The 49,657-nt window shown below is 37.3% G+C and carries 50 protein-coding genes, 3 tRNA genes, 1 rRNA gene and 1 pseudogene (2 of these 55 cut by a window edge); 18 read left to right on the plus strand and 37 right to left on the minus strand.

Annotated features, from left to right (window positions below; genetic code table 11):
* From ACHZES_RS13105 to ACHZES_RS13165, 13 genes are all read right to left on the minus strand, one after another.
* Window positions 1-451: the 5' portion of a GNAT family N-acetyltransferase gene (locus tag ACHZES_RS13105; protein ID WP_395549156.1), read on the minus strand. 389 nt of this gene lie to the left of the window's left edge; 451 of the gene's 840 nt are visible here — the first part of the coding sequence; the start codon lies at window positions 449-451; the stop codon falls past the left edge of the window.
* Between the two features lie 85 nt (window positions 452-536).
* Complete coding sequence (locus ACHZES_RS13110) at window positions 537-1,085, minus strand: AAA family ATPase (RefSeq protein WP_395549157.1); 549 nt, start codon at window positions 1,083-1,085, stop codon at window positions 537-539.
* 309 nt (window positions 1,086-1,394) lie between these two features.
* Window positions 1,395-2,360, minus strand: coding sequence for a phosphotransferase (locus tag ACHZES_RS13115; protein WP_395549158.1), 966 nt, complete (start codon window positions 2,358-2,360; stop codon window positions 1,395-1,397).
* 237 nt (window positions 2,361-2,597) lie between these two features.
* A complete protein-coding gene (locus ACHZES_RS13120) occupies window positions 2,598-3,116 on the minus strand; it encodes a GyrI-like domain-containing protein (protein WP_395549159.1) in 519 nt (172 codons plus the stop codon).
* Window positions 3,117-3,328: 212 nt separating this feature from the next.
* Window positions 3,329-3,595, minus strand: a complete 267-nt coding sequence (rpsR, locus tag ACHZES_RS13125) for a 30S ribosomal protein S18 (protein ID WP_038283310.1) — start codon at window positions 3,593-3,595, stop codon at window positions 3,329-3,331.
* Window positions 3,596-3,616: 21 nt separating this feature from the next.
* Window positions 3,617-4,072 carry a single-stranded DNA-binding protein gene (locus ACHZES_RS13130; protein ID WP_395549160.1) on the minus strand — a complete coding sequence of 152 codons (456 nt, stop codon included), beginning with the start codon at window positions 4,070-4,072 and terminating at the stop codon, window positions 3,617-3,619.
* 22 nt (window positions 4,073-4,094) lie between these two features.
* On the minus strand, window positions 4,095-4,382 hold the full coding sequence (gene rpsF, locus ACHZES_RS13135) for a 30S ribosomal protein S6 (RefSeq protein ID WP_038283306.1): 288 nt from the start codon (window positions 4,380-4,382) through the stop codon (window positions 4,095-4,097).
* Between the two features lie 150 nt (window positions 4,383-4,532).
* Entirely contained in the window at window positions 4,533-4,730 is a 198-nt protein-coding gene (locus tag ACHZES_RS13140; RefSeq protein ID WP_038283305.1) for a DUF951 domain-containing protein, read from the minus strand.
* A gap of 48 nt (window positions 4,731-4,778) precedes the next feature.
* The gene (mgrA, locus tag ACHZES_RS13145; protein WP_395549161.1) at window positions 4,779-5,768 is read right to left on the minus strand and encodes an L-glyceraldehyde 3-phosphate reductase; all 990 of its coding nucleotides are present in this window, start codon (window positions 5,766-5,768) and stop codon (window positions 4,779-4,781) included.
* 137 nt (window positions 5,769-5,905) lie between these two features.
* Complete coding sequence (locus tag ACHZES_RS13150) at window positions 5,906-6,955, minus strand: GNAT family N-acetyltransferase (RefSeq protein ID WP_038283301.1); 1,050 nt, start codon at window positions 6,953-6,955, stop codon at window positions 5,906-5,908.
* A 2-nt stretch (window positions 6,956-6,957) separates the two neighbouring features.
* Window positions 6,958-7,878 carry a DUF2156 domain-containing protein gene (locus ACHZES_RS13155; protein WP_395549162.1) on the minus strand — a complete coding sequence of 307 codons (921 nt, stop codon included), beginning with the start codon at window positions 7,876-7,878 and terminating at the stop codon, window positions 6,958-6,960.
* 24 nt (window positions 7,879-7,902) lie between these two features.
* Window positions 7,903-8,307 carry a hypothetical protein gene (locus ACHZES_RS13160; protein ID WP_395549163.1) on the minus strand — a complete coding sequence of 135 codons (405 nt, stop codon included), beginning with the start codon at window positions 8,305-8,307 and terminating at the stop codon, window positions 7,903-7,905.
* A 90-nt stretch (window positions 8,308-8,397) separates the two neighbouring features.
* A complete protein-coding gene (locus ACHZES_RS13165) occupies window positions 8,398-9,324 on the minus strand; it encodes an AraC family transcriptional regulator (protein WP_038283295.1) in 927 nt (308 codons plus the stop codon).
* 183 nt (window positions 9,325-9,507) lie between these two features.
* Between ACHZES_RS13165 and ACHZES_RS13170 the strand changes: the two genes are divergently transcribed.
* Window positions 9,508-9,750, plus strand: a complete 243-nt coding sequence (locus ACHZES_RS13170; RefSeq protein ID WP_038283294.1) for an HPr family phosphocarrier protein — start codon at window positions 9,508-9,510, stop codon at window positions 9,748-9,750.
* Window positions 9,751-9,849: 99 nt separating this feature from the next.
* On the opposite strand, the gene dapA is transcribed toward ACHZES_RS13170, so the two are convergent.
* Window positions 9,850-10,755 (minus strand): 4-hydroxy-tetrahydrodipicolinate synthase, encoded by a 906-nt coding sequence (gene dapA / locus ACHZES_RS13175; protein ID WP_038283292.1) that lies wholly within the window; start codon window positions 10,753-10,755, stop codon window positions 9,850-9,852.
* A 120-nt stretch (window positions 10,756-10,875) separates the two neighbouring features.
* Between dapA and dpsA the strand changes: the two genes are divergently transcribed.
* Both dpsA and ACHZES_RS13185 read left to right on the plus strand, forming a co-directional pair.
* Window positions 10,876-11,709: a dipicolinate synthase subunit DpsA gene (dpsA, locus tag ACHZES_RS13180; RefSeq protein ID WP_395549164.1), complete on the plus strand. Its 834-nt coding sequence runs from the start codon at window positions 10,876-10,878 to the stop codon at window positions 11,707-11,709.
* Window positions 11,710-11,720: 11 nt separating this feature from the next.
* Window positions 11,721-12,299: a dipicolinate synthase subunit B gene (locus tag ACHZES_RS13185; protein WP_038283289.1), complete on the plus strand. Its 579-nt coding sequence runs from the start codon at window positions 11,721-11,723 to the stop codon at window positions 12,297-12,299.
* A gap of 244 nt (window positions 12,300-12,543) precedes the next feature.
* Here the strand turns inward: ACHZES_RS13185 and ACHZES_RS13190 are convergent, their stop codons facing one another.
* On the minus strand, window positions 12,544-13,089 hold the full coding sequence (locus ACHZES_RS13190; RefSeq protein ID WP_395549165.1) for a hypothetical protein: 546 nt from the start codon (window positions 13,087-13,089) through the stop codon (window positions 12,544-12,546).
* Window positions 13,090-13,476: 387 nt separating this feature from the next.
* On the opposite strand from ACHZES_RS13190, the gene ACHZES_RS13195 reads away from it, so the two are divergent.
* A complete protein-coding gene (locus ACHZES_RS13195; protein WP_205621751.1) occupies window positions 13,477-13,929 on the plus strand; it encodes a LysM peptidoglycan-binding domain-containing protein in 453 nt (150 codons plus the stop codon).
* A 195-nt stretch (window positions 13,930-14,124) separates the two neighbouring features.
* Here the strand turns inward: ACHZES_RS13195 and hemL are convergent, their stop codons facing one another.
* The 6 genes from hemL to ACHZES_RS13225 all read right to left on the minus strand — a co-directional run bounded on the left by hemL (window position 14,125) and on the right by ACHZES_RS13225 (window position 20,688).
* Window positions 14,125-15,411 carry a glutamate-1-semialdehyde 2,1-aminomutase gene (gene hemL / locus ACHZES_RS13200; protein WP_395549166.1) on the minus strand — a complete coding sequence of 429 codons (1,287 nt, stop codon included), beginning with the start codon at window positions 15,409-15,411 and terminating at the stop codon, window positions 14,125-14,127.
* 55 nt (window positions 15,412-15,466) lie between these two features.
* Window positions 15,467-16,978, minus strand: coding sequence for a uroporphyrinogen-III C-methyltransferase (gene cobA, locus ACHZES_RS13205; RefSeq protein WP_395549167.1), 1,512 nt, complete (start codon window positions 16,976-16,978; stop codon window positions 15,467-15,469).
* Window positions 16,975-17,880, minus strand: coding sequence for a hydroxymethylbilane synthase (hemC, locus tag ACHZES_RS13210; protein WP_154526555.1), 906 nt, complete (start codon window positions 17,878-17,880; stop codon window positions 16,975-16,977). Before hemC ends, cobA begins: the two co-directional genes overlap by 4 nt.
* 8 nt (window positions 17,881-17,888) lie before the next feature.
* Window positions 17,889-18,374, minus strand: coding sequence for a bifunctional precorrin-2 dehydrogenase/sirohydrochlorin ferrochelatase (locus tag ACHZES_RS13215; protein WP_395549168.1), 486 nt, complete (start codon window positions 18,372-18,374; stop codon window positions 17,889-17,891).
* 48 nt (window positions 18,375-18,422) lie between these two features.
* Window positions 18,423-19,655: a glutamyl-tRNA reductase gene (hemA, locus tag ACHZES_RS13220; protein WP_395549169.1), complete on the minus strand. Its 1,233-nt coding sequence runs from the start codon at window positions 19,653-19,655 to the stop codon at window positions 18,423-18,425.
* Window positions 19,656-19,785: 130 nt separating this feature from the next.
* On the minus strand, window positions 19,786-20,688 hold the full coding sequence (locus tag ACHZES_RS13225) for a LysR family transcriptional regulator (RefSeq protein WP_395549170.1): 903 nt from the start codon (window positions 20,686-20,688) through the stop codon (window positions 19,786-19,788).
* 129 nt (window positions 20,689-20,817) lie between these two features.
* Here ACHZES_RS13225 and ACHZES_RS13230 point away from each other — a divergent pair, with 129 nt between their 5' ends.
* The 4 genes from ACHZES_RS13230 to ACHZES_RS13245 all read left to right on the plus strand — a co-directional run bounded on the left by ACHZES_RS13230 (window position 20,818) and on the right by ACHZES_RS13245 (window position 25,400).
* Window positions 20,818-22,443 (plus strand): FAD-dependent oxidoreductase, encoded by a 1,626-nt coding sequence (locus ACHZES_RS13230; RefSeq protein WP_395549171.1) that lies wholly within the window; start codon window positions 20,818-20,820, stop codon window positions 22,441-22,443.
* Window positions 22,444-22,476: 33 nt separating this feature from the next.
* Window positions 22,477-23,430: a (4Fe-4S)-binding protein gene (locus ACHZES_RS13235; RefSeq protein WP_100043407.1), complete on the plus strand. Its 954-nt coding sequence runs from the start codon at window positions 22,477-22,479 to the stop codon at window positions 23,428-23,430.
* Window positions 23,431-23,528: 98 nt separating this feature from the next.
* On the plus strand, window positions 23,529-24,566 hold the full coding sequence (locus ACHZES_RS13240) for a YeiH family protein (RefSeq protein ID WP_395549172.1): 1,038 nt from the start codon (window positions 23,529-23,531) through the stop codon (window positions 24,564-24,566).
* Between the two features lie 39 nt (window positions 24,567-24,605).
* Window positions 24,606-25,400 carry a sirohydrochlorin cobaltochelatase gene (locus ACHZES_RS13245; protein WP_395549174.1) on the plus strand — a complete coding sequence of 265 codons (795 nt, stop codon included), beginning with the start codon at window positions 24,606-24,608 and terminating at the stop codon, window positions 25,398-25,400.
* A gap of 294 nt (window positions 25,401-25,694) precedes the next feature.
* On the opposite strand, the gene ACHZES_RS13250 is transcribed toward ACHZES_RS13245, so the two are convergent.
* Together ACHZES_RS13250 and ACHZES_RS13255 are read right to left on the minus strand one after the other, a co-directional pair.
* On the minus strand, window positions 25,695-26,105 hold the full coding sequence (locus ACHZES_RS13250) for a YbaN family protein (RefSeq protein ID WP_395549175.1): 411 nt from the start codon (window positions 26,103-26,105) through the stop codon (window positions 25,695-25,697).
* 13 nt (window positions 26,106-26,118) lie between these two features.
* The gene (locus ACHZES_RS13255) at window positions 26,119-26,592 is read right to left on the minus strand and encodes a pyridoxamine 5'-phosphate oxidase family protein (protein WP_038283274.1); all 474 of its coding nucleotides are present in this window, start codon (window positions 26,590-26,592) and stop codon (window positions 26,119-26,121) included.
* Between the two features lie 114 nt (window positions 26,593-26,706).
* On the opposite strand from ACHZES_RS13255, the gene ACHZES_RS13260 reads away from it, so the two are divergent.
* On the plus strand, window positions 26,707-28,119 hold the full coding sequence (locus ACHZES_RS13260; RefSeq protein ID WP_395549176.1) for a PLP-dependent aminotransferase family protein: 1,413 nt from the start codon (window positions 26,707-26,709) through the stop codon (window positions 28,117-28,119).
* A gap of 313 nt (window positions 28,120-28,432) precedes the next feature.
* On the plus strand, window positions 28,433-29,536 hold the full coding sequence (locus tag ACHZES_RS13265) for a glycerol dehydrogenase (protein ID WP_395549177.1): 1,104 nt from the start codon (window positions 28,433-28,435) through the stop codon (window positions 29,534-29,536).
* A 425-nt stretch (window positions 29,537-29,961) separates the two neighbouring features.
* Here ACHZES_RS13265 and ACHZES_RS13270 read toward each other — a convergent pair.
* From ACHZES_RS13270 to ACHZES_RS13280, 3 genes and pseudogenes are all read right to left on the minus strand, one after another.
* Window positions 29,962-30,132: pseudogene (locus ACHZES_RS13270) on the minus strand (IS256 family transposase); the annotation flags it as partial.
* 16 nt (window positions 30,133-30,148) lie between these two features.
* The gene (locus ACHZES_RS13275) at window positions 30,149-31,018 is read right to left on the minus strand and encodes a GIY-YIG nuclease family protein (protein ID WP_395549178.1); all 870 of its coding nucleotides are present in this window, start codon (window positions 31,016-31,018) and stop codon (window positions 30,149-30,151) included.
* 157 nt (window positions 31,019-31,175) lie between these two features.
* Window positions 31,176-32,291 (minus strand): HNH endonuclease domain-containing protein, encoded by a 1,116-nt coding sequence (locus tag ACHZES_RS13280; RefSeq protein ID WP_404820232.1) that lies wholly within the window; start codon window positions 32,289-32,291, stop codon window positions 31,176-31,178.
* A 62-nt stretch (window positions 32,292-32,353) separates the two neighbouring features.
* On the opposite strand from ACHZES_RS13280, the gene istA reads away from it, so the two are divergent.
* Complete coding sequence (gene istA, locus ACHZES_RS13285; RefSeq protein WP_395549405.1) at window positions 32,354-33,904, plus strand: IS21 family transposase; 1,551 nt, start codon at window positions 32,354-32,356, stop codon at window positions 33,902-33,904.
* Between the two features lie 6 nt (window positions 33,905-33,910).
* On the plus strand, window positions 33,911-34,687 hold the full coding sequence (gene istB / locus ACHZES_RS13290; protein ID WP_395549404.1) for an IS21-like element helper ATPase IstB: 777 nt from the start codon (window positions 33,911-33,913) through the stop codon (window positions 34,685-34,687).
* 596 nt (window positions 34,688-35,283) lie between these two features.
* On the opposite strand, the gene ACHZES_RS13295 is transcribed toward istB, so the two are convergent.
* From ACHZES_RS13295 to ACHZES_RS13320, 6 genes are all read right to left on the minus strand, one after another.
* The gene (locus ACHZES_RS13295) at window positions 35,284-36,261 is read right to left on the minus strand and encodes a hypothetical protein (RefSeq protein ID WP_395549403.1); all 978 of its coding nucleotides are present in this window, start codon (window positions 36,259-36,261) and stop codon (window positions 35,284-35,286) included.
* A gap of 477 nt (window positions 36,262-36,738) precedes the next feature.
* The gene (locus ACHZES_RS13300) at window positions 36,739-37,464 is read right to left on the minus strand and encodes a TatD family hydrolase (RefSeq protein ID WP_395549401.1); all 726 of its coding nucleotides are present in this window, start codon (window positions 37,462-37,464) and stop codon (window positions 36,739-36,741) included.
* Window positions 37,457-38,920, minus strand: coding sequence for a Qat anti-phage system QueC-like protein QatC (gene qatC / locus ACHZES_RS13305; RefSeq protein ID WP_395549400.1), 1,464 nt, complete (start codon window positions 38,918-38,920; stop codon window positions 37,457-37,459). Before qatC ends, ACHZES_RS13300 begins: the two co-directional genes overlap by 8 nt.
* The gene (locus tag ACHZES_RS13310; RefSeq protein WP_395549399.1) at window positions 38,901-39,608 is read right to left on the minus strand and encodes a hypothetical protein; all 708 of its coding nucleotides are present in this window, start codon (window positions 39,606-39,608) and stop codon (window positions 38,901-38,903) included. The genes qatC and ACHZES_RS13310 overlap by 20 nt, the downstream gene beginning before the upstream one ends.
* A 1-nt stretch (window position 39,609) precedes the next feature.
* A complete protein-coding gene (locus tag ACHZES_RS13315; RefSeq protein WP_395549398.1) occupies window positions 39,610-41,484 on the minus strand; it encodes a P-loop NTPase fold protein in 1,875 nt (624 codons plus the stop codon).
* A gap of 504 nt (window positions 41,485-41,988) precedes the next feature.
* Window positions 41,989-42,825, minus strand: coding sequence for a hypothetical protein (locus tag ACHZES_RS13320; protein ID WP_395549397.1), 837 nt, complete (start codon window positions 42,823-42,825; stop codon window positions 41,989-41,991).
* 315 nt (window positions 42,826-43,140) lie between these two features.
* On the opposite strand from ACHZES_RS13320, the gene ACHZES_RS13325 reads away from it, so the two are divergent.
* Window positions 43,141-43,368, plus strand: coding sequence for a helix-turn-helix domain-containing protein (locus tag ACHZES_RS13325; RefSeq protein ID WP_395549396.1), 228 nt, complete (start codon window positions 43,141-43,143; stop codon window positions 43,366-43,368).
* Between the two features lie 119 nt (window positions 43,369-43,487).
* On the opposite strand, the gene ACHZES_RS13330 is transcribed toward ACHZES_RS13325, so the two are convergent.
* Entirely contained in the window at window positions 43,488-44,147 is a 660-nt protein-coding gene (locus ACHZES_RS13330) for a hypothetical protein (protein WP_395549395.1), read from the minus strand.
* A 221-nt stretch (window positions 44,148-44,368) separates the two neighbouring features.
* On the opposite strand from ACHZES_RS13330, the gene ACHZES_RS13335 reads away from it, so the two are divergent.
* The 5 genes from ACHZES_RS13335 to ACHZES_RS13355 all read left to right on the plus strand — a co-directional run bounded on the left by ACHZES_RS13335 (window position 44,369) and on the right by ACHZES_RS13355 (window position 48,598).
* Window positions 44,369-44,710: a hypothetical protein gene (locus ACHZES_RS13335; protein ID WP_395549394.1), complete on the plus strand. Its 342-nt coding sequence runs from the start codon at window positions 44,369-44,371 to the stop codon at window positions 44,708-44,710.
* A gap of 60 nt (window positions 44,711-44,770) precedes the next feature.
* Window positions 44,771-45,319, plus strand: coding sequence for a hypothetical protein (locus tag ACHZES_RS13340; RefSeq protein ID WP_395549393.1), 549 nt, complete (start codon window positions 44,771-44,773; stop codon window positions 45,317-45,319).
* Window positions 45,320-45,322: 3 nt separating this feature from the next.
* Window positions 45,323-46,042: an FtsK/SpoIIIE domain-containing protein gene (locus ACHZES_RS13345; protein WP_395549391.1), complete on the plus strand. Its 720-nt coding sequence runs from the start codon at window positions 45,323-45,325 to the stop codon at window positions 46,040-46,042.
* A 194-nt stretch (window positions 46,043-46,236) separates the two neighbouring features.
* Window positions 46,237-47,247: a hypothetical protein gene (locus tag ACHZES_RS13350; RefSeq protein ID WP_395549390.1), complete on the plus strand. Its 1,011-nt coding sequence runs from the start codon at window positions 46,237-46,239 to the stop codon at window positions 47,245-47,247.
* A gap of 169 nt (window positions 47,248-47,416) precedes the next feature.
* The gene (locus ACHZES_RS13355; RefSeq protein WP_395549389.1) at window positions 47,417-48,598 is read left to right on the plus strand and encodes a tyrosine-type recombinase/integrase; all 1,182 of its coding nucleotides are present in this window, start codon (window positions 47,417-47,419) and stop codon (window positions 48,596-48,598) included.
* Window positions 48,599-48,689: 91 nt separating this feature from the next.
* Here the strand turns inward: ACHZES_RS13355 and ACHZES_RS13360 are convergent.
* From ACHZES_RS13360 to ACHZES_RS13375, 4 genes are all read right to left on the minus strand, one after another.
* Window positions 48,690-48,760, minus strand: a tRNA-Cys gene (locus ACHZES_RS13360).
* A gap of 13 nt (window positions 48,761-48,773) precedes the next feature.
* Window positions 48,774-48,845, minus strand: a tRNA-Glu gene (locus ACHZES_RS13365).
* 46 nt (window positions 48,846-48,891) lie between these two features.
* Window positions 48,892-48,964 (minus strand) — tRNA-Asn (locus ACHZES_RS13370).
* A 79-nt stretch (window positions 48,965-49,043) separates the two neighbouring features.
* Window positions 49,044-49,657 (minus strand): 23S ribosomal RNA (locus ACHZES_RS13375) (it continues 2,278 nt past the right edge of the window).

The raw sequence follows: 49,657 nt of genomic DNA on the forward strand, positions 1-49,657 counted from the left end.
TGTCCAGTCGATTACAGAGCATTGCAAAATCCTGGTCTTCTCCATCCGTATCTCTAAACTCCAATTCAGATAAATTAAGCAGCTCCACTCTCGCTTTTTTGCTAAACTTATTTATTACAGCTTCATATGCTTCATCAATCATCTGAAATAACATTTCCAAATCGAAGAAGGCATCCAGATTAATGGTATTCCAATGGGGCTGCTGAACCGGCGGGCAGTGATATCCACGTACTACAATCCCCGGATAAAGTTGCCGGTATAGGTCTGCTTTATCCGGCGTACATTTTAACGTTATCTTATAAAACCTTTCCTCAGGGTTAAATTGAGCAAAAATTTTTCCCATAACCTTATAGCAGATCGGGTATTCACCAAATGGTCTTGCCTCATATGCACTTGGGTGCTTTAAACAGTATTCTTCTATAGCCTGAATTACTTTTGCATTGTTCTCCATATTTTGTCTCCTAGATTGAAGCAGAATCCATAAGGTTCATGATTCTTGTACCATTGTTATGTAAATACCGTTAGTGACTATCCTTTTATAACCTTTTATAAGAATATTCCTGAACGATTCTACCAGCATTCTTGTCTATGGCATCTTCTCCGCTAAGCTGCAGTACTTTACAAGGTAAAGAATCCGCCCATTGCATATGCGTCTTCATACATGGAGATCCATCTAAATCATATCTGGCTGAGTTATCAAGAAAACGGCAATGTACCTCATACATATCTCCGCCTTTCATGATTCTTTCTCCTAATCTCTCATATTCTCTCTTATGAATCCGGTCGATTCTTGTTTCAACAGATGCTGTAATATGTACTGCCAAATCAAACAATGGATCAAACGGTTCATGAAAGCTATCCATCGAACCTGCCATCACGAAATAATTCTCTTTCGATATATCTGACATTAATCGATTAATCTTCTCGTCGCGAGTATACATAATCGTGAAAGGTTTATCAGTATCCTTTCTCCATATGTAATCATCTATATCAAAATATGGATAACCGAGCTTATCGGCGACCATTTTTCCTAATGTTGTTTTTCCGGAACCTGCTGAGCCAAAAATAATAATTCCTCTTACCATATCTTTTACCACCATAGTAAAAATTACTGATTTATCTGTTACATTTATTTTTCCATAGCCGTTAAATTTATTTCCTACTTACACATGAGATTATATGCTTAAACTTCATTACCAAGCATAATGAGATGGAATCCTCTTCCATAGGCATTGGGTTGTTACCCAATTACAGAAATCCAGCTTCAAGATACCATTTATATATATTAAATTATACCTAACAGATAATACATCTTCAATAGAAACTCAAACTTAATTACTTTAATTCGATACACCACTCGAATTTTAAAATTGAGCAAAAATTTGTAAAATACATTAGGGGCATAATAATGAATCCAGCTCAAACCAATATTCTGTTAACCAAAGCATTTCGTTTTTGAAACGAACTATCTTTTCTCGATTTTCTCTAAATAATTCAGGTTTTATCCACCACGGTACTTCGATACACCACGAAAGACGTAAAGCGTCTGCTATATCAGGCATAGTCAGCGCTAAATGCTGTGAATAACCTTCAAGAAAAGCATATGTTTTGTTAGTATCTATTCTATTGTTTCTCAAAGCAAAAGATAATATTGCCCTTCCTATATCATGCCAAATGTAACTATAATGGTTGCGGTCGAAATCAATGATAGCCGATACACAATCTACATCGAATAAGATATTGTCAGAGGAAAAATCTTCATGGGCAATCCCTTTGGGCATTTTATCAAAGAACTCATTAGTAAGTTGTTTTAAAATAGGCTCTTGCATAAGCAAAGCTTTTCGGTATTCAATGGGAAGGCTTGATGAACTCTCTTGCTTACGAGCATAAAAATTAGCCCATAAAGAATCTATTACTCGTCCGCTATTAATAGGAAACCCTTTAACTGAAAGCGTCGGAAGTTGTAAAAATGCTTTGTGCATTAATCCGCATGCATTACCAAGACTGCGCATCTGCATTATAGTGACTGTATTAGGATCTTCCATCTTCCCCTGGCGGAATTCCATGACCATATACGCTGTCTCATTATTCAATAAGCGAATAGCATGACCTCCACTCAAACTGATAGATGGACATGGAACGCCATTCTTTTCAAGGATAATCTGCCTCTGCAAAGCAGACTCAACTAATTTCAATTTCTCCCTACTATATCGCTTATTGCTGAATTGTTTTACCAATAATTCGCATTTATTAGTGGTAACCTTCCATTTTTGATTCAACCAACCACCTTCTACAGGAGTAATTTGATTACAAATTAGCCCATAACTTTCTTCTAGATCAGCTATGATACTGTTCTCCATACAAGAACCTCCTTCTTTAAGACAGCCCACTATTACTTCAATAAAGAATATATAACGTATTAATTAGTCATTATATACTAAATTAATTATAATTTCCATATTCACCTTCACAGTTAACCTACCGCCACTAGCAAACGAAATAGCTAATCATTGCGACTATAAACAAAGACAACAAAAAAGGACCCCATACTCTCATACGAGGTCCCTTTCTACAACGAGCCATTAAATAAGACCCAATTACTTTTCTTTAACAGGCATAAGGTAGTCTATGATTACCCTTTCACTTCGGCGGAGAGGTTCAGAATAACGCTGACGTGTATAAACTTCGCACCAATAGAAATTATCGTAGTCAATTACTCCACCAGTTTTTTCAATAGCTTCCGTAATCAGCAAATAGGCTGAATCGAGTATATCTGTAATATTATCTCCTTCGATTTGAACATGCGCAATTAAACCTTTAGGAATATATTTAGCAAACAGTCCTTCTGGTATTTTTGTATTGGTTTCTACAAAGTCACCAATGATAATATTGAAATTCTCTTTATCGCTAAAATGATACATGAAGCCAATACCATCATTTTCATCAATATCATCACAGTATTTGACATCTGACAGCTTGTTAAGTTTCTCAATTGTATCTCCTTGATAGAAGTCCTGCCATACGCGACCAGCATTTGTAAAAGAGGTTTCACGGAACATACCAACCATTAAGCGTTCATCCACTTCCTTGTAGATGACTTTTTTCATTTCTGCCATAATTTGTCTTCCTCCTATGAATCTATTTTCTGGAAATACATTATAACGCCATCAAAATTTTACTGTTCATAATCACTTTAGCCATTTAATTATACTCAATAAACTTAACACCTTCAATAGAAACTCAAATTAATTGCCTTGACAATAAAAAAGACCCCACACTCTCGTGTGAAGTCTTTCCATATCACGACAAACCCTTATAAAATAAGGATTTACTCCATTGTGTAAGGCATAAGAGCGATATGTCTTGCTCTCTTGATTGCAACAGTAAGCGCTCTCTGATGCTTTGCGCAGTTGCCAGTGATACGTCTAGGAAGGATTTTTCCTCTCTCAGACACATATCTTTTTAATTTATTTACATCCTTGTAATCAATAACGCCGTTCTTCTCTCCACAGAATACGCATACTTTTTTTCTTCTGCGCATACCGCCTCTTTTGAACTTAGCGCCATCAGCTTTATCATTTCTATTATATGCCATTGGTACTACCTCCTATTAGATTTAGTTGAATGGAAGTCCTTCGTCTTCGACCCCATCCGGAATATTCATAAATCCATCGCCGATTGCACTGGAGGGTGCCGGTCTGGAGACTGGCTGATAACTGCCGCCGCCTTCTCCGGGAGCTCCGCCCTTGCTGTCTGCGAATTCCTGATCTTCTACAACGATATCTGTTGTATAAACCTTAATGCCGTCTTTATTCGTATAACTTCCAGTCTGGATCCTTCCGGAAATCAGTACTCTCATGCCCTGACGGAAATATTTCTCCGCAAACTCACCTGCTCTGTCAAATGCAACGCAATTGATAAAGTCGGCTGTCTGCTCATTGCCGTCCTGATTCCTGCGGCCTCTGCGGTCAACTGCAAGGGTATACCTTGCGACTGCCATAGCACGCTCTCCCTGGGAATATCTTACTTCTGGATCACGGGTCAATCTGCCCATAAGGATTACTTTGTTCATACGATCACGCTTTCTTTATCTATTATGCCTCTTGTCTTACGCATAAGTATCTGATGACAGGCTCCATAATACGAATGTGTGCTTCCAACTCGTTGGGAGTTGTGGAATCGCCATCAAATTTGATGAAGTAGTAGAATCCTTCTTTCATTTTCTGAATCTCGTAAGCTAATCTCTTCTTACCCCATTCATCAACGTTTGTTACAGTGCCTCCGAAACGAGTGATATAACCTGTCACTTTTTCGATGGCTGCTGCTCTCTCTTCATCCTCGAGCTTTACGTTAAGAACAACGGCTAACTCATACTTGTTCATGCTTCTTACCTCCTTGTGGTCTCTGGCCCCTGCTTTCAGTAACAGGAGCAAGGAATCTATATGTCACGGATTAATATTATACCGGAAACATCTGACAAAAGCAAGTCCTTTTCTCATTTTCCTGAACTTTTTCCTCTGATTTCCAACTTTTTAAGCCTTTGGCAGGCCATCCTGCCCTTTTAGGCCCCTGGTGTTCTTCTCCACCAGCTTCCTAGGCACCATAACCTGATGGCCACAGCCCATGCATTTTAATCGGAAATCCGCACCGACTCTCAAAATTTCCCACTCCTGGCTTCCGCAGGGATGGGGTTTTTTAAGTTTCACTATATCTCCAACCTCGTAATTCATATCCTTCGCCTGCCCCTTCCATCCATGACAAATTTCCCTGCTGCCTACCTATTTTAAGATAGAATCGATTTTTTCCAATTCTTCCTGTGTAAATTTTAGATTATCAAGACAAGCCGTACTGTCCTCCAGCTGTCTTACGCTGCTGGCTCCGATCAGAACGGAAGTCACTGCCTCTTCCCGAAGTACCCAGGAAAGAGCCATACGGGCCAATGTCTGTCCCCGCTCTAAGGCCAGCTCATTTAACTGTCTTATCTGACCCAGCTTTTCCTCTGACAGATAACGTCCGCCTACGGTCGTTCCCCGCCTTGCCGCTCTGGATTCTTGGGGAATGCCCTTTAAGTACTTGTCAGTCAGGGCTCCCTGAGCCAGGGGACTGTAGCAGATGCAGCCTACACCGTTTTCAAGAAGTGTGGAAAACAATCCATCTTCCGCCCCTCTTTCAAACATGTTATATCTTGGCTGATCGATCAGACATGGAACTCCCATTTCTTTTAACAGAAGTACCGCATCCCTTGCCTCCTGATCTCCGTAATTGGAGATTCCTACATAAAGAGCCTTTCCCTGTCTTACAATGTCAGCCAGTGCTCTCATGGTTTCTTCCAATGGTGTCTCCGGATCCGGCCTGTGGTGGTAGAAAATGTCCACGTATTCTAACCCCATCCGTTTTAAGCTTTGATCCAGGCTTGCCATTAAATATTTTCTGGAGCCCCAATTTCCGTAAGGACCGGGCCACATATCAAATCCGGCCTTGGTGGAAATGAGCAGCTCATCCCGGTATTTACCCAGATCGCTTTTTAAAATCTCTCCGAAATTCTCCTCCGCTTTCCCTAATGCCGGAGAACCGTAGTTGTTTGCTAAATCAAAATGGGTAATTCCCATATCAAATGCCCTTAAGAGAATCTCCCGCTGCTCCTGCAAAGGCTTTTCCAGGCCAAAATTCTGCCATAAACCCAGAGATACCCTAGGAAGTAAAACTCCGCTTTTTCCGCAACGCTTGTATTCCATTTTCTCATATCTGTTTTCCGCTGCCTGATACATACTTATTTCTCCTCTTAATCATTTTTCATGCTTCGTTCCTGCAGCCATTCCTGCTGCCGGGCCTAGATAAAATATAAGGCGGATTCAAGCGAACCCGCCAAAGCCGACCTGATCCATTTTCCTTTAAGTGAAAACTTCTAAGTGATTTCGTCAAAAAAGACACCCTTTAAAGGCCGAATCCGTTCTACCAAAGACCTTCTGTCCTCAGGTACCGTTGGCATCCTATATCCAAACAGCCAGGAAGTCATTTCACTGATTCCCATGGATAGATGAGGCTTGATCCCAGACGCATCTTTAATCGGAATAATGGAGGAACCTTCCGGTCCCAGCCTCCACCGGAACACTCCATCATTCTGACGGATAAATTCATCCTTTACCTCAATAAACAGTTCCATTTCGCTGATCGGACAATCCTCTTTTAAACGTATCACGGAGACAAACTGTTCCAGATGAATGATCCTGCCCATGACAGCCGGCTTTAAGGGACCTGTTTTCTGTATAAAATCAGGCAGACAAATAAGCTCACGCTGATTTTCTGCTGTCTCTCCGTAATAAGCCCACACACCGACCAATCGTTCTCTCTCATCCCGGGTAAAAAGAAGAATCAGATCGCCTCTGTCGCTTCTGACTTCCCTGCTTAAATTCAGATAATATTCCTCATCTCTGAGTGCATAGACCTCATACTTCTTTTCCAGCTGCCTTCCCACGAACCTTGCAGCTTCCCTGCACTCATCTGACCGCTCAACGAGAGCACGGCGGCTTAAGTGCAGCCGTCCTTTTTCGCTCAGCGCCACTTCCGGCAGATCGCAGATATAGGTAAAATCAAAAGGAAAGTATATCGCCGGATCAGCTGGCACCAAAAAACAAAACCCCATCCGCTCCATATACATATCGGAAAAACAGCGGCTCAAAAGCCGCCTCATATATCCCTGATGGCGGCTGCCCGGATCCGTAGCGACACCGGCTATATAATCAATCTTCCATAAACGGTCCTTAACCACCACCTCATAAGGATTACGGTGCAGCATAGCTACCACACGGTCCTCATTCCAGGCAGTGAGAATCTTATTCTTCCGTACCCTATCCGAATAATAATAATCCAAAAAGCTCTGGGAATCTTCAGAAAAAACCGTTTCCCACAACGCCCGGCTCTCGCCTTTTTCTTCCTGCTTCAAATACCGTATCATAGTTAAAAGCCCTTCTGTACGACTCCGTATTTTCTTGCAAAGTCAATGGGGTAATAAGACATTTTCGCCTTTCGCAGCCCTTCCATTCCAACATCATCCTCCCGGTTGATAAGCACCGGATTTTCCGGGAATGCATGTATCAAAAACTGCTGGTTAATAAACTGGTACAGTCCTTTCACATTCGGGTCAGCCTTCTCAATGTGTATGACTGCCATATTTTCAAAGGAATTGTAGGTGCCGATGGTAAAGGCTTTTAAAGTTCCGTCAATATAAACGCCTGCCATCCTCACGTTAAGCATAGAACAGTTCTTCAAAATATCATGGATGCCCATTACTTCATAATCCAGCTGCCGGACGAATTCTGCGGCCTCCACCTTATTCTCCCACCAGTCATCCAGAAATTCCAGTACATCATCCCGGTCCGAACAGCAAAGAGTCCGGTATTCATACCTGCCCTCATATTCCCTTAAAAAAGAGTTTAAGTGATTTTTCTTCTTATGAAGCTTTTTCCCTGCCAGGGTTCTCATGGCTTCCCCATCATAAAGATAATCCTTTAAGTCTTCTTGTTCTATGACCTCAAACTTTTCCGGATCCAGCTTTAAGAAATTAACTGCCTCTTCATCTGCAAGATAAATGCGAAGAGGCTTTTTTAAAACCTCATTAAAATAATCTACCATTTCTTGAAAATAATGAGGAAGATCCTCCTCTTTGCACATGGGCATTGCGGAAAAAGGCTCTCCGTCCTTTTCCATCAAAAACAGCAATGCTTTATCGTCGCTTATGGCATACTTCACATGGTAATAGTTTCTCCAGATAAAACTGTCTAAATATACACTGTCACAAGTTCTGTTGGGCCGCAAGGCATAAAAAGGCGATATTAACTTTATATCTTCTGCCTCAATCGGCTTAAATTGTAAATTCATAGTCGTTCCCTTCTATAATTACTGCTAACTTTTTTTTATAAAATCGGTGCCGCATTTTGGACAATGGATGCTGATCTTTCCTTTTCCCCTGGGAATCCTGATCTTCTGCTTGCAATTTGGGCATTTGTAAATATGATATTTCCTGCTTTGCTGAAGCTTAAAACGCCATCTTCGGAATACTTCTGAGACATGAAACCAGATGTGTTCAAATTTCTGATTTTCTTCAAAACGCTTTCCAATATTTTTTGAAAACACTCGAAAATAACATAAAACCAGAAAGACCAATGTACCAATATTCAGCCACCAGCTCCGGTTGAACAATCCGGCTGCTAGAAAAACACAAGCTATGGCGTTCAAAAACTGTCCCAGCCTGTCCATGCCATATCTTCCGATCATAAAACGCGCAAAACGTTCTCTAAATCCATTCATCCTGTATCTGCCGCCTCTTTTCACTTTGACTTAACTATAATAACGTATCGGTTGAAAGTCAATGTTCCTGGTAAATATTTCATAATCTTTTCAGAATTGGTTTTTAGTCGTATCCCTGTACTGCTTGGGAGTCAGGCCATACCGTTCCTTAAACAGCCGGTGAAAATAACTGTTGTTTTCATAACCCACTTCCGCAATGATCTCTTCCACTGGCTTTGACGTAGAGGTAAGAAAATTCGCCGCCCTCATCATCCGAATTAGCTGCAGGCATTCCGTAAACGTCACCTGATAATGCCGTTTAAATAAACGGCTGATATAATAAGACGGCTGCATGGCCTGAGTCGAAAACTCTTCTAACGTTGCGGTTGGATAGTTGTTTTCTAAATATTGATATGCAGTCATTGCTATTTTTTCCTCATACTGGGCCATATCATGCAATTCTGCCTTATCTGCATTATGAAACAGCTCCATGATCAGTATTCCCATGGTAGCTTGATTAATTTCCTCTCTGCCCTTTTTATCTCCAATTAGGGACCAGATCATATTCTCCAACAGATTCTTCGCTGGCATCATATCCTGCAAATGAAAGTGAAGATAATCCGACACAGAATGCTTTCCTGATGGAGACCCGGTAAAAAAGTGGCGCAGAACGCCGCCTTCCTCTACCATCAGCTCCAGATGAAAGAAAAATTCCGGCAGCAGAAAGAAATGAACTGCAATATCATCCCTGCCTGCAGGTTCGACGGCATGTCTCGTCCCCTGCCTTATGAGCAGAAGATCATTGGTCTCTAGAAGAATATTGGTCTCGTTGATCACATGAACCGTGGACCCACTATACATATAAACCAGCTCTATATAATTGTGACAATGATCTGGAATCGGAATCTTGTGAGGCTGGCAGCACATGTCCATCAGCTTCCTCTGGCCCATCGCAGCCTCCTCATCAACCAGGCTTTTCCATACATCATTATTCCCTTCTGATGCGCTCTTTAAATATTCCAGAAGTTCTTTTTTCATGCTTCCCTCCAAATAGCAGATTCTTATGCTTTACCCCGGACTATTATACCACCATCCCTCCATTATTTGCAAGAAAGGACGGTTTTTATACAAATTTAGACATGGCTTATTTATTATATATTACATATAATCAGCTTGGAATTTTATCTTTATACAACCATCTTTATTAACGAGGTGAGCCATATGAAAAGGTACCCAATCCGCTTAGGAAGCATTGACGAAGTAACCGCATTCGTCAAAGCAGTCAACCAGTATGACTGTGACATGGATTTATGCAAAGGAAGCGTTATCATTGATGCCAAGTCCTTTCTCGGCCTTATGACCATTTGTCCGGATGCCGATCTGGAGCTTATCATCCATAACAATGACCACAAGGAAATTCTGGATACTCTGTCCGATTTTCTGCTTGACCAAAAAACAGCATAACCAATACATAGGTACAAAAAGATGCCCGGTAATCCAATGATTTACCGGGCATCTTTTTTATGGTTCCTCTTAAACTTTAACAAGATCTTTATACTTCCCCTACAGACTTCTATCCTGTAAATGAGGGAAATAAGATTTCATGACCTGTTTTAATGTCTCTATATCCCTATCCTTCATTCGGGTAAGAGGAAGTCTGTAGCTTTCCTCACACAGCTCCAGAATGGATAGAGCCGCCTTAACCGGCACAGGATTTACATCCATAAACAAGGCATTCATCATAGCAAGCAACTCCAGCTGCATATTCCTGCTCTTTTCTATTTCACCTTCAAAAAAATACTGGCATATCATATGGGTCTCAAAAGGCATGATATTAGCTAAAACAGAGATCACTCCCTTGCCCCCCAGAGATAGGATGGGCACAATCTGGTCATCATTCCCTGAATAGAGGTCAAGCCTGTCGCCGCAAAGGGCGGCAGTTTTTGCAATACTGGATATATTTCCTCCTGCCTCCTTAACGGCCCTGATATTGGGGTGTTCTGACAGCTTTAAATAGGTTTCCGGACTGATATTAACCCCAGTGCGGGTCGGGACATTATAAAGGATGATGGGGATCTCCACGCTGTCTGCCACTGCCGTAAAATGCTCCACCAGCCCATGCTGGGAGGTTTTGTTATAGTACGGAGTTACCTGCAGAAGTGCGGATGCCCCTAGGGACTGGGCCTTTCGAGACAGGCGCACGGCGTGGGACGTACAGTTGCTTCCGGTTCCCATGATCACGGGAACCCGATGGTTTACATAATGTACCACAAACTCAATCAGTTCCAACTTTTCCTTTTCTTCCAACGTAGCGGATTCCCCTGTGGTCCCATTGACCACAATGGCATCCGTGCCGTTTTCCAGCTGAAATTTCAGTAATTTTTCCATTGCCTTAAAATCCAGGTTTCCATGGCTATCCATGGGCGTAACGATGGCTACCGCTGAGCCTTTAAAAATCGCATCTTTCATAGGCACTCATTCCCAAAATTAGAGGTTCATACTAACAAAAGTATGACAAACATCCCCTGTTGGTACCATACACAAATCAATTTTTTCATCATATAAACCATTATAAGGAGTGATGACCGTATGTATAATTTTCTTCTTTTAGGCGGCGATTCTAGGCAGCTTTATTTAAACCAAATATTAACCAAAAACGGCTTTCAAACAACCCTTCACCATAGCAGCGAGGATTCCTCATTTTCCATGGAAGAAGCCATAAAAAACAGCAATGTTATCATTTGTCCCATCCCATTTACCAGGGACAAAATCAACTTGTTTTCCGACAACGACATGACGGATCTGGGTATCGGTAATCTATTAAACCTTTTGACCTCAGATCATATCCTTTTCGGCGGAAGCATCCCTGCCTATGTAAAGGAATATTCCAAGGAAAATGGCATTGCATGCTTTGACTATATGGACATGGAGGATATTACCGTAAAAAATACCATTGCAACCGCAGAGGGCGCCATTGCCGAGGCCATTCGATTAAGTCCCGGCTGCCTTCACAAAAGTAAATGCCTTGTGACCGGCTTTGGCCGGTGTTCAAAAACCCTGGCACTGAAATTAAAGGGCCTGGATGCGGAAGTGACCATTGCCGGACGAAAAGAAATACAGCTTGTTCAGGCGGCTTCCATGGGATTTCATGCCAGAGCACTTTGCGACCTGCCCCCGGTTATAGGGGATTATGAGTTCATCTTTAACACCATCCCAGCCCTTATCATAGAAAAAGATCTGATCCGTTCCATGAATCCGGACGTAACGATCATTGATATCGCATCCGCCCCCGGCGGCGTTGATTTTGGTTTCTGCAGGCAGCAGAATATCCGCGCCAAGCTTTGCCCGGGACTGCCTGGAATCTACGCTCCCCAGTCATCTGCGGAAATTTTGTACGAAGCAATTGTTAAATCTCTGTCATAAAGGAGTGTCATATGAAGCTGGAAGGAATGAAAGTAGGCCTGGCGATTACCGGGTCCTTTTGTACTTTTGATAAAATAGAAAAAGAAATAAAGGTTCTGGTGGATAAAGGAGCCGATATATACCCAATCTTTTCCACCAATGTACAGACAACGGATTCCCGTTTCGGTGATACCGGTGAATACATGAAGCGGATCTCAGCCATGACAGGCAATAAACCCATCCTGAACCTGGAGGAAGCAGAGCCGATCGGACCCAGAGGCTATCTGGATATCCTGATCATCGCTCCCTGTACCGGAAATACCCTGGCTAAGCTGGCCAACGGCATCACGGATACCCCAGTGCTCATGGCAGCCAAAGCCCATTTAAGAAATTCCAAGCCCCTGGTGATCTCTCTTTCCACCAATGATGCACTTGGAATTAATTTTAAGAATGTGGGTGAATTGTTTAATGTGAAGAATATCTATTTTGTTCCCTTTGGTCAGGATGACCCAGTGAAAAAACCTAATTCCATGATCGCGCACACGGAACTCATTGCGGATACGCTGGAATATGCTTTAGACGGGAAACAGATTCAGCCAGTTATTTATTAATCTCTGTAATAGGACTGCTGCAGGATGAATTTGCGATGGCAAATTGAACAGACAGACACCTAAAATTGTGCAGATTTGTCTTGCAGCGGCCTCAGAGATATTATCATGTGGATTCACAGCAATATTAAGCCCTGTTGTGTATTATATCCACAGTGACTATGTTGACAAGCAATCTGCAAGATATCACTTCCACTTAACAGGACAACCTACAGGAACTGGCAGGCTTTTTTATACATGCTCCCCCCTATTCCTTTATTAAAATGCGGTTCATGTAATTTCTAATGCCGTTTGTATTGTTTATATCATTTGTATGGCCTTGATTAAAGCTCATTAAATAATGTGTTCTAGATTGATCATATATTATAAATCCGAATTGCATATATAGGTCCTGAACTGGATCAGATTTATAAACATATAAAAATATTGGTTTGCTTACCTGTCTGGAGAGGGATGTAATGTGCCTTAGGTAAAACGCTTCTATCCCTTTTTGCTGAACGGATTCAGTAAGCAGGAGGGATATTTCGCCAATCTTATCCGGCTGTTCATGAAATGCGAAAAAACCAACCGTAGTACCGTATAATAGTATCTTTTGAAAACAACTATATTTTAGCATTCTATGAAAACTGTTAGTGCTAATAATGATTTGAATATCCTCGATCCAACCGTCATTGTATTCGTCTACGTATTTCTTATGGCAGATTCTTTTTATATCGATGTATTTTTCCAAGTCCTTTATATCTACATTCTGTAAGGAAAAACCTTTACCATTTAAGTCCTCTGATAATACCATTTGTCCCCCTGACTGCCAGCAGCCATCTACCTAATGTCAAACACATGATTAATGTGACAGGTGATGGTATGGTTATTGTTGGCTATTTTAATTTAATATTGGTATTATCATAAGAGCTTGGTCAAATAAATATTACCATTATTTTATAATGTACCAAATATCTTTTGTCAAATATCATTTAGGCAATTAAGGAAATAGGCAAACCAGTCCTTTGGCTGTCAAATCCTGTCCGTCAAATAAATTAAAATTTGGCCAAGAATGACAGGTACTTTCTTATTTTCTAAGCATAACATAAGACAAATTGTTTTATTGAAAGGCAGTAATATTATGGCTACTTGTCCTCAAGGACTGTTTCCTTATACCATTCGACGCGGTGATACACTATGGATGATTGCACAACGTTATTATACTTCCGTTGCTGCTATTAGAGCGGCAAATCCAGGCTTAAATCCACAGAACTTAACAGTGGGTCAGACCATTTGCGTTCCGGCAAGAAGAGCTCCACGCCCACCAGTCACGACTCCTCCTTCCGGTAGATGTCCTGTAGGTCTTCGGACCCATGTCGTTCGGCGAAATGATACCTTATGGCTTCTTGCTCGTGAATATTGCACCACCGTAGATACCATTATGGCTCTGAATCGCGGTTTAAACCCCGGCAATCTGAGAACAGGTCAGGTAATCTTAATCCCGGCCGGATACAACTTGTCCAATCTACCTTTCTGGTTCCGTTCCATGGATATCCAGGATTTCACTCCGGAGAAAATGAATGACAATAGTGATATGACCTACTATCCGGAAGAAACATATTCCTATACAACTGATTCCGACAATACACAATAGCTGCTTTTTCGGTAATTTCAGAATGTGTAATGAAAATCATAGCCGTGAATCTTGCATATGTCCTGTCATTCCGTTTATCAGGCGGATGAACAGCATTATCAGGTAACGGAATCGCTTTACAAATAAAACTCCAACTTTCAATCAAGATTTGAAAGTTGGAGTATTTTTCTTTCATACGTTTACTCGTTAAATATTTTATTTTTTTATTGTCTTTAAATACTCCTCAATGGCAAAAATGGTGTCTTCAACATCCTGATGAGTATGAGCATAAGAAAAGAACATTGCCTCAAATTGAGCAGGTGCTATATATACTCCATGTTCTAACATAAATCTAAAATACCTTGCATATTCCTTCGTATCTGCCGTCTTTGCCGTCTCATAATCCGTAACCTTAGAATTAGCAAAGAAAATACATGCTAGGGAACCTATCCCAGTCACTTGATACTTTCTATTATAACTGCCAAATAACTTATCAACCTTATTCCTAAAATACTCTCCAAGTTCATTAACCTTAGTATAAACCTCCGGATGTTCCTTCAAATACTTAAGCTGAGCCATACCTGCTGCCATAGCTACCGGGTTTCCACTTAAAGTTCCTGCTTGATATACCGGACCAACCGGTGCCACCATTTCCATGATTTCACGCCGTCCACCATAGCAACCTACCGGCATACCACCACCAATAATTTTTCCAAATGTAGCTAAGTCTGGCAGGATGTTATAATAACCTTGTGCTCCGCTTAAAGAAAGGCGAAAACCTGTAATTACTTCATCAAAAATCAGAAGTGCTTTATGTTTCGTACATAACTCTCTTAGACCTTGCAAAAATCCCTCTTGTGGTAATACAACTCCCATATTAGCAGCCACTGGTTCTACAATAATCGCAGCAATTTCATCCTTATTCTGCTCAAATAATTCGATAACACTATCCAGATCATTATACTTTGCTTGTAATGTGTCTTTTACAACATTGCTTGGAACTCCCAAGCTGTCAGGAATTCCAGCAACCATTACTCCAGACCCTGCTTTTACTAACAAACCATCGCTATGACCATGATAGCAGCCTTCAAATTTGATAATTTTACTTCTTCTTGTATATCCTCTTGCAGCTCGAATGGCACTCATTACTGCTTCTGTTCCTGAGTTTACCATTCGAACCATTTCAAAGCATGGAACAATTTCACATAATAGTTCTGCCATTTCAACTTCAACTTCTGTAGCAGCACCATAACTTAAACCTTTTTGTGCTGCTTCTATCACTGCCTTGCGGATAACTTCATGATTATGACCTAGAATCATCGGCCCCCATGAATTTATATAATCAGTATATTTATTTCCATCTACATCATAGATATATGCCCCATCTGCCGACTCAATAAAACGCGGACTTCCGCCTACTGATAAAAATGCTCTAACCGGGCTATTTACTCCACCTGGAAGATGTTTTACTGCTCGTTCAAATAGTTGTTCTGATTTAGTCATTAATCAATTCTCCCATCCTTTATCAATTTGGCAAGTTCTTTTGCATAGTTTATTGTCATTGTTCGAATCGGTGATACGATCCCCTCATACTTATTTCTATAACACGTTCAATTAAACTATCAATGGTAGCCTCTTTTGCAACTGTAATTTTCATTCCATACAAAGCTGCTTCTTTTGCCGTTAGCTCACCAATGCAAACTGCCTGAACCTTATGAAAATCCATATCTTTCATTGTTTTGACAAAGCTGCGTACTGTTGAAGCACTTGTGAATGTTACAATATCTGCTTCCTCGATACATACTTGTTCATTTTCTTCATAAATAATATCATACACTGGAACAGCCTTCATCTGAACATTTGCAGTAGATAAATAATTAGCAAGTTCGCTGTCTGTTTCATTGGGTATTAATACAAGCACATGATCTTCCGGCAGGGCCATTGCTGCAATTCCTTTTCCCAGTTCCGTTCCATAGTATTTCTCTGGCATATAGGTTACACGAATACCTCTTTTCTCTATTGCCTTACGGGTAGCAGGTCCTACTGCTCCAAAATGACAATTCCATAGGCTTCGAATGTCTATCTGCTGCTGCCATAAGCTATCAAAAAATATATCTACAGCCACTTCACTTCCAAACAGAATCCATTTATAATCCTTTATTGTATGAAGTACCTCTATCAATTGGTTGTTATCCGCAATTGGTTTTGTTGAAGTTCCTGATAGCATGACTACCTCTGCTCCAAGATCATATAGCTTTGCTGCCAGAGTGGAGGCTTTATCTTTTGGTCTTGTTACAACCACTCTTGCTCCGCCAAGCAGTCTCTTCTCTGCCCAAGCAAAGGTTTGAGAAAGTGAACACACTTTGCCTACTACAATAATTCCAGGTGTTCCTATGTTCTGCTTTGTGGCTTCCTCCGGCAAAGTAGCAATCGTTGCAATCACATTTCTCTGCCTTGCCGATGTACCACGCTCTAATATTGCTGCAGGAGTCGTTTGATCCATTCCTGCTTCTATTAACCCTCTGCAAATATCAGATAATGCAGCAACCCCCATTAAAAACACGAGTGTTGCTTCTCCAAGCGCTGCTAAGCTTTTATAATCTATGGATTCCTGGCATCCTTTCTTTCTATGTCCGGTAATTATATGCAAGGAGGAGGTAAAATCACGATGAGTCACCGGTATCCCCGCATAGGCAGGTACAGAGATTGCAGATGTAATACCTGGTACTATCTCATAAGGAACACCATGTTCACAAAGCAGCTCAAGTTCCTCTCCCCCTCGGCCAAATAAGAAAGGATCACCGCCTTTTAACCTTACTACTCTTTTTCCCTCTAACGCTTCTTCTAACAGAATTTCATTAATCCGCTCTTGTACTACCGTATGATTTCCCGAATATTTTCCAACATTTATTTTCTTAGCAGACTTTGGTATCATCTGAAGAATTCCTTGTCCTACCAACTGATCATATACCACTACTTCCGCTTGCTCTAAAACATCTTTTCCTTTTATCGTAAGCAATCCAGGATCCGATGGTCCTGCACCAACTAACCACACTTTTCCTGCCATCATCCAATCTCACCTCTTAAGCGTAATGCTAATTGTTCTCCGACTATTTCTGCTCTTTCCTTGCGGTCTACAGCTTCGGCAACTCTGTGTTCTGTAGTTGACTCATTATAATACAAGCCGATTAATTTTATATATTCCCCTTCTACCGTTGCATGCGCTGCAATCGGAGAAGAACAGCCTCCATCTAAAGTGCGGACAAAGCTTCTTTCTGCCAAGGCTGCATATGTGGTATTATCATCCTTTATGTATTTTAAGAATTCGACATCTAAATCTCTTCTGGCTTGAATGGAAAGAATGCCTTGACCTGCTGCCGGAATCATCTCTTCCACAGAAAAAAAGTAGCTAATACGTTGAGGTAATCCGACTCTTTGTAACCCTGCTGCTGCTAAAATCAAAGAAGAATAATCTCCCCTATCTAATTTAGCCAGTCTTGTAATAACATTTCCTCGAACAATACTTGTACACGCATCTGGAATTAATTTTTTTATTTGTAACTTTCTTCTTGCACTAGAAGAACCGATATTTTGATAGTATAAAGCCTTATCTTCATTTTCTACGAATTCACATCCTTGTGGCAGCACTAATACATCTCTTGCATCCCCGCGCTTTGGTAACGCCACAATTGGAAGCTCTTCATTCTCTTCCATCGGCATATCCTTTAAGCTATGAATCGCAATATCAATTCTACCATCTAGCAATGCTTGGTCTAATTCCTTAACAAAGAGGCCTTTTCCACCAATCTTATCTAAGCTCTGATCTAATATTAAATCACCGGTAGTCTTTAACGTAATTAACTCCAGCTCTATTTCCGGATTGTAGCGCATAATCTCTTTCATTACTATTTCAGTCTGCATTACAGCTAATTTACTATCTCGACTACCCACTACAATTTTATTCTTTTTCATATTTATAATTAAGCCTTTCCATAATCTGAAAACTTTGTCTCCCAGGCATTTGTCTCTAATTCCTGTTGTATTTTCCTTGTCACACTTTTTACTAAATGATGATTCGTACCGCTGGCTGTTATTCCAACTACAATCTCTCCCTTACTTGCAATACCAGGAAAATAGAAATTGCTCTCTTCTTTACAGTCACAAATATTACGGTAACAATCCATTTCTTTTGTTTCCTTATAGACGGAATAATTAACGTTTCTATCATTGGTGCATGCTAAAACCATATATCCTTGCTTACAATCGCCCTTTGCATATTCTTTTTTTAACCAGCCAATCTGATGGTTATGAAATAAATCGAGTAAATCTTCATGCAAGCCTGGTGAGATAACCGTTATCTTCCCGCCAAACGGAAGCAACGTTTGTATTCTTCTTAAAGCTATATTTCCCCCACCAATCACTATAATCTTTCTATCCTGCAAATCTATAAATACCGGAAATTTCAAATCTTTCCTCCTACCTAATTCGCATACTTATGTAAGTACAAGACTTGTTTACTTAACGCAATACATTGCTGATTGTTCCAACGCTTTTAGTACTTCTTCACATTGGTCAATCTGTAAGACATCACGAAGTCCAAATATAATCTTAGATACTGCTTTTTTAGTAGCCATTTGAACATTGGATTGCAATTGTTCTTGTTGTTCCTTAGATATATCAATTGATTTATAGACTTTTGTCAACTTAGCATCTGTAATTTCACTAACAATATCACTGATCCCATCAACCGTTGATGCAAGATTACGGAATTGATACCACTGTTTAAATTCATCTACATATTCAGATAACAGTTCCCTTGTTTCTTCTAAAACATTTTCTCTACCTTTTGCTTCCTGACTAAAGTAATCCATATTGAATACACTTACATCATCAAGTTCTTCTACACTTGGCTCGATATCTCTTGGGATAGCCATATCAATCAGATAATAGTTCTTTCCTTTCCGTCTTTTATTCTCAAACGTATTCTTATTTATGGTAAAATGATGGCTTTTAGTCGCACTAAAAATATAGTCCATAGCCGCAATATGTTCATATCTCTCATCATATAATACCACTCCACTGCCTTCCGGAATGATTGCTTTACTTTTCTTATATTGGCGAAGGGTCATCCACACCTCGCACTTTTTCTCTAATAAATTTTGAGCCATTAAACGACCCATTTCTCCATTACCAATTACTAAACAAGATTTACCCGTTAAATCACCCTGTTCTTTTTCCAGTTGTTCTACAATTGCGTGAGGCAGGGAAGTGTTGCTCTTTGCTATTTGAATATTTGTTTTGACTTTTTTGGCAGCTGTAATAGCAATTCGAAATAAACACTCTAAGACAGAGTCTATATATTGATACTCTCTTGCCTGCTGCATAGCTTGTTTTAATTGAGTTAAAATCTGATCTTCACCAAATATCTGGGAGTGAATACCACAGCCTAATTCCATTAAGTAATTTACTGCCTCATCCCCTTGCCTGCAAACACAAAAGCTATCCATAGTCTCTTTGGCATTTTCACCTATCACTAGCTGACTAAAGCATTCTAATTCAGATGTACCTAATTCACTAAACCAGATTTCGGTTCGATTGCAGGTAGATACTATGATACAACCGCTCGAGTGATATCTCTCTTTTATTACTTTTGCAATTTCTAACTGTTTTTCAAATGTTAGAGAAAAATGCTCTCTATCTTCGATATTAGCGGTATTATAGTCAATCCCTACCATGCTGATGTTCATTTTTACAACCTCACTTTTTCATTCTACTTAAGAATCCAAACTCCAAGTATCGTTACTTTTAACATAACACAGCACCTATATGGATACAAATAAGAATCCTCTAAGACAATCATAAGATTTACCTATATCACTACAACAAACGATCGAAGATTTCTGCATACTTATATTTTTTAACCAGGTCAATAAATTCTTCCATTTGCTTTGATACAAATTTGTTTTTATGATATACAATACTAAAGGAGCGATTCCATGTGGTATCTCTATTCTTAATTACAACGATACTACCATTTTCAATCTGCTCTCGTGCAAGCCGAATTGATAATACAGCCAAACATTGATTATCAATCACAGATCGGATCATTGCTGTTGGACAATTTGCAACCATGCTAATATTTATAGATACATCTTGTTCTTTTAAATAGTTTTCAAATAGCTCTCGTGTTCCACTACCTTCTTCTCGCATTACAAATTTTTCTCCGGCTAGGTCTTTTGAAGTAAAGCTCTTTTTCTTTGCAAATGGGTGTTTAGCGCTGCAGACTAAAACCAAGTAATCATCTACAGCAGGTATCGTCACTAAATCCGGACTTTTCACTCTGCCCTCTACAAGACCAATATCTAATTCAGAATTCAATATCTTCTCTTCGATATCGTGTGTGTTGTTTATGTAGGAATAGATTTCAACTTCGTTATTCAACTCTTGATATGAGTTCAATATATCACTGATAAGGCAGCTTCCTATTGTAATCGTGGAACCAATTTTAAGCTTTTGATACCCTGTTATTTCAAACATTTTACTTTCTAAATAATCAAATTGTTCTACCACTTGCTTTGAATATAAAAGCAGCTGTCTTCCCTTTTCAGTTATATATAGTTTTTTCGATAACCGTTCAAACAATAGCGCCCCATAATGATCTTCTAACTCCTTAATTGCTTGACTTACCGTTGGCTGAGATACATAAAACTTAGCTGCAGCAATGCTCATCTTCCCACTTTGTGCTACTTCGTTAAATATTCTTAAATGGCGTATCGTCATGGAATCACCTCTGTTTTATTTTCTATCATAGGTTTTACCTATGACTTCGATAAGATATTATCACTTTTATTATATTATAACAAGTGCTATATTAAACATATGTTAAAAAATAAACAAAGGGGTGTAGCTGTGAAGATTTTAATTATTGGCGGCGTTGCCGCAGGTACTAAAGTTGCAGCAAAGTTAAAACGTGAAAACCGCGACTATGACGTAACGATTCTAACCAAAAGCAAGGATATTTCCTACGCTGGTTGCGGATTGCCTTACTATGTGGGTAACGTAATCGAACAACGCGAGCAATTAATAGTCAATACACCAGCTAGTTTTTCAACATTAACTGGTGTCACAGTATTGACTGAGACTGAAGTTATCAAAATGAACCGAGACCAAAAAACTGTAGAGGCAAAGAACCTGGCAACGAGCGAAATTTCTACATATTCCTATGACAAGTTAGTGATTGCTTCCGGAGCAAGCCCAATAAAGCCAGACATTGAGGGTGTTAATTTAGATGGCGTATATTACATGAGAACTCCTGAAGATGCCATTGGTCTTCGCGAAGCAGTTGAAGCAGGAAAGATCAAACGTGCAGTCGTTGTAGGTGGTGGTTTTATTGGCCTTGAAGTTGCTGAGAACTTAAGCCTTCAAGGGGTACGCGTAACTGTACTGGATATGGCTGAACACATCTTACCTGGATTTGACCCTGAATTTGCAGAGTATGTTGAAGATCATTTGGCTGACCATAGTATTATGGCAATGACTAATACCAGATTAGAAGCAATTCTTGGTGAAGAGAAAGTAGAGAAAGTTCAAACAGGAAAACGTGCGATCAAATGTGATGCGGTAATTCTTGCAATGGGTATTCGTGCTAACACATCCTTTGCGGTAAACACTGGTCTGGAATTAATGAAAAATCAGACAATCAAGATTAATGAATTTCTTATGACAAACGATCCTGATATCTATGCAGTCGGTGACTGTGCATGCGTATCCAATGCATTAACCAAAGAAAGCGCCTGGTCCCCTATGGGCTCATCCGCTAATATTGAAGGACGTATTGCTGCAAGAAATATAGCCGGAAGCCGCATATCCTATCGCGGAGTACTTGGCACCGGTGTTTGCAAATTACCTGAACTTAATGTAGGAAGAACTGGTTTAACAGAAGCAGGGGCTATTGCGGCTGGCTATGATGCGGTTAGTGTTGTTACTGTAGTGGATGATAAAGCACACTACTATCCACAGGCATCTAACTTTATAGTAAAAATGATTGCTGATAAAAATACAAAGAAATTATTAGGTCTTCAAGTATTAGGTAAAGGCAGCGTTGATAAAATGATTGATATCGCAGTTACAGCCCTTACGATGAAGGCAACTTTAGAAGATATTGAGAACATGGATTTGGCGTATGCACCTCCATTCTCTACAGCAATTCATCCATTATCCCATACAGTGAATGTTCTTTTAAATAAAATTAGTGGTGCATTTAATAGTATCACTCCAACAGATTACAAGGCTGGTAAGGCTGAAGGTTACAAATTAATTGATGCCTCTATTGCCCCATCCATTGCGGGTGCTCCTTATATGGATTTAACAAAGGTTACCGGCAAAGTCCCGGACTACTCATTGGATGATAAACTATTACTGGCCTGTTCCAAAGGCAAAAGAGCCTATTTATTACAAAATCGTCTGAAACACTTCGGATATACAAATACTTTGGTTCTTGAAGGCGGATCTATATTTAATTCAATTGAGTTATAGATAGAAGTTAACTAATTTTATGGAGGGAAAAACATGACACAATTAAAAGTAACTGCAGAAGATGAAAAAAGAGTAAAGGCCCTTGGGTTTCTTAGAAACAAGGGAACTGATAACTTTTCAGCAAGAATTATTACAGTCAATGGTAAAATTACTGCAGCTCAGAACAAATGCTTATCTGAAGCATCTGAAATTTATGGTAACGGTATCGTTACTATGACAACAAGATTAACACTTGAATGCCAAGGCGTTCATTACGATAACATTGAAAAGTTCCGTGAATATATTGCAAAGGAAGGACTTGTTACCGGTGGTACCGGTTCAAAAGTACGTCCGGTTGTATCTTGCAAAGGAACCACTTGCCAATATGGCCTTATTGACACATTTGAACTTTCAGAAGAAATTCACGAACGTTTTTATAATGGCTATGCAAGCGTAAAATTACCTCATAAATTTAAAATTGCTGTAGGCGGCTGCCCTAATAACTGTGTAAAGCCAGACTTAAACGACTTAGGCATTATCGGTCAATTAATTCCTAACTATGATGAAGATAATTGTAATGCTTGTAAAAAATGTTCTGTTGTAGAATCATGTCCTATGGCTGCTGCAACGTTAGTAGATGGTGTTCCTACGATTGATAAAGATGTCTGTAACAACTGCGGCCGTTGTGTTGGTAAATGTCATTTCGATTGCATCGAAGACGGCATAAGCGGATACAAGATTTACATAGGTGGCAGATGGGGTAAAAAAGTAGCACACGGAATTTCTCTTGATCGTGTATTCACCAGCAAAGAGGAAGCTTTAGCAATCATTGAAAAAACAATTCTTCTCTATAGAGAACAAGGACAAACCGGAGAACGTTTATCCGATACGATTTCTCGTATTGGTTTTGAAAATGTTCAAGCTCAGTTATACGCAAATGATTTACTAGACCGCAAACAGGAAATCTTAGATGCTAAGCTTCACTTAGTAGGCGGCGCAACCTGTTAATATAGGCTTTTTAATAACCGAATAGAGTAAAAGCTCTATCGGTTATTATTTCGGGCTGTATTGTTAAAAATTTAACTACATTTGAGGGGACATTACAAATGATGAACAAAAAATCTTACTTGGCTATTGGGACTTGCTTTGTTATTGCAATCATAGCAACTTATCTTGGAAAACTTCAAAATATTATTGGTGCACCAATGATTGGTCTATTTATCGGTATGCTTCTTGTAAACATCTTACCTAGCGTAGACAAAGACTTTAAAAAAGGTACAACTTTTGCAGGTAAAAAGTGCTTAAACTTAGGTATCATCCTTGCAGGCGGAACACTTGATTTTGCTCAAATCTTAGGATTTGGTGCGAAGGCGCTTCCTTTAATCATTATAAATATCTGCTTATCCTTTACAGTAGCATATTTCGTTGGCAAACAATTAAAACAATCCTGGAATACTTGCACTTTAGTTGGTGGAGGAACTTGTATCTGTGGTGGTACAGCCATTGCTACTCTCGCTTCTATTATTAAAGCAAAAGAAACTGAGATTGCTTACGCTATGACAGCGATCTTTCTTTTTGATATATTAGCAGCTCTGGTATACCCATATTTAGCAGGTGCACTTAATCTAACTTCCAATCAATTTGGATTCCTTGCAGGTACTGCAATCAATGATACATCAAGTGTTGCAGCATCGGAAGCTACATATAATGCAATAAATGGTTTAGACTTAAATCTGGCAATTACAGTGAAGCTTACACGTACTACTATGCTCATTGCATTAGCAGTAATCTTTACAGTAATCACAGTTCGTAAACAATCTAAGAACAATGCTGCAAATGCGGAGCAAACAAGTATTTCAAAAACCGTATTAAAAGTATTCCCATGGTTTATCCTTGGCTTTTTAATAATGGCAGTTTTAAATACAGTGGGGTTGTTCGATTTAGTTAACGGATTAGATAAATACCTAAAAACCGGTTATAAATTATTTATTACCATTGCATTAGCAGGCGTAGGATTCAAGATCAAATTCAAAGATTTATTAACGAAAGGTATTAAGCCTATTATTCTTGGTGGCTGCACTTGGTTGGCTGTTGCAGCTTCCTCTATGATATTCATTCATTTGTTTGCAGATTTTATTGGTTAATATAAAAAGATATTTTAAGAGGAAAGGAGCCCTATCACTATGGATCTGCATCAATCAAAAAAAGCAATTCTAATTGTAAGTTATGGTAAAAATTCTTTAAGTTCCGGTAATTGCTTTATCTTAGCACTAGAAAAACAATTAAAATCAGCCTTACATGACTATGCTGTATATCCAGCAATCATTAGCCATGGACAGGATAAGGATTCCACGGGCTTGCCTTTTCTCTTTAAGGTGCTGGAACAGCTATATTATAATAAAATAACTACACTTTTTATCCTACCAACATTCCTACTGCCTGGTCATAGTTTTCTTAAAATGCAACAAATTCTAGCTGATCATCAACATTTATTTAATGAGATCAACATTTGTACACCATTACTGGCTGCAAAAGAATGCTATGGCCCATTTTCCACTTCCCTTGCAACCCTATATCCAGTTCGCAACGATGATGAAGCAATTGTATTCTTAGGGCATGGCAGCTCCCACTCATCCAGTATTTATTACAATGAGCTTGAAACATATTTTCATAATAATCATCACATAAATTATTATGTGTTAACTCTAGATTCTCTTTCGGATATAGATAACTATATCGCCATGTTACATAAAAGAGGTATAAAATATATACGGTTAATTCCATTACTAATGCTTGCCGGTTATCACGTCTTTCACGACATGGCCGGCAAGAATCAGGAATCTTTATATTCTGTTTTAACTGCAGCAGGTTTCAAAGTAGACTGTGTTCTGTCAGGTCTTGGAAACGAGCCTTTCATTCAACAGCTATTGATAGATCAGCTGCAAACACAAATTAATAATGATAATTTACTTCTTTAATTCCCAAAACAATAAATGCAAATAAAACTATGTCTCGCTGATTTCACAGCATTGTCATAGTTTTATTTTTAATAACTCATTTCATACCTAAACCATCACTCCAGGAATTAGCGAAACTGGCAAAATGGTATAGAAAACACTGAACTTCAAAAACTCCTGGCCATATCAACCTTTATATGAACCATTACGATATCCCTAACATCACTCCATTAGAAGATATCACCAACCTTGTGACCTCTGTGGCCTCCCATTTTACCCTTGCGTTCAACTACTGAGATTTGATTTCAGGTTTTTTCATATGTGCTCCTGCACTGTTTTATGAGGTGGTATTTTGCTTGGTATTGTCTTGATTCTGAAAGTAAAATACCACCATTTGAATACCATAATACAAGCAATTCCTGTTCGGAGAGTCCATGACGGAATAAGCACCATGGTAATGATTAGGATACAACTCACCGGAATGCACAGGCCGAGCTTTGCCTTCAGCGTCATGGCTCGTGTTCTTACAAACTCCGCCAAGTATTTCTGATATAGCTTCGTGCCTGTAAACCACTTATGGAACTGCGGCGAACCTTTTGCGAAACAGAAACAAGCCAACAGATAAAACGGGGTGGTTGGCAAAATCGGAAGGATAATGCCAACCGTTCCGAGTCCAACCGCCAGAAACCCAATGAACAAAAAGACGAGATTAAGGATTTTCTTCATATGCGGCATATCCTTAATCGTAGTATTTTCCTGTCATTTCAAGAATCTCTACCTGAATGACTGCTGTTCCTCTTACCATATTTTCAGGCAGCGTAGTCCCTGATAGGTGAGGGGTATATTTTTTTACAACCTCCATCAGGGCTTCCCTTTTCAGGTCAATATCATCCACCAAGGTAGCCATACCAGAAAGTATCACACTTTCGTATTTTGTGTTGGTATCGCAAGCCTTGCCGTCCGGGTCAAGGAGTAAGTCTTGCATTTCATAAGCGGTGATACTCACATGAGGGTCTGCTTTGATGTTGTTGATTTTTTTACCCTTGGGTAAGCCGTGCATATAAATAAAGCCATTGTGATAGACATGGTGCATTGGTATGACATACGGTGTACCTTCCTCATTCAGCATAGCAAGACTACACGTTGCAGTCCGATTCAGCAAATCCTCCATCTTGTCCTTGGTCATCATATGTGTTTTCATTCTGTGTTGCATGATTTATTCCTCCATAATAAGATACTTTATTTCTTATCAAGTATAACGTATAATTGTATCTATCAAAAGCGACAATTATCAAATTTTTAATAGGTACAATTAAGGAGAGAGCATATGTTAATCATAGACAGGCATTCAGATGAACCGCTATATATGCAAATTTATCATCAACTAAGGGACAAGATTATATCCGGAGAGTTATGCGAGGGAAGCCTTCTCCCACCTATCAGAACATTGGCCAGTACAGTCATAGTTGCAAAAAATACAGTTGACAGTGCATATCAGCAGCTTTGTTCCGAAGGTTATATTCAAAGCAAGGTTGGCAGCGGTTATAAGGTACAGAAGATAGCGATAAACAACCTTGCTCCGTCCCATATAAAACAAACTGACTTTAAAAAGCCCATTACACAAGAATCAGAAGAAACATATACCATACAGTATGATTTCAAATACTGCAGACTTGATATTGAGAATTTCCCCCTTCGTATCTGGCGTAAACTGCTGAACCAGGTATTGCTATCCGATGAAATTGGGAATATCACTGATTATCATGAGAAAAAGGGAGATTCAGCACTTCGGGTACAGATTATGAAATATCTCACCAACTCCAGAGGGGTTGTTTGCCGTCCGGAACAAATTATTCTTTGCTCCGGAGCTATGTCAGCCCTGAGTTTAGTCTGCCAGTTGCTCATGCAGGAAACCAACATTGTCGCTGTGGAGGACCCCTGCTATGACAGTGCCAGAGAAACCTTCATCAATCATGGTTATGGTGTGATGCCTATTGGATTACAGGATGATGGCATTAATTTGATGAAACTCTCGGCTTCCGGTACAAAGCTAGTCTATAACACGCCCTCCCATCAGTTTCCAACAGGTATTGTCATGTCAATCAACAAACGGCTTAAGCTGTTAGAATGGGCGGAGCAGAATCACGCTTATATTATCGAGGACGATTATGACAGTGAGCTTCGTTATAACAGCAGACCAATCCCCTCTATACATTCCCTCGACAAGAATGAACGTGTGATTTATGTCAATACCTTTTCCAAAGTGCTTGCACCCGGACTAAGAATGGGTTTTCTCGTTTTGCCTGAGGAATTGTTGAAGCAATACCATGCTAACTTTTCAAGTTATCATTGTTCTATTCCTTGGCTGGATCAGAAAGTCATGTATCACTTTATCCAGCAGGGACATTGGAATCGGATGCTGAACAAATCCACTGTATCCAATAAAAGAAAGCATGATATGTTAATCTCCACAATCCAAAGTCAGATGGCAGGGAGGGTAAACATCCATGGTAAAAATGCCGGTCTGCACATTCTGCTGGAGGTTCACAATGGGATGTCCGAAAAAGAACTCATTGCGTCAGCACAAAGGGCGGGGGTTGGTGTTTATCCGGTATCCGACTATTGGATGAACCTGCAAAGCTACTCGGATAATATGGTTCTCATGGGATACAGCAGTTTATCAGAAGAAGAAATTGTGGACGGTATCACCCGGCTATCCTCCGCTTGGTTTATAAAATAATGAAAATTAAAGTAAAGCAAACGCTGCCAATAGAATAAATTAGCGTTTTCGATGCTTGGAGTAGAAAAATCCCCCGGATAGCAAGAAGCAAAATATAGAGAATGCTATTGTACCAATCCTGGCAGAGGATCACGCATAATAACCGATCTGTAAAACTGGTGATAGTCCTGGATCCCTAATATCCTTTGACAAAAAATTAACTATAATTACTTATCTGGATTGACATTTATGTATAATAAAAATATAATATATTATATCGATAAATATTTATCGATATGTAATTATCAAACTAACAATCTAAGGAGGAATTAACATGGCTAATATAATTGGCAGCCCTGAACGTTACGTTCAAGGCAGAGGGATATTAGGTGAGCTATGTAAACATTTGCAAAATATAGGAAAGGCGCCCTTTATTTTAGTTAGCGAATCTGGTAAGGGACGTGTTAAAGATCCTATCGAAAAGAGTGCAAAAGAATATAATACAAAATTATCTTTCGAAATTTTTCAAGGTGAGTGCTCTCGTAATGAAATTGACCGCTTAGTGAACGTATATAAAGAATCTGGTTGTGATGTAGTTGTTGGTATTGGAGGAGGAAAGATCCACGATACAGCAAAAGCTCTTGCTTATTACGCAGAAGCTCCTATAGTAATCGTTCCTACTATTGCCGGAACAGATGCTCCATGCAGTGCTTTATCAGTTATCTATACAGACGACGGCGCTTTTGAAGATTATCTTTTTCTTCCTAAAAATCCAAACATGGTTTTGGTCGATACTGAAGTAATTAGTTCTGCTCCGGCACGTTTACTTGTATCTGGCATGGGAGATGCATTGGCAACCTATTTTGAAGCCCGTGCATGTAAGCAGTCAAACAGTCCTAACTTTATTGGCGGCTACTATACCATCACCTCTATGGCAATTGCCAGATTATGTTATGATACATTACTTGCTAACGGTATTCAGGCTCTTGTTTCTGCACAAGCGAAAGTATGCACTAAAGCACTGGAAAACATTGTTGAAGCAAATACATATCTTTCAGGTATTGGTTTTGAAAGCTGTGGTATCGCAGCAGCCCATGCGATTCATAATGGATTTACAGCTATCCATGAAACACATCAGTGTTACCATGGTGAGAAAGTGGCTTTTGGTACCTTAACTCAATTAGTACTTGAAAATGCTTCTCCGGAAGAATTTGAAGAAGTGATAAATTTTTGTTTAGATGTCGGATTGCCAACTACTCTGGAGGATCTTGGAATTCATGAGATTAAAATAGATGAAATAATGAAAGTTGCAGAATTAGCATGTAGCCCTAATGATACAATGGGGAACATGCCATTAACATTAACACCTGAAATAGTTTGTGATGCAATTATTGCCACAGATAGACTGGGTCATTATTTTAAAGCAAAGCGGATTTAATTAAAGACCCTTTCAAAGTGGGTATGGACATACTTTAGTGTAAATAGAATAACAATCCAAAAAATTTGCAGAGCATATGGGTTAAGGCTGAGGGCATCCCAAACGCTTGCTGTGGTTTATATGGAGTAGCGGCGGGCCTTGAGTCTGCCGTTTTCCATTTCTCCTCAAACTCCTGAGGATAAAACTCAGGAGTTTGAGGGACAACTCTCAGAGCCTTACGCAGCAAAACGATCTGCAAAGATTATCATGGTCTGGCTGTATGTCATTGCCCCATCTCTTGACGGTTGTGCTCACTTCTTTGTGATTTCCTTACCGGATCGAATCATCGGTTGGGAAAATAGACTTTAGTATTCATTTTGTTCGCTCTAACGCATTACCTTCAAGGTTTTTTGTAAATTCATTTTAGTCATTTGGTTTCCGGAAAGTTAACCAGCTATGTGAACTACTTCTTCAGCAGATTGCCTGTGATCAAGATGTTTCATATTCATATATAGTTTAGCCCCCCACCAGGTCCCTGCCACATGGCGTAGACGGGTACATACCAACATTAGAGCGGACTGACCATCTGGGAATGCTCCTACTACTTTTTCTCTCCTAAGATAATAGTGAGGACTAGGAAGGGCTGCTTATATCTCTTTCATACTCTGCAAGTGTTCTTCCATTATATTTCCAAGCTTTCAAACCATTGGTATTTCCTCCCATTACAACTGTTGCTGCACCAGAGGAACTCCTAAACTCTGTATCTGCATTTAATGTATAAGTGTTATCTGAGGATTCGTCAAGTAATCCATTATCTTTTAACCGTTTTCGATTATTTTTAACCCAATCACTAGCGGACGGTACTTCATTCTTTACCAGTTTAGAATTCTTCATTAGTACATATTTTCCATTTTGTATGCACATTTTACCATGTGCCAAGGTTCTACTACCCGTGAGCTCAAAAACAACAGGCGATATATTAGAACTTTCTATAGTAACTGAAATTGGATGAAAAAAATTGTAGCCCAGGGCTTTAATCAAAAGCAATATACTATCTAAAAATGCCCCAACCTCTGCTTCATCAACTTCGGAGATGTTGGGAAGCTCTGGGTGGTTGCTGTTGTCTAAAACAACTTGACCACATTCGTGTGCAAGAGAAATCAACCTGGATTCAATGTATTGTATCTGCGTCTTGGTGAGGTAATCGTCCTTGGAAGTGAGCACAAGCGCATCTGTCCAAAAATCCTTATTGCCATAATGTGAGTATAGTCGAGGCCCTACTGGGTCACCCTCACCAATATATATTTTAGTGTTCTCGCTGTCAACATCGTCTCCAAGTAAAATATAAACACCTGGACGGTTATTTTCTTTCCGCACTTTGAACTGCTCAAACATCGGTCGCGGAAAAAATGTGCAAAAAATTGTTTTATTAGATATTTCAAGGGTTTTGATACCCTCTGCAATTCCATCCGCTAGAAACATTCTGATAAGTTGTCCGGGCATATGTATACCTCCTTGTGATAATTTTTCGATACTAATATTACGTATTATGGGATTAAGCTTTCTTGTACCAGCTCACAAGTGAGCTCTGGTATAGTCAAAGATGTAGCACTGTGCTATGCTTAAGGAGAAGATACACTACTTGCAAACTTCTGGAAGATTACTCTCCATACTCCCACTCCACAAACCCAACATTCTTCGCCGCCTCAAACAAAGGAAATAAAACATGCTCTAAACTGGAACCAAATTCCTCCTGTCCAATCTCCGGCCGATATAATCGCATAAACACATCGTCACTATTTATATGCTCATTTCTACAATTTTCAAATTTCTTATGCACACCTTCATATCTCCACATCATTTGATACGAAAGATACTCCATCAAAGCAGGAAAATACCGGTTCCACTCAGGAAGATGATTACTCTTACTGCTATTAATACTCTTTGTAGTAGGATGAAGGTTCCAGAACTCATCATGTGCCACATAAGACCATGGTACAAAATGGTCAATCGACAAATTATCTTTAGTCAACAGTTCATTTCCATAAATATCTCGAATAGGTGAAAGTTCAATAATCGTTTTCCAATAGTGAGTTACTAAATTCAACTTTCTTGTCTGAGGCGGATCTAATTTATTGGATATTCCAGGTACACTGGGATTGCGCCTTTGTAAATAAGTGATCAAATTATACTGAATCCACTCTTTTATAATTTTTTGATTTTCATTAAAATAAGAACACCATTCTGGTTGAATATAAATACGGGTCGATATTCCAGATAGTTCTGCAAAATAATAGATTAACCGCTTTTCCAAATTAATTTTTTCTATTAATTTTTTTTCCGATATATCCCATTCCTTCCCTCGCAGCAACTGCATAAATGGCGCTTGTAACCGGTAAGGAACATTACGAGTTAAAGTCCGCTTCATTTCACGAACTTTTTTATCTTCGCAGCTTTCTAAAAACTTAATGATATTTTCTTTTTTTTCACTGGTTTTCATCCCACTAATCTGTTTTACATAATGAACCAACGCTTCAAGATTATCAGAAGGTCCCAGGTTCAGCTTATATTCAGAAACCATATACCATGCATCAGCAACCATTTCATCGACAAGCTCATTAAAAGTCAATTCCTGTTTTCCTGAAACAACCTTATTTAAGATAGCCTGAAACCAATGAGTAATCCGGAGCTGATTACACCATCTGTCCGGACTATGGAAACCGTTATTCCGTTTTAAAGGAAACCGACATTTCGGTGTTGGAAACCATTTAAACATAAAAGTCTTATAATGAAATCATGCACCCTGTCGGTGTAAATTCATTATGGGAGGTCACTATCATGACCAAATATCGAGAGATTTTAAGACTACATAGTCTACATCTCAGCCAACAGAGTATTGCAGATAGCTGCAGTGTCTCTAAAAAAACCGTCAACAGTGTTCTTAAGAAAGCCAGCGAATTAAATATTTCATGGCCACTCGATAAGAACCAGACCGACGAAGTCCTTGCTGGAATTCTTTTTCCAGAAAAAGGCAAGCATATCGAAGCATCGAATAAACGTATGCCTGATTATGCTTACATCCGCAAGGAGCTACTCCGCAATGGCGTTAGTAAAAAGCTCCTGTGGACTGAATACATGGAGGATTGCCGATTAAATGGCGATGAGCCTTTGATGTATTCCCAGTTCTGCTATTATATCCAGCAGGATGAGCAGAAACACCGTGCAACCATGCACATCAATCGTAAACCTGGTGAACAGGTGGAAGTGGATTGGGCTGGTGATCCAGCTCACCTCATCGATCCAGATACGGGTGAAATCATAAATGCTTACGTTTTCGTTGGTGTTATGACCTATAGCCAATACGTGTATGCAGAAGCATTCATTGATGAAAAGCAACCTGCGTGGATTAGAGCACATGTTCACATGTATCAGTTCTTTGGTGGTGTTGCTAAGATTCTGGTTCCTGACAACTGCAAAACAGCAGTAATACATAATAATAACTGGAATGATCAACGAATCAATGCCACATATCAGGAAATGGCTGAACACTATGGTACTGCTATTATTCCAGCCAGAGTGCGTGCACCTAAGGACAAGCCAAATGCAGAAGGATCCGTCGGAAATATTTCCACCTGGATTATCGCTGCACTACGTGATGAACAGTTCTTTTCACTTGCAGAATTAAATCGTGTGATACGTCAGAAACTAGAAGAATTCAATAAAAGGCTCTTTCAAAAGAAAGAAGGTAGCCGATTGGAACTCTTCCGCGACGAAGAACTGCCATTGCTGGCTCCCCTACCTGCTACCTCTTTTGAACTGGCGGACTGGAAACAGGCCACTGTTCAGTTCAATTATCACATATCCATTGATGGAATGCTATACTCGGTTCCATATGAATACATTAAACGCAAGGTAGATGTCAGGGTAACAGATACTACAATTGAAATTTTCTACAACCACAACCGCATAGCTTCTCACAAAAGACTTCATGGCAGAAAAGGTCAGTATGATACGATCCTGGAACATATGCCAGAAGACCACCAGAAATATCTGGAGTGGAACGGTGACCGTTTCCGTAAGTGGGGTGAGCGGATCGGTAACAATACGTACAAGGTAGTGGATGCAATCCTTACCTCCAAACGTGTGGAACAACAGACTTATAAAGGCTGTATGGGACTTCTTAAGCTTGCTGATAAATACTCAGTAGAGAGATTAGAAGCTGCCTGTGAAAAGGCTCTCAGCTACACAGCAACGCCTAGCTACAAAAGTATTAAAAACATACTCACCGCGGGGCATGACAAATCTGTTGATACTGATTTTGGAACAAAATCAGCAAACACACAAAACAAGTATGGCATCACAAGAGGTGCCGACTATTATCGGAGGTAAACACTTATGACAAACCAAAGTACGATTGATAAATTAATAGAAATGCGTCTTAGCTCTATGGCAGATGCATTCCGTAATCAGCTAAATGATCCAAAGATGAAAGAAGTTTCCTTCGAAGACCGCTTTGGTATGCTGACCGACATCGAATTCAGCAGCCGTAAGAATAATCGACTGAAAAGACTGATTCATAACGCTGGATTCGACCAGACTGAAGCAAGTATCATGGATATCGATTATACTTCAGGACGCAAGCTGAACAGAGAACTCATAAGGAGACTTGCTGCTTGCGAATATATATCTGAACACCGTAACTTATTTATTACTGGTGCAACAGGTAGTGGTAAGACTTACATGGCATGCGCGTTCGGTATGGAAGCATGTAAGCAGTATTACAATACTAAATATGTACGTCTCCCAGATCTTTTGATTGAGCTGGAGATGTCAAGAAATGAAGGTACATACAAAAAGGTCATGGCGAAATATGCCAATCCACTTCTTCTTATCATTGATGAATGGCTCTTGCTCAAACCAACTGACAATGAACAAAAAGATATATTTGAACTTCTGCATAGGAGACGTAAGAAATCATCTACGATTTTCTGCTCCCAGTATCTGCAGGAAGGATGGTATGAACAGTTAGGTGGTGAATCCAGTCCTCTGGCTGATGCCATTCTGGATCGTATTGTTTATGATGCCTATAAAATTAATATCCAAAGCATTGATCCTTCAAAGGATATCTCAATGCGAGAGGTATACGGACTAGACAAAAACATGAGCGAGTAAACTCGCATAAGGTGGTTCCCATGTTCCGGTCAATCGGTTCCCGATTTCCCGGAACTGCGGTTTCACCGCACAAGAATATTCAACCAAAACAGCTTATATGACTCACTTTTTTTATCGAATAGCTTAGACATGTAGTTTACATTTAATTTTTCTGAATATGGTAATTCCATAACATATCACCTCAATAATATTATTAAATTTATAATACCATGAACAATTATATTAAGCTATCAATTGCTAGCACAAATTGACTGTTATCTACATTTATCACCTTTATAGCCAAAATAAAATTCCCCACTGAATAATATCCAGTAGGGTACATTAATCATACTAAATACTGTTTTAAAACCTGATGCAAAAAAGCGCAATCACCAAAACCACAAAGCAAAAACCCCAGAAACCCTTATTTCTTCAGGTTTCTGAGGCTTTCATAAGAGAGGCGACAACCAGATTTGAACTAAAAAGCACACTTAAAAACCCCATAGAAAGGAGGCTTCTAGAATCTCTGACAATTTTGCACCTGTTTTGCACCAATTAATAATCCACCTTATAAAAGGACATTTCTAATAACTATTTATTGATTTATCTATATTTGGTTATTTAGGTGGTAAATCTAAATCAAACCACTTAATTACATAATCACTTGTTTGGCTTAAAAATAAAACTATGAATTTAATAAATTGTAACATACTAAGGCCTATTACTAAAATTAAAAATATAGCCAATAAACTAAATACTATTCTACAAAACCATTTTTTCCTTTTATCTTTCTTATATTTAGCCATACCTTCTGGACTAAATTCATGACCAAAAAGATATACTTTTTGGCTACAATAAAATCGTATTATAGATGCTATTTTTTTTACTTTATCTTTCAACCACCATAAATTATATTTTGTCTTAAACCAAAGAACCTTATTATCGTACATATCAAAATAACTTAATATCCACAATGAATTTCTTGCAAAATACTTTCCTTCTATATCAAAATCACATTCTCGTTCTCCCTCTTGAAATTCAATTTCATCAATATGTATATCAAATCCCGTCCAAAATTGATTTTCTTCATTTAAAGGTATAGCTTTAATGATTCCCTCCGTATTTTTTCGTAACTGATTATATTCAATAGGTAACTCACCTATTTTACAAGAGATAAATTCATTCCCGCTCTTATATAAATTAATTATACCTTTAATATATTGTAAAGTTTTACCACCACTATTTACTATTTTAATCACAATTTCTTGATTCTTCATACGTTCAATTAATATAATCTTGATTCCCTTAAAAATTTTCGAATTATGTGAATATTCATACTCTGTGTATTCTTTATAATATTCTTCCATTTTTTCATTTGATTCTTTATCGCTTTTTACAAAAAGAATTTTTTTAATAATTAGAAGTAAAATTAATATTATTGCAAAGGGATTTTCTATAAATCCTGCAATTAAGATATTACCGATATCTAACACCCGTTGATGATAATATATACATAGTGTAGTAATCAATATGTATACCACATACTTTGCTAATTTGGAACCAAATATATCTTTTATTTGTATAATTTTATCCATAAATTATTTGTATTATGTATTCAGAAAAGTGATACTAATACTTTCCTTTCTTTTTAATGCACTAAACATAAATTTCATTTATCTGGCAACTAATAAAGTGGCGTACATTGTATCACCTATTTTTTAGTGCATCTTACTTTAGAATAAATTATATAAGTAAGATACGTCTTTTAAATGGGTATAAACCTCAAATGATACTACTATTTTATATAAAAAATATAACCTTGCAACCTTTTTTCTACACAGAAGCTAATCACCTGCATAATGCCTTCATTCTCTCCCGAAGTATTTTAGCTAAAATTTAACTAAAAAACACTTAAATCCAATAGAGAGGGAGACTAGACGCTCTAACAAATAAGCGTCTATTTTGCGCTAGCTATCAAAATAAAAACATTTATGTTTCAAAATAAGGTTGTCCGCTTTCCCAAAGATCAATTTAATCCTAAGTTTCATTCCTTATAACAGCATTTTAATATTTTAAATTAATAATAGAGCTTTAAAATTATCAAATATTAACTTATTAATTGACTGTATACCTAATAATTCTCCTAAATTATAGTAAATATCGGGGAGATACTCTGGTTTATAGTTCCTACCGTTAACCTTACTAAAAGGTCCATCACTTTCTATTAAAATTCTTTCTATTGGTAGATTCTTAATAATATCAACTGTTTTCATGTTCTTTAACATATTCATATTTATTGAAAAATAGCAACCCAGATTACATAACCTTTCTGCCCACTCTTCTTGACCAGAGAACCAATGTATAATTACTTTTTTATTTTTATTAATTTTAAGAATATTATACAACTCTTCTTCTGCTTTGTTACAATGAACTGACATTAATTTATTTTTTTCAGAAGCATTTTGTGCTATAAAATCAAAAATTTTTTGCTGTATTTTTTTATTATACAAATCAGTATTTTTAAAATCTAATCCTACTTCTCCAACATAATTTGTCTTCATTAAATTTTTTTTAAAGGAGCACTCCGAGAACGGAGTATCACCACATAGTTTAGGGTTATACCCGATTGCAAATTTAACATATTTACTCTCTCCATATATACTAATACAACTTTCAAAAATTTCAGGCTGATTTGTAACACATAATACATAAATTTTTTTATCATTATAGAATTTATATATTTCATTATGGTTTTTATAAAAGTCTAAATGAAAATGAGTATCAATTAAGTTATACATCTTTTTTTATTCCTATATATTTCACTAATTTGGGATCGTTTTTTTGAGAAACTTCCAGCATCATATTTTCTAACTCTTTCAATGATACTTTACATACTCTATCAAATTCATTTACTTCTTCCATAGTTAAGTTGCCTGACTTCACTAGTTCTTTTTTATAATAATCCCCATTTTCATTCTTTTCATAAACATGTAGCGCTTCTAGAAGAGCAACTAAATCTTTCGCTCTACCGGTATATGGGTCCCCGTATCTTTCAATCATTTCCGTAGTTAACTTATAATTACTATCATATACTTCAATATACTCAGTATCATCAATTCCGATTTTATGTAAAGAAGCTCTTCTTATCATACAGGGATAACAATAGCCACAATTTATAGGAGGCCTTGCATGAGCCATTCTTCCGTGTGTAGGATGTGAACATGACAACGTCATTGCAACACATTTTTTAAATATGTCGTTATCTTTAAATTCTTCAACAATTTCTCCTTTTGTCTTATATTTATAAAAGTTTGTTATAGGTATATCAATGTCTAATGAATTTAATAATAAATTTAATTGCTTAAGTGCCCAAACATGTGTTGTTCTTGTACTACAAGAACCTAATCTACTCTTTGTTAGAGGTAGATTAATACCTATAAATCCATTCTCTGGTATATAAACTCCTTCTTTTGGTCTAATTATTGATGCGATTGCAACAGCTACAGCCATAAAGAGAAACGATCTACTTCTACTGGTATCTTCATAAAATTTATCAATTATATCCTCTGAAACATTTTCTGGCTTTCCTGGGTTTGCTGAAAAAACATATATTCCCTTATTTATTTGTGGATAATTATCATTAACTCTTTTATATATTAAATCTACTCTCTTTTTAAGCAGTTTATGTTCCATACAGGTTACAAAAAAAACTTTTTTATTCCGTTCAAGTAAATGCAGTGCCCCGCAAAAGGAATCTAAGCCTCCTGAAAATAAACTAACACAATCAAATTCTTTATTTTTGACCATTTGGTTTCTGTTCTCATATCTTCTTTTACTAAACTCTCCACACCTATATCTATATTTAGTTTTTCTAAATAAGATATTCCATTCATCTCCCGTTAAAAAGTTTAAAAATTCTTCTAGTTTATCTTTATTTTCATTCCATTTATTTATTTTTAAAACAGGTATACAAACATCTAAATTTCTAGTCCAATTATCATTATAACTGTAATAGTTGGAATACTTATCAGGCAATCTTTTTCTAGGCACTTTTCTATCTACTGCAAATACTGATATTGCAATTACTAATAAATCTTCATATATATCTTCAATATTTTCTTTATCAAATCTTCTCCATATATCTTGGAAATTTGTTCCAAGATTGCCTTTTTCATTTAACATATTAAAAACAATTGCATCGCTATAAGTATCTATCAGATCTTCTACCTGTGCTTTATTTATCCATATCTTCATTTGCAATTACCTCCATTGCTTTTAAAGATTCATATGTATTATTTATTATTTTAGTAGTATAATCTTTTCCTTCTGCAGATTTTAAATCTATTGATAAAATGTCTTTAATCGATTGATCAACAAATACTCTGTCTTCAACTATTTTTTCCGCTTCACGAATTATGTCATCGTATTTATTTAAATCATCCATTTTCTCTATGATTTTTTCAGCAAAACATTCCTCAAATCCTTTTACAATAAATTCCGTCAAAAATGTTAGTAAAAATTCCGTTACATCTAATTTAGCCAAATCATCAAACTCGTTAATACCTAATTTATCAAAGGTATCTCCTAATCCATCTCTTATTATTTGTCCATCTGGGGTATTTACATCCTTAGCAAAATAATCAAGAAGTCCCTTATATAAATCTAATCCTTTTAAATCTTTAAAGTGACTTAATCCGTATTGTTGTAATGTAACTTCAAACCCACTCTTTTGTATGTCTGTTATAAAGCCTAAGAGACCACCAATTACATTGGTCACATTGCTGTTTCTTAAATGAGTACTACTATACGCATCAGCATATTTCTTTAATGCCCCCTGGATACTAGAATGGGAATATCCCTTTTTACCTATGTTACCTACAGCCCGCTTTGCATTCTTCCATTTTTGGTCAGTGGGTGGTATATACCCCTTTGATGTTCCCATACTAATCCTCCTTTGTTATAATACTTATTTTTTCCTCATCTAGACCTATTTTTTTTAAATGTAAAAGCACTGGTTTAAAACAATTATTATCTACCCTGTACATATTATTAAAAGTCATTAACATTCTGGCTGTAACATCAGTAAGTTTCATACTTATGATAACATCTATAATTTTTTGTCTATATTCTCCTAGCTTAATATATATTGGTAAACATTTATTTATAAGCTTATAGTCTTCCCTAAAACTTTCAATTAGCGCACGTATTATTTTATCAGAATTTATTCCTGCTTTATTTATCATATTTTCAATTTCTTTATTTATAGATTGTGGTCTATCTAAATTAATAAGTAAATTAAACTCTTTTCTTTCATCTAAGGTCAACTCATCCAAAGCACTAAAGTTAATATGTAGAGACTCTCTAGATAAATAAAAATATTTTAGTAATTCCTCGCCACCAATATCTTTTATATTTGCATTTTTTAACCAATTAATCATTTTAGGCTTATCCCAGTCTTTTAAGTTATTTGGAAATTCCTCGGCATTGTTAATTATATTAAATAACAAAGATAGTTCAAAAACTTTTTCACTATTGCTAGGATTAATACATGCTTTGTAAAGCTCCCTAAAAAGTTCTTTATCCAAATATTCTAATGCCGTTAATTGTGCTAATATTTCATAATTTAATTTCTTTGATTTATCTCTATCATAAATATCTCCTAATTTCTTTCTAACAATAAATGTATTTAAAAATCTCTTTGCTTGCCTTGGATTCCCTTTTAATTCGACACAAATTACTTTAGCCACTCGACCAACAATTTTGAACATATCGCAAAAATCCGAATAACTTTTATTTTGTCTAAGTAAACATTTATTTTCTATTTCTGGTATACATTGTTTAATTATATCCTCATTTAAAACTATTCCATTAAAAAATGCATTTTTTTCAGTTAATTCATAGGATAATTTTTCCACAACTTCCTTGTTAAAATATAAATCAACTACTAGTAGTAATAAATAATTTGTTACGTCTTTATCTGAAAGCTCTGGAATATAAATTGGTAGTTGGATAATTTTTTCTATATAATTATCTACAATACCAAAATCATCATTATCTATTTTGGGATATGTCTTTTTTACAGAATATTTTATTACAGAATCATCAATGGCAATAATATATGTAGTTTTAGGCACTGATAAAAAAAGTTTAATAGCCTCTAACGTTTCAATAATTCTATCTGGACTACACCTATCCAGATCATCTATCATCACAACTAAATTATCAATCTTTGAGTCTACGATTAATTCTTGAAATTCTTTTTTAAACTCTCTTATATTACTTATTACATCAGTATTTTCATCTATTTGAGTAATATCATCTGCTTCTTCCTTAATTAAGGTTTTTGCGTCTTCAATAAGTTCATCCTTTTTACTCCCTAAATATGCGGCTGCTCCCCCCAATCCTAAAGGTGAAAACATACTTGCAACTGTTGGTGCACCATATTTAAATGCAAATTTACCTAGACGAAAAACATTTATCTTTTTTATTAAACTATTAATTCCTTTTTTATATGTAGAAAATTCAGGGGTATTCTCCTTTAGTTCTAGTAACAGAGCTTCCATCAATGCGCTTTTTGCATCATCATAACCCTCAAAAGACCATGCATTTAAAGTTATTCGTGCTATTTTTTTATTTTCTGGAATATCTTTCAGTTTATGATTAATAAGCTCAAGTAATGTTGACTTTCCAGCCCCCCAACTACCTAATAATCCTATGGTTAATGGATTCATTGTATCATCGAGTAGAATATCTTTAACTAAATCTGCAAAAGGCCTATACGCTAATAAATCGACTTCCGATTCTCTATCAATCCACATAAAACCTCTTCTCCTCTTTTAGTTTTTATTAATAATTATAGCACTAATTATTTTATTATTCTACTATAAATAGAAAACTATATATAATACAAAAAAAAGATTCACATTTCAAAATTTGATTAAAGTAAAGACTATACTTTTATTACTAAGATGTCTTTGTATAAAGAAAAACTGTCAAGAGGTCTTGCATAGAAAAATATATTTCACCTCTTGACAGTTTGTTATAGAAATATCTGTATTTCATAATTTTAAAAGTACTATATAAAATATCCTTGGTTACGCCTCAACTAATTTATACAATAGTAAAGCTCATATAAATCCAATACAATCATATACTGCCCCCTTCCCTGTACTTGGCACTGCACTTACATTTGAATTTGGAACTGCTTTAGCTTTACACAATCCATTAACATCTTCATTATATCCATCAGGGACATGCAACTAGTAACCACCCATTAATTTTGACTGTTATAATAGCAATATTTAGTAATTGTTAAAATAAGGTTAATGTGCTTTAGTTTCTTCAATAGCCTTATTATAATTATCAATAGACTCATCAAGAGTTTTTTGATACGCCGCCCTTGTGGCATATGGCAATCTATATACCGAATCATTGTACTGATTTAATTCATTTGCGGTAGCGGCATAATAGAATGCAATGGATTTACCTTTTTCCTTCTCCATTACGTTCACGTTTGGTGCAGATATCGTTTTACCTGGCAATGTAATGGATACATCATTTCCAGCTATATAATACCAAAACTCAGGTTGACTCTTATCCTTGTCTACAATGTAACCAGGTATACTTGTACTAATAAAATATTTATTAGTATCTATTAGTTCATTGTCAGTATTATATACCTTAAAATTCAATGTATATGAGCCATCCCTATTATTTCTAGTCGTCGTTACAATTCTTATAGATTGTAGTGTATGTCCTTCAATTCCCCTAACACCAGACCACCCCTTAAACCCGTCATCATATACTGTAGTATTTTCATCTGGACAGGTTACAGATTGTTTCATCTTAGGAATGACCTCCATTTCCTTTTTTGAAAACTCTCTGAAATTCTCCCATGCCTCTAATTCAGCTTTTTCCTTTAATTCATTGTAAGTATATGCCTGTGGTTCACTAATCTCATCAATATAATATGCAACACCGTACTTATCATATGATTCTTTAACTAATCTTACATATTCTTCATGGTTTTGAGAAATATACTCATTTCCATGTTCATCTTTTACAGAATATCCCATATTAAATATAGCTGCAAATCCATTAGATGTCATGCATAATGACATTAAAATGCTCATACCCAGAACTAAAAATCTCTTTTTCATAATCACTTATTCCCCTTTCATACTAAATTCCATAAATAGTTTGTTTAATCAGTATAATGTCCCATTATATCACTGACCTTTATTCTATTTTGTATTTGCTTGTGCTCTATTATTATCTACTGAATTAATAACTTAAGCTCCGCATTTACTAAAAAAAGCAATGCCTTTTCGTCAATTTTACTTCCACAAATTTTACAAAACATATTCAAGCTTATTCCCCCTTTTCTCATAATTATACTACCGATAAGCAGGATACGCAAGGGCACAAATAACCAATATACTTAAGGAAAGTCAAAAAGGGGATTAATAAACGCCATGGTTAGTTATAAACCATTTTGGGATATGCTAAAGGAATTTAATATTAGCACTTATGCATTAGAAAAAAAATATGGATTGAATAAAAAGTTAATTTATAAATTAAAACACGGTGAAAACTTGAACATAATTACTCTACATGATATTTGTTTAAAGTTTAATTGTAATATAGAAAATGTCGTTAAAATAATCCCTAATGATTCTAATGAAAGTACCGATATTAAATAGCAATTACACATTTTTAAAAAAGATAATATTTAAACTTACTTATAAATAACAAAATGGAAAAAAATAGGAAAGCCTCTACAAATCAAGGAGTTTTTCTATTTTTCATAATTATGGTTCTACTATAAATATAAATCCTGAAATTCAAATCTATCCCTTGGATTATTATATTTCTCTTTATCTTGAAATTGTAAATCTTCTGCGTATTTGATTAACTGCCTTAATTTTTCATTACTATTGAATGATTCACATATTTCTATCAATCGTATTATCGCTTGATTTTCGTTAAAATTTGCCTCTCTTTTTAGGAACGAAAAAATATACCTATTTTGTGTTGGAAATACATCATCTTCAGGAATATCTAATAGATCGCTAAATTCTTTTCTATATTTTTCTATATTTTTAACCATTTTTTCGACTTCTTTATCTCTAGGAAACTTTCCTTGTAAAATCTCTTCAATTTCAGATTCTTCGATTTCAGTTTCCATTAGGATCGCTTTGGGTGTATAACCTTTTTTCTCTAAGGCCTCTAAAATACAACAGGGGTTAAAATGGTCACCACCAAAAAATATTTCATATGGATCAATGCCAATCTGTTCACATACTAACACTATTGTAGAATCATTTAGAGATTTAAAATTCCCCTGTATTATATCATATTTCCGCTTTTCAGACAATTTTAACTCATCGATAGGCTTCAAAGTCTCCATAGTTACGTCATTTTGCTTCATAGCTTCTTTCAATCTTATTCCTCTTACATAATTTTCATCTTTTTTATTCATTGTTATACCTCCTATAAAATTTTATTTTTTTATATCTTATCACAAAGTTTAACATTTCTGGACAATATTAAAAACATTTCTTACGGAAACGATTTTGTAGTCCTTTAAGAATTATTCTGTTTGTAACCTGTGTGGAAAACCTATTGGGGTAAATGTCTCATGCTATACTGCACTTGTCAAGCTTGATAAAATCTAACAATAGTAAAAGGAGAAATTAGTCTATGGACGTATCAAAATTATATTTATCGACAGAATCACTTGCTGGAAAGGGGAGTAAACGCATTTATATTACCTCCTGCAAAGAGGTTACTTCTTATGTTGACGGTAAAGCCACTGATTCTATAGAAAACTACAGGATCGAATGTGTATTCCCCGACAACCAATATGAAAAGGTTATTATTAAAGTTACCGATAAGCCACCTGTAACGCAAGAAATGATTGATAAAGCAGAATCCCCAATCACAGTATCATTGCAGGACCTGGAATGCAAGCTCTATAGAGATTTTAAGAACAACACCTATTCCATCTCATGCAAGGCCAAAGCATTAGCACTCGTAAAGTAACCTTAAAATCTATTATAATCCGGTGTGGTCACATTCCACATCGGAAGAAAGGAAATATCTATGGAATTTTTTATAAAGCAATGCACAGAAATTCTATTACGAAAATTAGCTCCATATTATCAACACTGGATTTCTGAGCCTATAAACGTAATTTCAATTCAACATTATGAGATAATAGCCAAAGCACTGCTTAAAGTATTGCAGGAAAATCATGAGTTATTTAAACTCAAGAAAGTTTATACTTCAACGGAAATTTGGGCCTATCCTGGTGTTATTACCCGTGGAGGAATACAGCTTGCCCAATACCGCTGTCTTAAAAAGTCTGAGGATTTAGATGATGAAGAATTAGATATGATGTATCAAGTTTTGTACAACTCTATTGTAAATCATTTACACAAAGGGGATTTTGACAATATCAATTCCACCTCATACCGTGACGCTCCATTCTTGTACCTGGATTCCGTGGAGAACAGCGGATACTATATTATATTTACAATAGCTATCGTAGATACACCCAGCGCATATCAGTATGTATTAAAGCGATACAACATTAGAAATGCTTCTAAGGAACTATTTGATGGATATGGTAGTAATGATAAGGACTTTTAACGTATGAGGATAAAATTAGATTTAGTACTTGACGAAAGCTGGTATATTCACCATGTTAAACGTTATATTCCTTGGATTCCGGAACAAATGCCCCATGTAGTAATATTTGGTGTCACTGGCTCAGGAAAAAGCTTTTGTGGCTCCTTGCTTCTTGGACGTGCCGCCTTGTATACTCCTGACGTTATAACATATCTATGCGATTTTAAAGGTGATTCAGACTTTTCTTATCTGATAGGAAGCAAGCATTTTTATCGTTTCAAAAATTGCAAACTCGGTCTCGATGAAGTATGTGAAATTCTCCAAAACAGGCAAAACGGCGTAGATAACAGTAGGAATATGGTAATTTTTTTCTTTGATGAGTGGGCCAGTTATTGCAACAGTCTGGACAAGAGGGAAGCTGACGAAGCAAAGAAAAAGTTGTCCCTATTGTTAATGCTTGGAAGATCATTCCATATCCATGTGGTGATAAGCCAGCAGAGAGTAGACGCTGCTTACTTTAACTCTGCCCGTGACAATTTCAGCATAGCAATAGCCCTTGGAAACCTTTCCGAAGAAGGAAAGTCTATGATCTTTCAAGAATATAAGCCTAAAATGAAACCCGACAGAAAACGGGGAACTGGCTATATGCTTTCCAATGGGAGTAACTTCTATTCTATTATAGTACCGAGAATTACAAATCTGGAAAAGCTTCACAGTTGCATTAAACGCAGTGTGAACAACTAGGAAATACCCTGAGCCGGCCCGTACGAAGTGTAAGGAGCCGGCTCAAAGGGAACGCCTTGGCGTTCTAGAAGTCCGCTAGTATTACCAGGACTTCTGTGTCATGTGTCAAAATTGACAGAATACAGGTAAAATCAAGATTCTATAGTATCTCTCATATGTGTCAGTCCTGTGTTAAGACTTAGAAAGGATATACCATGACATCAAAAAAGAAATATACAAATAATAATCGGCGTAGCCGAAAATATAACTTGACCTTTAATAATCCGGAAAAGCATAACAAATGTTCCCATCAAGCAATCAAAGAAACTTTACTTCAATGGGAAAGCCTTATTTACTGGTGTATGTGTGATGAGGTGGCAAAAACACCACATACTCATCTGTATATCCAACTAAAAAATCCCATTTACTTTTCCAGTTTAAAAAAAGTATTCCCATCCGCTCATATTGAGGAAGCGCAAGGAACAGCAGAAGAAAACCGCTCATATATCAGGAAAGATGGAAAATGGGTAGAATCAGAGAAAGAAACCACAAATTTGAAAGAAACATTTGAAGAGTGGGGAAACATTCCCCAGACCGGACAAGGAAGAAGAAGCGACTTAGCGAATCTTTACCAGATGATTAAAGACGGTTATTCAAACGTAGAAATTTTAGAAATCAATCCTGACAATCTTTTAAATTTACAGCATATTGATAAAGCTCGCTTAGAAATTCTTTCCAATCGTTACAAATCAGAACGGCGCACAAATCTGCTTATTACATATGTAAGCGGTAAAACAGGCTATGGCAAATCAAGGGATATCTTGGATAGTCACGGAGATGGAAATGTATATCGTGTAACGGATTACAAGCATCCATTTGATACCTATTCCGGAGAAGATGTATTAGTTTTTGAAGAGTTCAGAAGTGATTTACCAATCGGACATATGCTGAATTACCTGGATATTTATCCTTTACAGCTTCCGGCTCGATACAACAACCGACAGGCGTGCTATAACTTCGTTTACATAGTCTCTAACTGGAAGTTAGAAGACCAGTATAATAATATTCGCATGGAACAGCCGGAGACCTATGAGGCATTAATAAGACGGCTTCATAAAGTTAGATTATATACGGCCCCTGGTAAGTGGAACGAACATGAAACTCATGATTATCTGTATAGCTTTCAGGCTGTTTATGAAGCTCAAACACCATTCAATAAAAAATAAGATAATTGAGGTGTAAGGATTCTTTACATTAAAATAATTAAAAATTTAAAAACAACTTTTATAAAAAGATACCTATTTTAAAGTTATAATTCTAATATTAATAAAAAATCTATTACAAATACAAACATAAACCAGAAACCTTACACCACCTAGAGAAAAGGTGGGGTAAATGAATCATCTTCAAGAATTATCACTTTTATCTGACAACATTCTACTTTCTGAATTAGAAAAATATGGTATACTTAACTTGTCAGAGATTCCAGAAAAACTAAATATGTTAAAAAACAAAAAAGTGGACTATATTCATACAAAAAAAATTTATACCAGAAAAGACGGGAGGCTATTCACTAAAGTCATTGAAAACGATAAGGAAAAGCAGATTAATGGAAAAGACGAAGGTGAATTATATTGTAAGCTATATAATTTTTACTTCGGTGAATCCTATTCAAGTTTAGAGGTCTTATATCCTCAGTGGGTCAAATGGCGTGAAGAAGAGTCTAGCGTTTCAAAGAAAACAATCAAAGAAAATATGTATCTTTGGAATACGTTTTTAAAAGGTACTGACATCACAAAACCTCCATTGAAATATTTAAAACCTAAAGATTTTGTTAAATTCTTCCGCAAAATAACAAGAGATGGTCAGATGACACGTAAGAGGTTTAATGATATGAAAAGTGTAATAAATGGAATTATTTATTACGCTATCGAAGAAGAAATCATTGAGCACAATTATTTGCGTGATATTAATTACGGACAATTCAATTTTAAATCTGAAGATAATAATGTTATGCCTTTTACAGAAACTGAACGCCTAGCTATCATTAACCATTTGGATAATGATGATATCTACTCATTGGCCATTAAGCTGGACTTCTATCTAATTTTAAGAATAGGAGAATTAAAAGGGCTAAAATGGGAAGATGTCAAAGGTAACTTTATCTATGTACATCGCTTCATTAACGATGAAAACGAAGTAATCGAAGATATCAAAGGTCATCAAAAAGAAGGGAAGCGTTTCATACCATTAACAGCAAATGCAAGAACCATCTTGGAAAGAATCAAAGAAATTAATCCTAAAAATGATTATCTATTCACGCGTAATGGTAAGCCATTATCCACTTGCACATTTAACCGCCACATTAGGCGTTGCTGTAAAGATTTAGGAATTGAATACCGTTCTTCCCATAAGGTACGTTTTTCAACTGCTTCTATTATGTATAAAAATGGGGTTGGTGCACCAGAATTACAAAAAATGTTAGATCATACCACGCTTGCAATGACTACACACTATCTGCGCTCTGTAACACCGGAAGAGGATACCCTACAAAAAATGAATGACGTTTTAGGTTAAAAAGCCCCTGCACCAATTTGCACCAACTATTTATAAAAGTAAAAATGCTTCAAACCCTTGTAAAATAAGGATTTGAAGCACTTCTTAGAAGAGGCGACAACCAGATTTGAACTGGTGATCAGGGTGTTGCAGACCCACGCCTTACCACTTGGCTATGTCGCCATAAATTGTTAAGTGACCCCAACGAGATTCGAACTCGTGTTACCGCCGTGAAAGGGCGATGTCTTAACCGCTTGACCATGGGGCCTAACTTGCATTTCGTTTTCCTCATAGTCTCGCCTGAGTATCACGAACTCCCCGAGTAGGACTTGAACCTACGACCCAACGGTTAACAGCCGTTTGCTCTACCGACTGAGCTATCGAGGATTACTGAGGCATATACCCTCAAAACCACACATTGCTACATATCTATCTTCATCCGTTCTTTCCTCTTACCTAAACCAACCTGGTTAAGCCCTCGACCTATTAGTGACAGTCAGCTGCACATGTTGCCATGCTTCCACCTCTGCCCTATCTACCTCGTCGTCTTCAAGGGGTCTTACTCTTGCGATGGGATATCTCATCTTGAGGGGGGCTTCACGCTTAGATGCCTTCAGCGTTTATCCCTTCCCGACTTGGCTACTCTGCCATGGCTTTGATAGCCAACAGATACACCAGAGGTCAGTCCATCCCGGTCCTCTCGTACTAAGGACAGCTCCTCTCAAATATCCTACGCCCACGCCGGATAGGGACCGAACTGTCTCACGACGTTCTGAACCCAGCTCGCGTACCGCTTTAATGGGCGAACAGCCCAACCCTTGGGACCTACTACAGCCCCAGGATGCGATGAGCCGACATCGAGGTGCCAAACCACTCCGTCGATGTGAACTCTTGGGAGTGATAAGCCTGTTATCCCCAGGGTAGCTTTTATCCGTTGAGCGATGGCAATCCCACTTTATACCACCGGATCACTAAGTCCTAGTTTCCTACCTGCTCCACCCGTCGGTGTCGCAGTCAAGCTCCCTTATGCCTTTGCACTCTTCGAATGGTTTCCGTCCATTCTGAGGGAACCTTTGAGCG

This window comes from Lacrimispora sanguinis, from assembly GCF_044987295.1.
Classification (GTDB): domain Bacteria; phylum Bacillota; class Clostridia; order Lachnospirales; family Lachnospiraceae; genus Lacrimispora; species Lacrimispora celerecrescens_B.

Bases quoted from the DNA above. Each gene is read 5' to 3' on its own strand.
- hemL (WP_395549166.1), bottom strand. From the start codon at position 15,411: ATGACTAAATCAGAACAACTATTTGAACGAGCAGTAAAACATCTTCCA.
- ACHZES_RS13265 (WP_395549177.1), top strand. From the start codon at position 28,433: ATGGCTAATATAATTGGCAGCCCTGAACGTTACGTTCAAGGCAGAGGG.
- ACHZES_RS13110 (WP_395549157.1), bottom strand. From the start codon at position 1,085: ATGGTAAGAGGAATTATTATTTTTGGCTCAGCAGGTTCCGGAAAAACA.
- dapA (WP_038283292.1), bottom strand. From the start codon at position 10,755: ATGAAAGATGCGATTTTTAAAGGCTCAGCGGTAGCCATCGTTACGCCC.
- hemC (WP_154526555.1), bottom strand. From the start codon at position 17,880: ATGAAAAAGAATAAAATTGTAGTGGGTAGTCGAGATAGTAAATTAGCT.
- ACHZES_RS13330 (WP_395549395.1), bottom strand. From the start codon at position 44,147: ATGAATAAAAAAGATGAAAATTATGTAAGAGGAATAAGATTGAAAGAA.
- ACHZES_RS13140 (WP_038283305.1), bottom strand. From the start codon at position 4,730: ATGAATTACGAGGTTGGAGATATAGTGAAACTTAAAAAACCCCATCCC.
- ACHZES_RS13275 (WP_395549178.1), bottom strand. From the start codon at position 31,018: ATGCCCGGACAACTTATCAGAATGTTTCTAGCGGATGGAATTGCAGAG.
- ACHZES_RS13195 (WP_205621751.1), top strand. From the start codon at position 13,477: ATGATTGCACAACGTTATTATACTTCCGTTGCTGCTATTAGAGCGGCA.
- rpsR (WP_038283310.1), bottom strand. From the start codon at position 3,595: ATGGCATATAATAGAAATGATAAAGCTGATGGCGCTAAGTTCAAAAGA.
- ACHZES_RS13350 (WP_395549390.1), top strand. From the start codon at position 46,237: ATGACATCAAAAAAGAAATATACAAATAATAATCGGCGTAGCCGAAAA.
- ACHZES_RS13310 (WP_395549399.1), bottom strand. From the start codon at position 39,608: ATGGGAACATCAAAGGGGTATATACCACCCACTGACCAAAAATGGAAG.
- ACHZES_RS13190 (WP_395549165.1), bottom strand. From the start codon at position 13,089: ATGGTATTATCAGAGGACTTAAATGGTAAAGGTTTTTCCTTACAGAAT.
- ACHZES_RS13355 (WP_395549389.1), top strand. From the start codon at position 47,417: ATGAATCATCTTCAAGAATTATCACTTTTATCTGACAACATTCTACTT.
- dpsA (WP_395549164.1), top strand. From the start codon at position 10,876: ATGTATAATTTTCTTCTTTTAGGCGGCGATTCTAGGCAGCTTTATTTA.
- ACHZES_RS13280 (WP_404820232.1), bottom strand. From the start codon at position 32,291: ATGTTTAAATGGTTTCCAACACCGAAATGTCGGTTTCCTTTAAAACGG.
- ACHZES_RS13345 (WP_395549391.1), top strand. From the start codon at position 45,323: ATGAGGATAAAATTAGATTTAGTACTTGACGAAAGCTGGTATATTCAC.
- ACHZES_RS13185 (WP_038283289.1), top strand. From the start codon at position 11,721: ATGAAGCTGGAAGGAATGAAAGTAGGCCTGGCGATTACCGGGTCCTTT.
- ACHZES_RS13335 (WP_395549394.1), top strand. From the start codon at position 44,369: ATGGACGTATCAAAATTATATTTATCGACAGAATCACTTGCTGGAAAG.
- rpsF (WP_038283306.1), bottom strand. From the start codon at position 4,382: ATGAACAAGTATGAGTTAGCCGTTGTTCTTAACGTAAAGCTCGAGGAT.
- ACHZES_RS13320 (WP_395549397.1), bottom strand. From the start codon at position 42,825: ATGAAAAAGAGATTTTTAGTTCTGGGTATGAGCATTTTAATGTCATTA.
- ACHZES_RS13130 (WP_395549160.1), bottom strand. From the start codon at position 4,072: ATGAACAAAGTAATCCTTATGGGCAGATTGACCCGTGATCCAGAAGTA.
- ACHZES_RS13325 (WP_395549396.1), top strand. From the start codon at position 43,141: ATGGTTAGTTATAAACCATTTTGGGATATGCTAAAGGAATTTAATATT.
- ACHZES_RS13255 (WP_038283274.1), bottom strand. From the start codon at position 26,592: ATGCAACACAGAATGAAAACACATATGATGACCAAGGACAAGATGGAG.
- ACHZES_RS13155 (WP_395549162.1), bottom strand. From the start codon at position 7,878: ATGAATTTACAATTTAAGCCGATTGAGGCAGAAGATATAAAGTTAATA.
- ACHZES_RS13115 (WP_395549158.1), bottom strand. From the start codon at position 2,360: ATGGAGAACAGTATCATAGCTGATCTAGAAGAAAGTTATGGGCTAATT.
- cobA (WP_395549167.1), bottom strand. From the start codon at position 16,978: ATGATGGCAGGAAAAGTGTGGTTAGTTGGTGCAGGACCATCGGATCCT.
- ACHZES_RS13260 (WP_395549176.1), top strand. From the start codon at position 26,707: ATGTTAATCATAGACAGGCATTCAGATGAACCGCTATATATGCAAATT.
- ACHZES_RS13295 (WP_395549403.1), bottom strand. From the start codon at position 36,261: ATGGATAAAATTATACAAATAAAAGATATATTTGGTTCCAAATTAGCA.
- ACHZES_RS13315 (WP_395549398.1), bottom strand. From the start codon at position 41,484: ATGTGGATTGATAGAGAATCGGAAGTCGATTTATTAGCGTATAGGCCT.
- ACHZES_RS13120 (WP_395549159.1), bottom strand. From the start codon at position 3,116: ATGGCAGAAATGAAAAAAGTCATCTACAAGGAAGTGGATGAACGCTTA.
- ACHZES_RS13340 (WP_395549393.1), top strand. From the start codon at position 44,771: ATGGAATTTTTTATAAAGCAATGCACAGAAATTCTATTACGAAAATTA.
- hemA (WP_395549169.1), bottom strand. From the start codon at position 19,655: ATGAACATCAGCATGGTAGGGATTGACTATAATACCGCTAATATCGAA.
- istB (WP_395549404.1), top strand. From the start codon at position 33,911: ATGACAAACCAAAGTACGATTGATAAATTAATAGAAATGCGTCTTAGC.
- qatC (WP_395549400.1), bottom strand. From the start codon at position 38,920: ATGAAGATATGGATAAATAAAGCACAGGTAGAAGATCTGATAGATACT.
- ACHZES_RS13250 (WP_395549175.1), bottom strand. From the start codon at position 26,105: ATGAAGAAAATCCTTAATCTCGTCTTTTTGTTCATTGGGTTTCTGGCG.
- ACHZES_RS13150 (WP_038283301.1), bottom strand. From the start codon at position 6,955: ATGATACGGTATTTGAAGCAGGAAGAAAAAGGCGAGAGCCGGGCGTTG.
- ACHZES_RS13160 (WP_395549163.1), bottom strand. From the start codon at position 8,307: ATGAATGGATTTAGAGAACGTTTTGCGCGTTTTATGATCGGAAGATAT.
- istA (WP_395549405.1), top strand. From the start codon at position 32,354: ATGACCAAATATCGAGAGATTTTAAGACTACATAGTCTACATCTCAGC.
- ACHZES_RS13245 (WP_395549174.1), top strand. From the start codon at position 24,606: ATGGATCTGCATCAATCAAAAAAAGCAATTCTAATTGTAAGTTATGGT.
- ACHZES_RS13300 (WP_395549401.1), bottom strand. From the start codon at position 37,464: ATGTATAACTTAATTGATACTCATTTTCATTTAGACTTTTATAAAAAC.
- ACHZES_RS13225 (WP_395549170.1), bottom strand. From the start codon at position 20,688: ATGACGATACGCCATTTAAGAATATTTAACGAAGTAGCACAAAGTGGG.
- ACHZES_RS13170 (WP_038283294.1), top strand. From the start codon at position 9,508: ATGAAAAGGTACCCAATCCGCTTAGGAAGCATTGACGAAGTAACCGCA.
- ACHZES_RS13235 (WP_100043407.1), top strand. From the start codon at position 22,477: ATGACACAATTAAAAGTAACTGCAGAAGATGAAAAAAGAGTAAAGGCC.
- mgrA (WP_395549161.1), bottom strand. From the start codon at position 5,768: ATGTATCAGGCAGCGGAAAACAGATATGAGAAAATGGAATACAAGCGT.
- ACHZES_RS13165 (WP_038283295.1), bottom strand. From the start codon at position 9,324: ATGAAAAAAGAACTTCTGGAATATTTAAAGAGCGCATCAGAAGGGAAT.
- ACHZES_RS13240 (WP_395549172.1), top strand. From the start codon at position 23,529: ATGATGAACAAAAAATCTTACTTGGCTATTGGGACTTGCTTTGTTATT.